The 42,592-nt window shown below is 64.2% G+C and carries 49 protein-coding genes, 1 tRNA gene and 2 pseudogenes; 26 read left to right on the top strand and 26 right to left on the bottom strand.

What is annotated here, in order from left to right:
* The 8 genes from B2V90_RS06495 to hspQ form a co-directional block, all read right to left on the bottom strand.
* The coding region (locus tag B2V90_RS06495) for a class I SAM-dependent methyltransferase (RefSeq protein ID WP_293920448.1) at positions 1-929 on the bottom strand (929 nt) is incomplete at its 3' end.
* Entirely contained in the window at positions 919-1,785 is an 867-nt protein-coding gene (gene lgt, locus B2V90_RS06490; protein ID WP_228222336.1) for a prolipoprotein diacylglyceryl transferase, read from the bottom strand. The genes lgt and B2V90_RS06495, both read right to left, overlap by 11 nt.
* A 109-nt stretch (positions 1,786-1,894) precedes the next feature.
* Positions 1,895-2,965 carry a phytase gene (locus B2V90_RS06485; protein ID WP_228222337.1) on the bottom strand — a complete coding sequence of 357 codons (1,071 nt, stop codon included), beginning with the start codon at positions 2,963-2,965 and terminating at the stop codon, positions 1,895-1,897.
* A gap of 11 nt (positions 2,966-2,976) precedes the next feature.
* The gene (locus B2V90_RS06480) at positions 2,977-4,377 is read right to left on the bottom strand and encodes a purple acid phosphatase family protein (protein WP_228222338.1); all 1,401 of its coding nucleotides are present in this window, start codon (positions 4,375-4,377) and stop codon (positions 2,977-2,979) included.
* Between the two features lie 71 nt (positions 4,378-4,448).
* On the bottom strand, positions 4,449-7,250 hold the full coding sequence (locus tag B2V90_RS06475; protein ID WP_228222339.1) for a TonB-dependent receptor: 2,802 nt from the start codon (positions 7,248-7,250) through the stop codon (positions 4,449-4,451).
* Positions 7,251-7,412: 162 nt separating this feature from the next.
* A complete protein-coding gene (locus tag B2V90_RS06470) occupies positions 7,413-7,595 on the bottom strand; it encodes a DUF3606 domain-containing protein (protein WP_228222340.1) in 183 nt (60 codons plus the stop codon).
* Between the two features lie 71 nt (positions 7,596-7,666).
* A complete protein-coding gene (locus B2V90_RS06465) occupies positions 7,667-9,604 on the bottom strand; it encodes an OPT family oligopeptide transporter (RefSeq protein WP_266103165.1) in 1,938 nt (645 codons plus the stop codon).
* A 131-nt stretch (positions 9,605-9,735) separates the two neighbouring features.
* Positions 9,736-10,107 (bottom strand): heat shock protein HspQ, encoded by a 372-nt coding sequence (gene hspQ / locus B2V90_RS06460; protein WP_009820547.1) that lies wholly within the window; start codon positions 10,105-10,107, stop codon positions 9,736-9,738.
* 135 nt (positions 10,108-10,242) lie between these two features.
* Here hspQ and B2V90_RS06455 point away from each other — a divergent pair.
* Positions 10,243-10,332 (top strand) — tRNA-Ser (locus B2V90_RS06455).
* Positions 10,333-10,518: 186 nt separating this feature from the next.
* Positions 10,519-11,877, top strand: coding sequence for a tyrosine-type recombinase/integrase (locus B2V90_RS06450; protein WP_021226406.1), 1,359 nt, complete (start codon positions 10,519-10,521; stop codon positions 11,875-11,877).
* Between the two features lie 137 nt (positions 11,878-12,014).
* On the opposite strand, the gene B2V90_RS06445 is transcribed toward B2V90_RS06450, so the two are convergent.
* Entirely contained in the window at positions 12,015-13,193 is a 1,179-nt protein-coding gene (locus B2V90_RS06445; protein ID WP_293920438.1) for an exonuclease domain-containing protein, read from the bottom strand.
* Here B2V90_RS06445 and B2V90_RS06440 point away from each other — a divergent pair.
* Positions 13,192-13,428: a DUF5818 domain-containing protein gene (locus tag B2V90_RS06440; RefSeq protein ID WP_150426372.1), complete on the top strand. Its 237-nt coding sequence runs from the start codon at positions 13,192-13,194 to the stop codon at positions 13,426-13,428. The genes B2V90_RS06445 and B2V90_RS06440 overlap by 2 nt on opposite strands.
* 588 nt (positions 13,429-14,016) lie before the next feature.
* On the opposite strand, the gene B2V90_RS06435 is transcribed toward B2V90_RS06440, so the two are convergent.
* The gene (locus B2V90_RS06435) at positions 14,017-14,904 is read right to left on the bottom strand and encodes an NAD(P)H-hydrate dehydratase (protein WP_161731148.1); all 888 of its coding nucleotides are present in this window, start codon (positions 14,902-14,904) and stop codon (positions 14,017-14,019) included.
* The gene (locus B2V90_RS06430; RefSeq protein WP_161731171.1) at positions 14,901-15,659 is read right to left on the bottom strand and encodes a histidine phosphatase family protein; all 759 of its coding nucleotides are present in this window, start codon (positions 15,657-15,659) and stop codon (positions 14,901-14,903) included. Before B2V90_RS06430 ends, B2V90_RS06435 begins: the two co-directional genes overlap by 4 nt.
* Before the next feature lie 148 nt (positions 15,660-15,807).
* On the opposite strand from B2V90_RS06430, the gene B2V90_RS06425 reads away from it, so the two are divergent.
* From B2V90_RS06425 to B2V90_RS06405, 5 genes are all read left to right on the top strand, one after another.
* A complete protein-coding gene (locus B2V90_RS06425; RefSeq protein WP_137405537.1) occupies positions 15,808-16,017 on the top strand; it encodes a hypothetical protein in 210 nt (69 codons plus the stop codon).
* A 150-nt stretch (positions 16,018-16,167) separates the two neighbouring features.
* The gene (locus B2V90_RS06420; protein WP_228222846.1) at positions 16,168-17,259 is read left to right on the top strand and encodes a DUF3182 family protein; all 1,092 of its coding nucleotides are present in this window, start codon (positions 16,168-16,170) and stop codon (positions 17,257-17,259) included.
* Positions 17,256-18,053, top strand: coding sequence for an alpha/beta hydrolase family protein (locus B2V90_RS06415; protein ID WP_137405535.1), 798 nt, complete (start codon positions 17,256-17,258; stop codon positions 18,051-18,053). Before B2V90_RS06420 ends, B2V90_RS06415 begins: the two co-directional genes overlap by 4 nt.
* 100 nt (positions 18,054-18,153) lie before the next feature.
* Positions 18,154-18,597, top strand: coding sequence for a pyridoxamine 5'-phosphate oxidase family protein (locus tag B2V90_RS06410; protein ID WP_161731146.1), 444 nt, complete (start codon positions 18,154-18,156; stop codon positions 18,595-18,597).
* Positions 18,597-18,794, top strand: a complete 198-nt coding sequence (locus B2V90_RS06405; protein WP_137405533.1) for a hypothetical protein — start codon at positions 18,597-18,599, stop codon at positions 18,792-18,794. Before B2V90_RS06410 ends, B2V90_RS06405 begins: the two co-directional genes overlap by 1 nt.
* Before the next feature lie 48 nt (positions 18,795-18,842).
* On the opposite strand, the pseudogene B2V90_RS06400 reads toward B2V90_RS06405, so the two are convergent.
* A pseudogene (locus B2V90_RS06400) lies at positions 18,843-19,778 on the bottom strand (glycoside hydrolase family 15 protein); the annotation flags it as partial.
* Between B2V90_RS06400 and B2V90_RS06395 the strand changes: the two are divergent.
* A pseudogene (locus B2V90_RS06395) lies at positions 19,774-20,037 on the top strand (SDR family oxidoreductase); the annotation flags it as partial. The pseudogenes B2V90_RS06400 and B2V90_RS06395 overlap by 5 nt on opposite strands.
* A 107-nt stretch (positions 20,038-20,144) precedes the next feature.
* Here B2V90_RS06395 and B2V90_RS06390 read toward each other — a convergent pair.
* Positions 20,145-20,579 (bottom strand): DUF3597 domain-containing protein, encoded by a 435-nt coding sequence (locus tag B2V90_RS06390; RefSeq protein ID WP_161731144.1) that lies wholly within the window; start codon positions 20,577-20,579, stop codon positions 20,145-20,147.
* Positions 20,580-20,704: 125 nt separating this feature from the next.
* Between B2V90_RS06390 and B2V90_RS06385 the strand changes: the two genes are divergently transcribed.
* On the top strand, positions 20,705-21,277 hold the full coding sequence (locus B2V90_RS06385; protein ID WP_161731143.1) for a DUF4142 domain-containing protein: 573 nt from the start codon (positions 20,705-20,707) through the stop codon (positions 21,275-21,277).
* Between the two features lie 241 nt (positions 21,278-21,518).
* Here the strand turns inward: B2V90_RS06385 and B2V90_RS06380 are convergent, their stop codons facing one another.
* Positions 21,519-22,952, bottom strand: coding sequence for an ATP-binding protein (locus B2V90_RS06380; RefSeq protein WP_293920418.1), 1,434 nt, complete (start codon positions 22,950-22,952; stop codon positions 21,519-21,521).
* A gap of 13 nt (positions 22,953-22,965) precedes the next feature.
* On the opposite strand from B2V90_RS06380, the gene B2V90_RS06375 reads away from it, so the two are divergent.
* Positions 22,966-23,223, top strand: coding sequence for a UvrB/UvrC motif-containing protein (locus B2V90_RS06375; protein WP_293920416.1), 258 nt, complete (start codon positions 22,966-22,968; stop codon positions 23,221-23,223).
* Entirely contained in the window at positions 23,220-23,459 is a 240-nt protein-coding gene (locus tag B2V90_RS06370) for a DUF3253 domain-containing protein (protein ID WP_293920413.1), read from the top strand. Before B2V90_RS06375 ends, B2V90_RS06370 begins: the two co-directional genes overlap by 4 nt.
* Positions 23,460-23,639: 180 nt before the next feature.
* Here the strand turns inward: B2V90_RS06370 and B2V90_RS06365 are convergent, their stop codons facing one another.
* Genes B2V90_RS06365 through B2V90_RS06310 form a run of 12 tightly spaced genes read right to left on the bottom strand, consistent with a single transcriptional unit; the run spans position 23,640 to position 34,270 of the window.
* Positions 23,640-24,296, bottom strand: coding sequence for a hypothetical protein (locus tag B2V90_RS06365; RefSeq protein WP_293920410.1), 657 nt, complete (start codon positions 24,294-24,296; stop codon positions 23,640-23,642).
* Positions 24,293-24,754: a hypothetical protein gene (locus B2V90_RS06360; RefSeq protein ID WP_293920407.1), complete on the bottom strand. Its 462-nt coding sequence runs from the start codon at positions 24,752-24,754 to the stop codon at positions 24,293-24,295. Before B2V90_RS06360 ends, B2V90_RS06365 begins: the two co-directional genes overlap by 4 nt.
* Entirely contained in the window at positions 24,751-26,061 is a 1,311-nt protein-coding gene (locus B2V90_RS06355) for a FliI/YscN family ATPase (RefSeq protein ID WP_293920405.1), read from the bottom strand. Before B2V90_RS06355 ends, B2V90_RS06360 begins: the two co-directional genes overlap by 4 nt.
* Positions 26,051-26,656 carry a hypothetical protein gene (locus B2V90_RS06350; RefSeq protein WP_009823049.1) on the bottom strand — a complete coding sequence of 202 codons (606 nt, stop codon included), beginning with the start codon at positions 26,654-26,656 and terminating at the stop codon, positions 26,051-26,053. The genes B2V90_RS06355 and B2V90_RS06350 overlap by 11 nt, the downstream gene beginning before the upstream one ends.
* Entirely contained in the window at positions 26,641-27,084 is a 444-nt protein-coding gene (locus B2V90_RS06345; RefSeq protein ID WP_293920401.1) for a hypothetical protein, read from the bottom strand. The genes B2V90_RS06350 and B2V90_RS06345 overlap by 16 nt, the downstream gene beginning before the upstream one ends.
* On the bottom strand, positions 27,081-27,821 hold the full coding sequence (gene sctJ / locus B2V90_RS06340) for a type III secretion system inner membrane ring lipoprotein SctJ (protein ID WP_293920398.1): 741 nt from the start codon (positions 27,819-27,821) through the stop codon (positions 27,081-27,083). The genes B2V90_RS06345 and sctJ overlap by 4 nt, the downstream gene beginning before the upstream one ends.
* A gap of 19 nt (positions 27,822-27,840) precedes the next feature.
* The gene (locus tag B2V90_RS06335; protein ID WP_009823046.1) at positions 27,841-28,227 is read right to left on the bottom strand and encodes a hypothetical protein; all 387 of its coding nucleotides are present in this window, start codon (positions 28,225-28,227) and stop codon (positions 27,841-27,843) included.
* Complete coding sequence (locus tag B2V90_RS06330) at positions 28,224-28,538, bottom strand: hypothetical protein (protein WP_293920396.1); 315 nt, start codon at positions 28,536-28,538, stop codon at positions 28,224-28,226. Before B2V90_RS06330 ends, B2V90_RS06335 begins: the two co-directional genes overlap by 4 nt.
* 23 nt (positions 28,539-28,561) lie before the next feature.
* Complete coding sequence (locus B2V90_RS06325; RefSeq protein ID WP_293920393.1) at positions 28,562-29,716, bottom strand: hypothetical protein; 1,155 nt, start codon at positions 29,714-29,716, stop codon at positions 28,562-28,564.
* Positions 29,713-31,521 (bottom strand): type III secretion system outer membrane ring subunit SctC, encoded by a 1,809-nt coding sequence (gene sctC / locus B2V90_RS06320; RefSeq protein WP_293920391.1) that lies wholly within the window; start codon positions 31,519-31,521, stop codon positions 29,713-29,715. The genes B2V90_RS06325 and sctC overlap by 4 nt, the downstream gene beginning before the upstream one ends.
* Entirely contained in the window at positions 31,518-33,482 is a 1,965-nt protein-coding gene (locus B2V90_RS06315; protein ID WP_293920388.1) for a flagellar biosynthesis protein FlhA, read from the bottom strand. The genes sctC and B2V90_RS06315 overlap by 4 nt, the downstream gene beginning before the upstream one ends.
* Positions 33,482-34,270: a lytic transglycosylase domain-containing protein gene (locus B2V90_RS06310; RefSeq protein ID WP_293920385.1), complete on the bottom strand. Its 789-nt coding sequence runs from the start codon at positions 34,268-34,270 to the stop codon at positions 33,482-33,484. Before B2V90_RS06310 ends, B2V90_RS06315 begins: the two co-directional genes overlap by 1 nt.
* A gap of 464 nt (positions 34,271-34,734) precedes the next feature.
* Between B2V90_RS06310 and B2V90_RS06305 the strand changes: the two genes are divergently transcribed.
* From B2V90_RS06305 to B2V90_RS06240, 14 genes are all read left to right on the top strand, one after another.
* Positions 34,735-35,862, top strand: a complete 1,128-nt coding sequence (locus B2V90_RS06305; protein ID WP_293920382.1) for an EscU/YscU/HrcU family type III secretion system export apparatus switch protein — start codon at positions 34,735-34,737, stop codon at positions 35,860-35,862.
* Positions 35,859-36,167: a flagellar biosynthetic protein FliO gene (fliO, locus tag B2V90_RS06300; RefSeq protein ID WP_009823039.1), complete on the top strand. Its 309-nt coding sequence runs from the start codon at positions 35,859-35,861 to the stop codon at positions 36,165-36,167. Before B2V90_RS06305 ends, fliO begins: the two co-directional genes overlap by 4 nt.
* Entirely contained in the window at positions 36,167-36,808 is a 642-nt protein-coding gene (locus B2V90_RS06295; protein WP_293920377.1) for a hypothetical protein, read from the top strand. Before fliO ends, B2V90_RS06295 begins: the two co-directional genes overlap by 1 nt.
* Before the next feature lie 27 nt (positions 36,809-36,835).
* Positions 36,836-37,117 (top strand): FliM/FliN family flagellar motor switch protein, encoded by a 282-nt coding sequence (locus B2V90_RS06290; protein ID WP_228226540.1) that lies wholly within the window; start codon positions 36,836-36,838, stop codon positions 37,115-37,117.
* Between the two features lie 4 nt (positions 37,118-37,121).
* Positions 37,122-37,772, top strand: a complete 651-nt coding sequence (gene sctR, locus B2V90_RS06285) for a type III secretion system export apparatus subunit SctR (RefSeq protein WP_009823036.1) — start codon at positions 37,122-37,124, stop codon at positions 37,770-37,772.
* Positions 37,765-38,034, top strand: coding sequence for a type III secretion system export apparatus subunit SctS (gene sctS / locus B2V90_RS06280; RefSeq protein ID WP_009823035.1), 270 nt, complete (start codon positions 37,765-37,767; stop codon positions 38,032-38,034). Before sctR ends, sctS begins: the two co-directional genes overlap by 8 nt.
* The gene (gene sctT / locus B2V90_RS06275; RefSeq protein WP_293920370.1) at positions 38,034-38,840 is read left to right on the top strand and encodes a type III secretion system export apparatus subunit SctT; all 807 of its coding nucleotides are present in this window, start codon (positions 38,034-38,036) and stop codon (positions 38,838-38,840) included. Before sctS ends, sctT begins: the two co-directional genes overlap by 1 nt.
* Complete coding sequence (locus B2V90_RS06270; RefSeq protein ID WP_009823033.1) at positions 38,837-39,184, top strand: helix-turn-helix domain-containing protein; 348 nt, start codon at positions 38,837-38,839, stop codon at positions 39,182-39,184. The genes sctT and B2V90_RS06270 overlap by 4 nt, the downstream gene beginning before the upstream one ends.
* 148 nt (positions 39,185-39,332) lie before the next feature.
* On the top strand, positions 39,333-39,965 hold the full coding sequence (locus B2V90_RS06265) for a hypothetical protein (RefSeq protein ID WP_009823032.1): 633 nt from the start codon (positions 39,333-39,335) through the stop codon (positions 39,963-39,965).
* Positions 39,966-40,060: 95 nt separating this feature from the next.
* Entirely contained in the window at positions 40,061-40,354 is a 294-nt protein-coding gene (locus tag B2V90_RS06260) for a hypothetical protein (RefSeq protein WP_009823031.1), read from the top strand.
* A 93-nt stretch (positions 40,355-40,447) separates the two neighbouring features.
* Positions 40,448-41,005 (top strand): hypothetical protein, encoded by a 558-nt coding sequence (locus tag B2V90_RS06255; RefSeq protein WP_293920364.1) that lies wholly within the window; start codon positions 40,448-40,450, stop codon positions 41,003-41,005.
* 16 nt (positions 41,006-41,021) lie between these two features.
* Positions 41,022-41,696: a DUF6683 family protein gene (locus B2V90_RS06250; protein WP_293920361.1), complete on the top strand. Its 675-nt coding sequence runs from the start codon at positions 41,022-41,024 to the stop codon at positions 41,694-41,696.
* Between the two features lie 110 nt (positions 41,697-41,806).
* The gene (locus tag B2V90_RS06245) at positions 41,807-42,247 is read left to right on the top strand and encodes a hypothetical protein (protein ID WP_293920358.1); all 441 of its coding nucleotides are present in this window, start codon (positions 41,807-41,809) and stop codon (positions 42,245-42,247) included.
* A 43-nt stretch (positions 42,248-42,290) separates the two neighbouring features.
* On the top strand, positions 42,291-42,592 hold a 302-nt coding region (locus tag B2V90_RS06240), incomplete at its 3' end, for a hypothetical protein (protein ID WP_293920356.1).

The raw sequence follows: 42,592 nt of genomic DNA, 5'->3' as shown, positions 1-42,592 counted from the left end.
GCGGCCAGCTGCGCGGCGCGGGCGTCGATGCCCAGCTGGCGCAGGAAGCTGCCCTGACCCACCGGGCCATGAACGCGCAGCCCCGCCTGCCGAGCCATATTGCCGAGCATGGTGAAATCGACATGGGTGGTGAGGTCCACCTCGCCCGGATCGGCGAAGGGATCGGCGAACCGGTGCGCCTTCACCGCCTGAAGCGTGTCGCCCAGCGCCGGCCCTTCATAGCCATAGTCGACGATGATCGCCGCGCCGCCCTGCCGCGCGATCTTCTGCGCCAGGGCATAGGCGATTTCCGCGGCTGCGATCGGCGATTCCAGGATCGCACCGTCGGGCGCATCCGCCGCAATCGGCGGCAAGCCCGATTCGATGCGGCGATAGCCTGCGACCGCGATGAAGCGGCCCGGCTCTTCGCGCGGCAGCAGCACCCGCTCGCGCCATTCGTCACCCACCCGGATGCATTGGCGGACGGGCAGCGCGTCGAAAAATTCATTGGCGACAACCAGCAGCGGCCCCTGATCGGGCAGGCTGGCGATCGTGTCATGGTGGATCGCGGTGGGCAGCAGCGCCTGTTGCCGGCCGCGCAGCGCTGGACTGGTTTCCACCAGATGCACTGGCGGCGCCAGGGCGGCGCGCTGCATCGCGCGCAGGGCATCGGACGCCAGCGTGCCGCGTCCGGGGCCGAGTTCGACATAGGCGGCCTGCCCGCTTCGGCCCGACCGCATCCAGATGTCGGCCAGCGCCAGCCCGACAAGCTCCCCGAACATCTGGCTGATTTCCGGCGCGGTCGTGAAATCGCCCTCCGCGCCCAAGGGATCGCGCGTGGCGTAATAATGCTGGTTTGCCTCGGCGATATAATGGGCGACCGAAATCGGTCCGCCAGAGGCGATCTGCCGCGCCAGCCTGTCGGCCAGCGGCAGCGGATCAGGCGACACTGGCGCTTCCTGCGACCGGTTCGACGCGCAGGCGCCGGCCCTTGGCGGTCAGGATAAAATAGAGGCCAGCCAGGATCATCGGAATACAGAGCCACTGACCCATATGCAGCCCGGTGCGCGCCGCAAATTCCATTAATTGCGCATCGGCTTCGCGGAAATATTCGACGGCGAAGCGGAAACAGCCATAGCCCAGCAGGAAGATGCCGACCAGCATGCCCGGCTTGTAGCGTGCTTTGGTCTTCCAGAAGGCAAATGCCAGGATCAGGAACAGGACGATGCCCTCCAGCCCTGCTTCATACAGCTGGCTGGGATGGCGCGGGACGTCGCCACCGGTGGGAAAGACGATCGCCCAGGGCACGTCTGTCCCCTTGCCCCATAATTCGCCATTCACGAAATTGGCGAGCCGGCCGAAGAACAGGCCGAAGGGCACGACGCAGGCGACATAATCGTGGATCCGCAGCCAGCTCAGCTTTTCCTTCCGCGCCATGTAGAGGATGCCGAGCGACACGCCCACCGCGCCGCCATGGAAGGACATGCCGCCATTCCACAGTTTGAAAATGTCCAGCGGATTGGCCAGAATTTCAGGCTGGTAGAAAATCACGTAAGCGAGCCGCCCGCCGATGATGATGCCCAGCGTTGCATAGAAGATCATGTCGTCGGCATGACGGCGCGCCATCGGCGATCCGGGCTGCGCGACCAGCTTGAGCAGATACCAATAGCCGATCAGGATGCCGGCGAGATAGGCCAGGCTATACCATTTCAGCTGAAAGAAGCCGAGGTCGAGGGCAACCGGATCAAGCCCCAGATCGTTGAAGTGGATGGCACTCGAAGCGGCCGCGGCAAGGTCCAGGATCAAATCGGCTTCCCTCAAATTGGACAGGCCTGCCCCCATAGAGCAAGGGCAGCGTCAGACCAAGGGGCTGTGGGGAGGGGGGCGTCTTTGTGACTACCTCCCTCTCCTTGCGTCAATGCGGCAGGCCGAGCGCCTTGGCGATATCGTCCCAGGCGACGAGCTTGAAATTCTGCGCGGCCGCCGCGTTATGGCCATCCTGCGCGACGAAGAGGCCGCCGGGATAGGCCGGGCCGAAATCGCCCAGCATCACTTCGATGCCGTCGGTTTCCTCCGACCCGCCAACCTGGCCATCGACGACGCGAAAACGGCCGACATAGGCGTCGTCGCGCAGGCGATAGAGGACATAGGCATTGTCGCCCTGGCTCGACACGATGACATAGCCGTCCTTCTCGCCGATCGGCGCGATGGCCACGCCCTCTGCATCCATGACGAGGTTCTTGCCGTCCGCCGCGGCGATTTTCGTCGGCGTGGTCGCGCCATTGGCGCGCGCGTCGAAGCGCCACAGGCCGACATCCTCTTCGGCGACATAAAGGGTGTGCGTACGGTCATCGACTGCGCAGCCTTCGGCCTGGCTGCTCAATTTCATGGTGCGCACGATACGCCCGGTGGGTGCCGCGCCCGACGTGTCGACCGCAATCTGGTGGATGGTCCCGTCCTTCAGCACGATGAAGGCCGACAGGCCGCTGTCATCGCGGCCCAGGCAAAGGCCATAGGCTTCGCCCGTGCCGCCATCGACCTTGCCGATGGCGGTCAGCTTCGCGGTCGCGGTATCGAGCCGGAACAGCGCGACCCTGGCATGGGCGACATCGCTGCGATCGGACGCGGCGACCAGCACGCCCAGCGCGCCGTTGATGATGACGCCATCCTTCAGATCAACATTGTTGACGCGGCCCGCGTCCAGAAAGTCGCGGGTCTTGCCATCCAGACCATAGACGTAGAGCCCGGCCTTCTTGTCGGTGCCCACGATCAGGCTCTGCGCGGGATCGGCAGCATTGCGCCAGATTGCGGGGTCGTCGGCGGCGTCGGCATTGGCGGTGCCGACCGGCGCGGTTTCGCCGCGCGCGGTGACGGAAACGGCTGGCGTCGCATTGGCGATGCGGACCTTGACCGGCACGTCCTGGTTCGCGGTCGCGCAGGCCGCAAGCGCGAGCAGGCCGGTCAGGGGAAGAATGACACGCTTCATGCTACTGCTCCTCATTTGGCGCGGGCGACGCATTTGCCCCCGTCCGGGCCGACATTGCCAGTGCAGGTGCGCTGAGCGATGGTCGGCTCGGTCGTGTCCGTCAGGTGATTGCCGTCGGCGCGCTTGTGCAGGTCGAACCCGTCATAGAGCTTGCCCGACGCTGTATAGGTGCGGAATGCCAGCCGGTCGCCCGCCACATCCACGATCTGGTAAAGTTCGGTCGCTTCGGCGGTCTTGTCGGGCTGGGTGCGGGCGCGGTCGTTAAGGCCGTACATTTTCGAACCCGTGACGGAGACGAGATAGACCGGTCCCTGAACCGCGCCATCCGCTCGCACCTCGGCTGACGCTGCGCGCCCCGCCTCGGACGTCAGGCGGCTGTAGCAATGGTCGTGGCCTTGCAGCACCAGATCGACCTTGCGGCTTTCAAAAACCGGTTGCCATGCCGCCTTGATCTCTGGCGTATCATCGGGTCGGGCGCAGGTGAAAACCGGTTGGTGAAACAGCACGACGTTCCATGTCGCCTTGCTGGACGCCAATGTCTGGTCCAGCCAGCGGGTCTGCTGCGCCATGGTGCCCAGTTCGATGGCCGACGTGCCGTCCATGACGATGAACCGCACGCCCTGATAATCGACAAAATAGGTGGTCCCGACGCCGGGCGCGCCATTGTCGGGCAAGGCGAACTGCAGGGGGAAATAAGGGCCGAGCGTACGGCTTTCCTGCCCATTGGGCAGCGTCACGTCGATATATTCGTGATTGCCCGTCGCGGGCAGTTGCGGGACGATGGACCAGTTATAGCCGCCGGCCTGATTGAATTCGCCCCATTCGTCGTCATGATCCAGATCGTCGCGCTGGGCAGCGAGGTCGCCCGCGTGCAGGACCAGCTCGATGCCGCCATTGGCATGGAAGGCCTGACGGATGACGCGGCTGGCATAGGTGAGGATGCCGTTCTGGATGTCGCCCAGATACAGGAAGCGAAAGGGCTTTGCCTGCGTGGCGGCGGTGCGGAATTGCAACCACTCGCTCCAGCCCGCGCTGCCCTTGAGCCGATAGGCATAAACGGTGTCCGGCGTCAGGTCGGTGAAGCGAATCTGGTGATAGAGCGCCGGGCCATTGGCGCTGTCCTTGGCCACGCCGGCGGGACCAGTGACGGTCGTCGCCTTTTCCTCCAGCGTGGGACCATCAACCGAAATAGCGATCTGCGCCTCGCTCGCCGATTGGGCGATATCGGTGCGGAAGCTCACCGCCATGCCGCGGGATGGGTCTGCCGCGGGCGTCAGCATGATCCGGTCGGGCAGGGTGCGCGCGGCATAAGGGGTGCCGGCCGAACGCGGAACGGAGGGCTGAGACGCAGGTTGCGCCATTGCCGGCAGCGCCGAGCCGAGCAGCAGCGCTGCGAAAGAAAGACGGATCATGCGCGTCCCTTCATGAAAACAGGACTGCCGGCCGCGCGCGGCGGCCGGCAGAGATGAGGAGAGTTAAAGGATCAGAAGCTGGCCGACACGCCGAACTTCACCGTCCAGTTATATTCCTCATATTGCAGCAGGCGACGCGCACCGCCGTAGTTTTGATAGGCATAATATTTGGCGTTGTTGACGTTCACCCAGTCCGCGAACAGACGCACGCCCGGCAGCAGCTTATATTTCGCCGACAGGTCGAGCTGGAAGTGATTGTCCACGAACCGGTCGCTGTCGGGGCCATCGCCCAGCTCATCAAGATATTTGCTGCGGTAGGTGCCCGCCGCGCGCAGCGAGAGAGGACCCTTTTCATAGCCCAGCACCGCGTTGAACGTATGCTTGGACGCATTGGGCAGGGCGATCTTGCGGCTATAGGCATTGTCGTCATCATCATAGCTGGTGATGCGGCCGGTGGCGTCGGTATAGGTGTAATTGAGGTTCGTCAGCAGCCCGTCGAACGGCGCAGGCAGGAAGCTGAACACCTGACTGTAAGACAATTCGACGCCCTTCACCTTGGCGGTGTCGCCATTCACGAAATATCGCGCCTCGCTATAGGCGACCCCATTATAGGTGCCGTCGGTGAAGTCGCGGATTTCTGCGGTATAATCCTTGATCGACTTCCAGAAGAAACCAGCGGTCAGCGCGCCGTTGCCGCTGAAATACCATTCTGCCGATGCATCGAGGTTCCATGCCCGATAGGGTTTGAGGTCGGGGTTGCCGAATTCGGCGGCGAAGTCCTCGTCCAGAAGGAAGCGCGGCGCCAGTTGCGACAGCTTGGGTCGGACCAAGCTCTTATAACCCGCCGCGCGCAGCACCAGACCACGGCTTGGTTCGAAGCGCGCGGTCAGGCTGGGCAGCCAGTTGGTGTAGTTTTTGGTAAAGACATTAGGCGTGGTCACGACGCCGGTCGCTTCGCCTTCGTCGTCCAGCTCATATTGCGTCAGGTTGCCGCGCAATGCGTTGCGCGTTTGTTCGACACGGACGCCGCCGATGATGCGCACCGTATCACTGTCCCACCGACCGAGCAGATAGCTGGCCAGAATGTCTTCCGTCGCGCTGTAATCGGGCGCGGCCGATTCATAGGCGCTGGTGATCGGGTCGAGTTCAAAGGCGCCGGGATTGGCGTAGAAATAGTCGCTCGCCGCGCCCTTGGCGGGCAGTGGGCCGAGATTGGCGAGGCGATAGGTCTGGTCGCCCAGCACATCGCCCAATTCCAGGTCGCCATCGCCATAATAGGCCATGGTGAAATCATAGCTTTTCTTGCGCCAGCGTGCCTTCATGCCTGTCTGCACGGTGAAGGTGCCGCTGTCGGTGACGAAGGCACGGGAAATATCGCCCTTCAACGCATATTCGCGATCGCGCGAGTCCGACAGCACCGTCTGTTCGATGCGGTTGAAGCTATATTCCGACGGATCGTTGAACAGGTCGGCGCCGCTCGTCACTTCGAACAGGGGGACGCGCGGGTCGTCATAGTTGAAGTTCACATCCACGCCATCGCCGTCGAACCGGGCGCGCCAGCGGACAGGGTCGATCGACCCGGCTTCCTTTTCGGTCGATTCCGACCAGCTGGCCGAATAGGTGAGCTTCCACGGGCCGGTTTCGGTCGTGCCGCCCAGCACGATCGACTTGATGCGCTGGCGTTCGAACCGGTCCTTGAGGTCGCGGCGCACTTCGATCCGGCCATCCTCATCAGTGAAAAAGGCGCTGTCGGCATCGCCCGACGCGGGTTCTTCGTCCAGAACGAAGGTCAGGCGGCGGCGATATTCCTGGTCGTCGAACTGGTTGTAGATGCCGCGCGCATAGAGCTTGGTCGTGTCGCTGGGCATCCAGTCGAAATTGAGCGTCGCGCCGATCCGCTTGCGGGTGACGTCATAGTCGCGATATTCCATCGTTTCGGCATAAACGATGCCGTCTTCGCTGGTGGTCCAGTCAGCCGCCTCGATATTGTCGGTTTCGAACTTGCGCTTGTAATAGCTGAAACCGCCCGACACACCGAAGCTGTCGGTCAGACGGGTCGAAAAATCGACGCTGCCCTTGGGCGTGACTTCCCCCGAATAATCGTTGTAGCTGCCCTCTAGCTTGACCGAATACAGGTCCTTCTTGCGGTCGAAGGCACTGGTGGTGTTGATCTCGATCGAGGCGCCGATCGTGTCGGCATCCATGTCGGGCGTCAGGGACTTCTTAACCTCGATTGATTCGATCAGTTCGGACGGCACCACATCCAGCGCCACCGAGCGGACATCGCTTTCCGGCGCGGGCAGGCGCGCGCCGTTGACCGACGCCGCGTTGAGTTCGGGATCAAGACCGCGCACCGATACGAAACGCCCTTCGCCCTGATCGTTCAATATGTTGATGCCGGGCAGGCGGCGGAGCGATTCCGCGACATTCTGGTCGGGAAACTGGCCGATCGCGTCGCGGGTCAGCACGCTTTCAACGCCATCGGCAGCGCGCTGGCGCGACAGGGCCGACGCCTGGTTGGCGACCTGGCCGACGACGATGATGGATGCGTCGACATTGGAGCCGATGCGGATGTCAGCATCCACGTCGCCGGTCGCCGGCACCACGACGGTGGTGCGGACCGGGTCGGCGCCGACATAGCGCGCCTCGATCGTATAGGTGCCCGGCGCGACGTCGGGGAAGCGGTAGGACCCGTCGCGGCCGGCTTCGGCGATGCGGCCCAGTTCGACGATGGTCAGCTGCGTTGATTGAAGGGCGCGGGTTCCGGTGCCGTCCGACACCGTGCCGCTGATCGTGCCGGCGATCGCGGCGGCGGGCATGGAGAGCGCAAGGATAAGGGCAGCGCGGCTCGCGCCGCGGAAAAGGCGGTTCATGTTGGAATCTCCCTGTTGCCGTAGCGTTGCGCCCCATGTGCGCGCGCTTGCCGGCTGTCCGGCCCATCGGAGATTATTGCGACAGCTTCATTCCATCACGATGACGGAAAAATGTAATTGCGGTTGCAGTTACGTGAACGCCCGGAAAAGTAAGCGGTAAATTCAGCGACCGACGTTGAGATAGGCGGCGACCGCATCGACGTCGTTCCCGACGGTTTCGACCGCTTCGGCCAGCTCATCGCCCGACACGTTGAACCGGTTGGTCCAGTACAGCCTGTCTTCCTCCCGTTCCAAGGACACATATGTCAGATCCTGCGGTGTCCTGCGGCTTTCCCCTGTCGTCATTGTCCGGCGCGTTTCCCTGGTTGCCTTTGAAAAGAAGCAACGCATAAAAGGCGCGCCATGTCCCCTTCCCTTTAGGACAGGGGGCGGCTGGCCCAGCCCCGCAGGCGCGCATAGAGGCCCGCGATCACCGTAGCAAAGATTAGGATGGCGAAGGGCACCGCCCAGTGGCTTTCCCCGACCAGCGCCAGCGGCGCATCGCTGTCGGTTCCCGCGACGATGCCGGCGAAGGCGACGCCGAACAGGCTTTCGCCCACGATGAAGCCGGTCGCCATCAACACGCCCATGCGCTCGGCAAATTCCGGGTTCGCCTGCCGCAGCGCCCAGCGATTATAGATATGACCGATCACCGCGCCGACTGGGATCAGCAGCGTGAGCGCCATCGGCAGGTAAATGCCCATGCCCACGGCCAGCGGCGGCAGCCGCAGCTTGCCCGCGCGGCCCAGCGCTTCGTCGATGATGATCACGACGACGCCGATGCCCGCCCCGATGGCGATCAGGCCCCAGTCGAGATCGCCGCCCAACACGCCCTTGGCCAGCGCCGAAATGAGAGCGGCCTGCGGGGCCGGCAGCGCATTGGCGCCCGCGCCGCTCGCCCCGGCAAAGCCGAAGGCGCTGTTGAGCAGATCCAGCACTGGCGGGATCACCAAAGCGCCGAAGATGACGCCCAGCACCAGCGCAAGCTGCTGCTTCCACGGGGTCGCGCCGACAAGCTGCCCGGTCTTGAGGTCTTGAAGATTGTCGTTCGAAATGGTCGCAATGCCAAAGACGATGGCTGTGGTGAACAGGGCATAGGCGATCAGCGCCTGCGTCTGTCCCTCGTCGCCACCCGACCCGTAAATGGCGGCCAGCAGCAGCGACGCGCCCAGCACGGCGAGGATGCCGACGCCCGAAATCGGGCTGTTCGATGCGCCGATCAGGCCCGCCATATAGCCACAGACCGACGCGATGACGATGCCCGCCACCAGCACATAGGCCAGCGTCAGGCCGATCACCGGCACGGGGTTGAGGGCGATTGGCCCGCCCTGCGCGAAGACCCAGAGCAAGAGGGCAATGGGCAGCATCGCGGCGACGATCGTGCCGGCGACGATGCCGATCGGCAGGTCACGCTCGGTAATGTCGAGCAGCCCGGCATTGCCCGCCTTGCGCGTGGCATTGGCGGCGAGCGCGGAGCGGATGCCGCTGATGATGGGGCCAAGAATCTTGAGCAGGGTCCAGATGGCGGCGACGCCGATCGTTCCCGCGCCAATAAAGCGCGCCTTGGTGCTGAATATGGTGCCAACCACCGTGCTGAGATCGGCACCGGCAGCAACCGGCGCGGTCAGATAGGGGACCAGGCCGACCCAACTGATCAGCAGGCCGATGAACATGGCGACGCCCACCGACAGGCCGACGAGGTGTCCTACGCCGATCAGCGCCATGGAAAAACTGGTCGATACCGACGTCGCGCCCGCGCCCAGCTTGAAGAAAGTGGCGGCTTCCTCCGCGATCAGCCGCGTCTTGGCGACGATCGAGAAGGTGGCGGCGGACAGGGCGCTGGCGACGATGGCGGCAAGCCCGCGCTTGTTTTCCTCCAGCCCCTCGCGCGATCCGGCACCGACTTTCAGCACTTCGGCGGCGGCCACGCCTTCGGGATAGGGCAGGTCGGACCCCGTCACCAGCGCGCGGCGCAGCGGCACGGAATACATGACGCCCAATATGCCGCCGGTCGCGATGGTGAAGGCCGACAGCCAGTAGGGAAAGCCTTGCCACCATCCGATGATGACCAGGCCCGGCAGCACGAAGATGATCGCCGACAGGGTGCCGGCCGCCGACGCGATAGTCTGGACGATGTTGTTTTCCAGGATGGTGCCGGTGGAAAACAGCCGCAGCACTGCCATGGAAATGACCGCCGCCGGGATCGAGGTGGCGAAGGTCAGGCCGATCTTGAGGCCAAGATAGACATTGGCGGCGGTGAAGACGAGCGTGATGAGCGCGCCCAGGATGACGCCGCGCAGCGTCAATTCGGCCATGCCGCTAGCCTGTGCCTGTTCGTTCGCCACCGCTCACCCCTTGTCGATCATGCCAAGGGTCCGGTCATAATCCCGCCGGGCCGCGGATCAATCGCAAACTTGAGCGATGAATGGGCAGCGCAGACCCTTGATCAGTGGCGATGCAGCGCACGCAGCCGATATTTGCCCTTGGCGTACGTGCCGAACATGCCGGAAATGGCGGGATGATCGACCGGCTCGTCGCTGTCGTCCGTCACCAGATTTTGCTGGCTGACATAGGCGACATAGCTGGAATCGCCATTTTCCGCGAGGAGATGGTAGAATGGCTGATGCTTGTCGGGGCGGGCGGCCTCGGGAATGGCCTCATACCATTCCTCGCTATTGGCGAAGACCGGATCGATGTCGAATACGACGCCGCGAAATCCGAACATCCGGTGTTTGACCACGTCGCCGATGCTGAAGCGCGCATGGACGATCGGCGGGGCCGTCATGCCCGCGCCAAAAATCTGACTCATCTCTTTCATAAGTCCAATTTAGGGCCGCGCCGCGCCGACACAAGAAAAATACCCCGAAGGTCGCTTGGCAAGTGCGATTTCATCCGCTAATGGCCGCCGCTCGACCGGGAACACAGGGCTGTAGGCGCCCTGCGAACCTTCTGCGGAGAGGTGGCAGAGTGGTCGAATGCGCCGCACTCGAAATGCGGTTTACGGGAAACCGTAACGTGGGTTCGAATCCCACCCTCTCCGCCATTTGACCCTCCGCAGGGGTCTCCAGAAGTCCACTGATATCGACTTTTTCTCCCTGATTACTGACGCTTGGCTCACCAGCTCGGCCGCAGTCGTCCACAGCCCTCCGCAGGCGTTTTGCGGTGATTGTGGTACTGATTCGTGGTCTCGGCGGTCGAAAAACGTGGTACTTTTTGGAGACGACGACCGATGCTCAGTGACGCCAAAGTCCGGGCGGCCAAGCCCCGCCCCAAATCCTACAAACTGACCGACACCAATCGCCTGTTCCTGCTCGTGACGCCGAGCGGGGGAAAGCTGTGGCGGTGGAATTACAGCTACGACGGCAAGCAGAAAACGATGGCCTTCGGCGCCTGGCCCCAGGTGGGATTGGCGGATGCCCGAGCGAAGCGGGATGAGGCCAGCGGACATCTGATGGAAGGCGACGATCCCACGATCCTGAGGAAACTCAAGGTTGTGGCCAAGCTCGAGGCCGGCAGGCAGACCTTCGAGCGGGTCGCGCGGGCGTGGCATGAGAATGCCAAAGCGCAATGGGCTATCGTACATGCCGCCGATATTATTCGCAGCCTGGAAAGGGATGTGTTTCCGGCCATCGGTGACATGCCGATCGCCCAGCTGACGCCCCCGCTCGTTCTGAGCGTCTTGCGGGAGATCGAGGCGCGCGGCGCGATCGAGACTGCAAAGCGCGTCCGGCAGCGCATTTCAGCGGTCTTCATCTATGGTATCGCAGAGGGTATCGCGACGAGCGATCCTGCCGAGAAGCTGGGAGCGGTCCTCAAGCCCCTGCGAAAAGGGCGTCAGCCTGCAATCACCGATCTCGTTCCCCTTCGCCGGATGATCCGCACGGCTGAGGAAGATTATGCGCGCCCCGTCACGCGTCTCGCCCTTCGTCTGCTCGCGCTGACCGCGGTGCGACCCAGTGAACTGCGCGGCGCGCAGTGGGATGAGTTCGAGGATCTGAACGGCTCGGAGCCCTTGTGGCGCATTCCGGCCTGGAGGATGAAGGGCGACGCCGATCGCAAGGATGAGCTCCACGGCGATCATCTCGTGCCGATCACGCCACAGGCATTGGCGGTATTGAGGGCAGTGTGGCCGCTTACGGGTGAAGGACCGCTGGTTTTCCCCAGCAACCGCCACGCCCATCGCCCCATGAGCGAAAATGCCATCGGCTATCTTCTCAATCGGGCCGGTTACCACGGCCACCATGTCCCTCATGGGTTCCGCGCCGCCTTCTCTACGATCATGAATGAGTGGGCCGAGCGCGAAGGCAAGGAACATGATCGCAAAGTGATCGACCTCATGCTTGCCCATGTCCCTACGGGCAAGGTTGAAGGGGCGTATAATCGCGCAGCCTACATGCCCCGTCGCAGGGAACTCGCCATGGCCTGGGCTGACATGTTGAGTGACGGCTTGTCCGCACCGTCAGTCCTGCTTGATCTGCCCGCAAAGGCAATGGGACCGCAATCGCGTCGACGGGTGCTACCACCTGTCGATATCGAGTTTCGTTTTCCCACCCGAAGGCGCAGCTCCGCTAAGATCATTGCTCGCTAGAGTAAGGCGGGTGCAGAATCCTTCATGACAGGAGGGGGCTGTCGGCCCCCTCCATTGTGCTCGCCACATTATGGAATGGCCGCTTGGATAGATGTCCTCGCCCAGGTAACACGCGCCACTGGCGAAGCGTCCTGCGATCAGACATCGCGCCGATCCGGTAATGTGCTGAGCAGTGCGCTGGCCGAGACGATATGGATATCATCGCCCGCCAGGCGACGAGCTTCGGCCTTCTTGAATTCGGCGTCATAACGCACATAGCCAAATGGCTCGTCCGCTGCGACCACCAGCATAGTCGTTGTTGCGCCGACTGATGCCATGATCCGACCACCATTGGCGGCAATTTGTTGCGCCAGGCGGCCGTTGCGAGACTCGCCAAGAATGGCAATGCGCTGACCTTTCAATGTGCCGTCGGGACCGGGCGTGGGCGGTGCCGTTGCGCGTTTTCTTGGCTGGGGTGCCAGCCAGTATGATAATTGCAAACCGGTATGATCGATCGCTTTCACGACGATCATGCCTGCCGCGCGGGCGTCGCTGAGCGCATCATGATGCTTGAGCGGGATACCCAGATGTTTCGCCACGATATTGAGCCGATGGCTGGGCAGCTCGGGCCAGGCGCGCTTGGCAACTCGGACACTATCCAGCCATGTGGTCTCGAGCATCGCGCGATCATTTATACGGCATGCTGCTGCGAGGGCGCCCTTGTCAAAATAGGAATGGGCCACGGTCGTGCGGCCATTCAGATGGGCTTGAAGGATGCCGTGAACGTCAGCGAAACAGGGTTGGCCCAGTACGTGGCTGGCAGCAATCCCGTGGATCCGCGTATTGAAGCTGCTGAAATGATCCTGCGGATCGACAAGGGTCTCATACTCAAACGCGACAGCGCCGTTGCGAAAGCCGACAATGCCTATCTGGCAGATGCTGCTGACACGCGAGCACGCCGTCTCGACGTCGATGACCACGAAGTCTGGTTCTTCGGTATCGCCATTTCGTGCAGTTGCCGCGGCGTTGGCAGAGAGGTTGGCGTGAAGGGGTTGGAACATATCAGGATCATACGCGGCGCTTAAAGCGTTGCACAAGGCCCTTGGCGCGGACAATCTTCGATGTGCATTGGCTTTTGGGAGCCATGCCGACATCGATGATGATCTGCTGTCCAACATCACACAGACGCTTTGGCAGGCGAGAAGCAGGGCGGTGGCAGCAAGATCAGCGGGCTCGTTCCTGCGGAATGACAAACTGGTTTCGGATCGCCGGAGAAATCGCACGGCATATGGCACGAAACATGGAATCCGATACCGCCCCGCATAGATCAGGCACATGAATATCGGTTCATATTTCCGCCTTGAAGGCATGCTGATTGCGGGCGCGACAAGCCTGTATGTCCAGGCTCGTGATGGCGCTTTCTGGGAGATCGGAAAGCTGAAGGATGTCGGGCATCTGCTGCAAAGCAATGTTGTCGTCGAGGGCATTCGCACAGGCGCACAAAGCGTGGCAGTAAATTGGATCGAGGCCATGAGGCCGATCCAGCATGCGATGAGTAGCATCGGCATGTAGCGTCAGGAATTCGCGCTTTGAGGTGCTCCTAGCCGGTTGGGTTGGGTCGCGAGCGGCCGAGGGAACAGTGCGACTGTGTCGACGTCGATTGCATCGAAGGAGCGGGCCAAGAAGACAGCTGTAAAAGCAGGGGCCGCGTAAACAACAAAGGCCCGCCCGGCAAAGCCGAGCGGGCCAGTAAAAGGCTTGAAGCCTTCGGGTCGCGCTATCCTGCTATGCTCATGCAATCGATTCGCATTGTATGAATCGGACATAAAGGAGAATAGTTCCGTTACGGAAAGCGTGAAAACAAACTGCCGAGATTGGCAGCTCCATCAAGCGCCCAAGTCTGACCGGTGGTGTCCATATGGAGCGCAATCTTCAGTCGGGCATCATTGCCGAACGCACCCTGATTGAAGGGAAGGCTAGATATGCCCGACCGGGCTAGTCGCCCCTATGACGTCACCGCGCGAGCGCCTTTGCCTCACCCCATACCGGCCGCAGATTGTCGCTCCAAAGCTTGCTGGTCTGCGGCCACGTACACCTGTTAAGCCTCACCGGTAGTCGACATAACATTTCTGCTGACGATAGCTTCCAGCTCAAAGCAGGTTATTGAAGTTCTCCATCGATGATTTCGGGAATAAGCGGCACAAGTTCGCGCGCCAGAAAACCCACTTCGCCAATGACCTTCGTCAAGGTTCTTCCTGCTCTTCCATGGACCCAGGCACCCCAGGCAGCAGCACGAAGTGCGGGTGCACCCCGCGCTGCCAAGCCCCCGATGAGGCCAGCCAGGACATCGCCCGAGCCACCCGTGCCGAGCCCGACACAGCCATCGCTATAGACAAGACTTTCTCCGTCGGGCGACGCCACATAGCTTTTATCCCCTTTCAGGAGAATGACTGCGCTCCATCGCGATGCCATTTCGATGGCTACCGCCAAGGGCCTCGCCTTAATTTCCTCGACTGAAAGGCCGCTAAGAGCAGCCATCTCCCCATAATGGGGCGTAAAAATCACATTCTCTTTTACTCGCCACCGTGATGGGTCGAAGTCACGCAGTGAAACCAGAGCCGCGGCGTCGAGAATGAGACTGCCAGGAAAATCGAGGCTATCGAGGAGATTGGCGACAAATGTCCGCGCTCCTTTGCCCGAGCTCATGCCTGGTCCCAGGACAAGCGTGTCGCAGGACTTGATTCGAGCCTTCAATATTTCCGCTGCTGCAGGAGCGATTTCTCCCTCTTCGTCGGCGGGCAGCGCGATCATGGCGGCCTCCGGTACGAGCACGCCCAGGGACAAGGCCGAAGATCGCACGGTCGCCATCTGCAGCTTTCCGGCGCCTGCGCGTAGCGCAGCTTCGCCGGTGAGGCGAAGCGCACCGGGCACGAATTCGGCACCTCCAACCACCAGGACGCGGCCGCGGCCGTTCTTGTCGGCGCCTTGCGCGATCGCTGGCAGTGGATGTCCCTTCAGCCACGCCTCGTCGAGCTGCTGGCAACTCATCCGCGTGCACCGGCTATGGCATCGGGCGCGCGGGTAACGGGCATGTCCTCCCGCTCGACCGGGGCCGTCACATTGTATCGACCGAGCAATAGCCCTCCATCCTTGCCCGTCTCCGCGTCGAATGCATATTCGGTGATGGCGCAGTTGGCGACATCGCCATCACGGTCAATTTCCAGTATCTCGGCCTCGGTCATGCCTTCGATGATGTACCGCAGACATAGCACCACCACTTGATGCGTGAAGATCATCACGTGCCGGTCCGCATGATGAAGCGCGATCGTATCCATGACGGAGCGCAGTCGCAGAATGACATCGCACCAGCTTTCGCCTCCTGGAGGGCGATGATAGAATTTGCCTAGCAGCCTGCGAAATTCTGCTTGCTGCGGTTCGATGCTGCTTATCCCCATGGATGTTAGCCCATCGAGGATGCCGAATTCCTTTTCCCGCAGCCTCTCGTCAAAGCAGATGGGCACATTGCCTGCGCAACCTCCGGCTTGACGGAACAGATCTGCGGTCTCGCACGCGCGTCGATAGGGAGATGCAAGGAGAACATCCGGACGCTCACGCGGTGCCTCGCCGGCATACCAACGTCCCAGCGCTCCGGCCTGGTCGCGGCCCAGGTCGCTCAGGGGCACGTCAGCGTCTCGCTCGGACAAGTCTATGCGATCGACATTGGCCTGCATGGCTGCATCCCGCGCGACGTTGCCTGCGCTCTGGCCATGCCGAACGACCGTCAGTTTCCTCGGCCAATGCATTTGCTTCACCGCCTTTCTCCTTTTCGGAGAAATGGATGGGTTGGCCAAATGATCCCCTTTGCGAGCGCGGGAATGAAGCCGATCAGGATATTTCTCTCCTGTGTCGAGTTCACCAGGATGAGAGGAACATATTAGCCGGGATTCACGCATGCGTGATGATGTCGAAGCGCTGACGCTCATGGCGGAGGAAATTTCGCTCCTCCGCGACCTTTCCACGCAGGGTAAAGGCGATCCAAGCTGGATTCTCGTCCGAGCCTGCGCAGATCATATGCGTGATATCATGGATCATTTTGCAGGCGATCAGGGGCATTTAAGCGGCGAGATGCCCTGGTGGCGCGCATTCCAGGAAAAGCCCTGACCCCCTTATACATCTGGAGCCGCAAATCAGGGATGCCTGGTTCGCGAGATCATGGATAAAATGTCTGAGCATGGGGTTGTAGCAAGATGCCGCTCGGCAGCCCCTCCAAATCCGTGAGGCCCAATGGCTCGCTCGCATCAGACCCACTTTGTGAAGATCCATTCCACGCAGTCCAGCGCCCTGAACAATGAACATGACAAGGCCTCACGGAGCGAGCTTGCCCGCAGGATTGCCCGGCTCGGCGAGGCAAGATTTGTCGATCATGACAGTTTGAGCGACCAGCAGCTTTCGGGGGGCGAGGCGGACACGCTCTTCATTCCGACAGGCACAATCGATCTCTCGACGGCAAGAAAACTGGGCATCCAGACTGAGAGCCAGATCTACGGTGGCGTCGTGCCGTTTCCCTTTGTCGGGAGCAAGGTCATCACGCATCCGGTCCTCGGGGACGACCCTGCAATTCCCGCCGGATGGCGCGCTGAACTGGGCTTGGCTCTTGCTCCTCACGTTCTTTCGGGCTGGTCGGCCTTCACTCTCGATGCGGTCCGCGCCGCCGCTCTTGATATGCTCGGACGCACGGCGATCCGCCTGAAGGAAGTCGAGGCCACTGCCGGACTAGGCCAGTTCGTCGCGACCTCGGTCAAGGAACTGGACGAAGCGATCGCCCAGCTCGACCAGGCTGCCATTTCGAGGCATGGCGTGGTGATCGAGGAGAATCTCGATGACGTTGTCACCTACAGCGTCGGCACGACGCGCCTGTTTGGCGAGGTGATTTCCTATTGGGGCACGCAGCGGCTCACCACCAACAACAGTGGCGCGACTGTCTATGGTGGCTCCACCCTTCATGTCGTGAGGGGCGGTCTGGACCGGCTTGCGAGCCTGGGTCTGGCTGACGAACTGCAGCAGGGGATCGATAAAGCGATCGGCTATGACGCTATCGTCTCACGATTCTATCCGGATTTGCTGGCGTCTCGCCGCAATTACGATGTCGCCGCGGGCGTCAATTCCTACGGGGAACGTCGCATCGGCGTGCTCGAGCAGAGTTGGCGCGCCGGCGGCGCGAGCGGCGCGGAGATCGCGGCGTTCGAAGCCCTGGCGCGGGATGCCGGCCGCTCGGCTGTGACATGCATGACGATGGAGATTTATGGCGAGGTCGATGCCGCTCCGGACGGCAGCATTATCTATTATAGCGGTGTCGACCCCGTGGCAGGACCGATGACAAAATATGCGATGGAGCTGGAATGACAGGCAGTCAGCTATGCTTTGACGTCGAGGGCGAGAGCCTGGAGGCAACCTTGTTGTCGCCCGACAAGCTGGTCCCTGGCATTCTCTTCATCCATGGATGGGGCGGTTCGCGCGAACAGGACATGGTGAGAGCCGAAGAGATCGCCCAATTGGGCTGCATCTGCTTCACGTTCGACCTGCGAGGCCATGCCAGACATGCCGAAGAGCGCAATGTCGTGACCCGGTCGCACGGTCTTGCGGACGTGACGGCGGCCTATGATTTTCTCGTCAGGCAGGACCAGGTCGACCCCTCGGCGATTGCGGTCGTTGGCACCAGCTATGGTGGCTATCTCGCGGCATTGCTGACTGCGGCTCGCCCGGTCAACTGGTTGGCGCTTCGTGTTCCTGCGCTCTATCCTGACGAACATTGGGATGTGCCCAAGGCAAAGCTCGACCGCGATCTCATCAATGCCTATCGGGCACACTTTCGAACGGGCCGGGAAGACAAGGCTCTGGCCGCTTGTGAGCGCTTTGCCGGCGATGTTCTGATCGTTGAATCGGAACATGACGATTATGTGCCGCACGCCACCATCAGCTCCTACATGTCGGCGTTCCACAACAGCAATTCGCTGAGTTATCGTATTCTAAAAGGCGCTGATCATTCGCTGCGGGATGAAGGCGGCCGACGGGCCTACAACCAGTTGCTGCTCACCTGGATAGAGGAGATGGTCCGAGGCGGCCGCCGCCCGTCATCGTCGGACGCCCAGGCAGAGGCGCAACTGCCGTCGCAGGCGAGAAAGCTCGTACAAGGCTGATCCTGTCCAGGCGGACGCGTTCTTGTAGCGACGCTTCGCCGTGGGGTGGCTCGTTGTTTCTGCTCGTGCGTTGATGCCGTAACAATGGGAGTAGACAGTCATGTCCATGTCGCTTGAAGACCTGTCGCGCAAAATGAAGGAGATCGATTTCGCGATGCTTGCTACCCATACGGGTGGCGGCGCGATCGGATCGCGTCCGATGAGCAACAACCGCGAGGTCGATTATGACGGTAGCGCCTGGTTTTTCACGGAGGAAACCACGCTCATGGTGTCCGATATCAAGGCCGATCCCGCAGTAAATCTAAGCTATCAGGGTAAATCGGGCTTGTTGGGACAACGTCCCTTCTTTCTGGCGGTGGAAGGGACCGCCATGCTCATCCGCGACAAGGCCCAGTTCGAAGCGCATTGGACGAAAGGCCTGGAACGGTGGTGGCCGCAGGGCACGCAGACGCCTGGCCTTGTCTTGATCCGGGTGATCGGCGAGCGCGCGCATTATTGGGATGGCGAGGAGGAAGGCGAGCTATTGCTGGAGGACGCTCACTGATGGCGTCAGATGAGAAGCCCTCGCCGCGCCGGCTCGCAAAGGCCGGCGCATTCATTTGCGGCGTCATCATCGCCCTGTTCATCATCATATTCGTCGCGAGGAATGTCTGGCATGGCGAGGAACTTGAGCAGGATCAGGCCACCGGCAACAACGTCGCGACCGAGCATACTGGCCCATCCTATAATCAGCAGCCTTGAACGGCGCGGGTTTCAGCGGAGCCTGGAAGCTGGGCCATGTTCGGGAGCCTAGCCTCTGCGAGCCTGCAGCGACATGAGAGCCTGAATGATCGCAAGATGGGTCAGTCCTTGCGGCATGTTGCCGAGATAGCGCCCGGACGCAGGGTCGATCATTTCAGGATATACGCCAGCAGTGGGCGCCAGCCCTCCAATGGCTTCGGTAAATGCCCTGGACGCCGCTTCAGGCTGATCAAGCAGAATTTTGGCTTCGACCATCCAGAAGGTGCAGGCGAGGAAGCAGCCTTCTTCCTTGTCGGCTCCGGAATAGCGATAATGATAGGGTCCACAGCCGAGCTCTCGATCAATCGCTTCGACCGTTCGACGCAGGCGATCCCGTCCATCGAACCCAAAGCGCACGGCAAGGGTGAGGGACGCATCGAGGCGATCGGTGCCCGGATAGAAGCTATAGGCGCCCAAGCTCTCGGACCAGCAATGCTCCGTTATCCAGGCCTCGATCCTGTCCCGTTCGCGTGACCAGCGATCGCGGCAGGTCGTCGGCAATTGTCCTGCGTCGGCCAGTTCAACGGCGCGAGCCAGGGCCTGCCAGCAACTGATTTTCGACATGGTATAATGCTGTTCTTCGGCAAGCTCCCAGATGCCGCTATCCTTCTGGCGCCAGATGTCCGCACATTGGTCGGCGAGATGGGCCAATATCTCTGCGCTGCGCGCGTCCAGGATATTGCCATGGTCTACGAAGCATGCCGCGGTCTCGAAGATATCGCCATATATCCCATGCTGCCGCTGATCCGTGGCGCGGTTTCCAGCAACAACCGGCTCTGAACGGTCATAGCCAGGCAGATCGACTGTCCGGACGTCTGAAGCTGCGCCGCCCCAGATCGAATAGCAGACGCGCGGCCCCACTTCCTCGATTTGCTTAAGCAACCAGGTCAGAGCAGCCTTCGCCTCCGCCTGGGCACCAACGCGCAGGAAGGCGTTGATGGTATATACCAAAGCGCTGGCCAAACAGCTGATCGAAAAGGGCATCCGGGCAAATGTGGTTGCCCCCGGTCCATTCTGGACGGTCCTGCAATCCAGTGGCGGTCAGCCGCAGGACAAGGTCACCACGTTCGGGGAGCAGAGCCAGTTTGGCCGCCCTGGTCAGCCGGTCGAGATCGCGCCCGTCTATGTGCTGCTGGCCTCGCAGGAGGGCAGCTATATCACCGGTGAAGTCTATGGCGTGACCGGCGGCGCAGGGATCGCCTGACGCAAGGATGGCCCCGCGTCACCGCGGGGCCACCATCCCAACAGAAATGGTTCTGACAGGATAACGCCGGGCCGCCACCTCAAGAAGGAGCGGCATGGCCAGAGGCCTTAGTCGCGAAGGCTATCGGGAACCACACCGCCATTTTCAGCGAGTTTCGTCATCACCGCCCTGTGCAGCGCGATATTCTGCTCGGCGCTGCCATCAGCGCCCTCATGGACAGCCAGTTCGTCGGCCAGTTCCTTGCGCGCCGCAAGGCTGGAATCAAGATCGAGCAGCTTCAGCAGATCGACGATCGAACTTTGATAATTTCCCCCGCCTCCCCTGGCGTCGGCCATGGCCGAGAGAACCGCGCCGACATCGACCTGCGGCAGCGAGGCTGCCTCAGGTGACGCGGTGGCCGCGGCGGGCGACGCAGCGGGCGTAGTGGCTGGCGGGGTCGGGCTGGCCGTCTGGACATTCGTGGCGGGTGCAGGAGCGCCATTGCTTGCCGTCTGGTCGTCATGACCAAAAATCTTGTCCCTGATCTTGCTGAAGATGCCCATGTGCCTGTCCTCCATGTGATGGTTCAATCATCACCAAACGGCGGGTGGCAAAGAAGGCTCCCATGGGAACGAGCTTGGACGCGGCGGGTTGACGTTCCGACAGAGGATGATCCGGGAGACGATCGATGAAGATGCAGTTCGCGACAGTGGCGATATCATTGGCAGCGCTGACACTTGGCGGATGCGGCAAGAAGGTCGATACGACGTCCAACAACGCCGCGGCAGCGCCGTTGAACAGTGTCAACGCCATCGAACCGGCGCCCGTTGCGGAGAGCGCAGGTCAGATGTTCGCCAATGCGGCAGCGGCGAGCGATACATTCGAAATCGAAAGCTCGAGATTGGCACAAGCCAACAGCCAGTCGGCGTCCGTAAAGAAATTCGCGGAGTCGATGATCAAGGCGCATACCGATTCAACGGCAAAGCTCGGCCAGGCTGCGAGCGCTGCGTCGCCAGCTATCGTGCCCAAGCCGCTCCTGTCCAGCGCGCAGCAACAGTCGCTCGACGCGCTCAAGGGCAAGAAAGGGGCAGACTTCGATGCCGCCTATATCGAAGCGCAGACCCGGGGACATCAGGAGACGCTCGACACGCTCAAAGCATATTCTGGCAATGGTGACGTTCCCTCGCTGAAGGAATTCGCTACCAAGCTTGTTCCCATCGTGACGGCACATCTCAACATGGCGAAGGGCCTTAAGTCCTGAGCGTACGTTCCTTTTTCAGAATCTCTGCGTGTACGGACGGGCCATGGCGGTGATCGCCAATGACCCGGCTCCCTGCCCCTTCGATCTTGCATGAGGCAGATCGAAGGGGCTTTTGGCCCTGCCAGCAAATGCCGCGTCGAGGATATCGCGCGTTCATCCTCATACCGGCCTGGACTGAAGGCACCCGACACGCAACGCTGCGACGCCTTCATATTCTCACATCAAGAGCGCCGGGCCAATCTCAGGCGGCCGCATCGCGGAGGATGCAAGATAATTCCTCTACCGAATAGGGTTTATGGAGAAGTGGAAATCCGTGCCCGCTATCTTCGGCCAGGGCATGGCTATAGCCGCTGGTGAGCACCGCCGTCTTGTCGGGCCAGCGCGCCCGGATTTTCTTGCCCAGCTCGACGCCATTCATGCCCGGCATGACGACATCCGAGAATATGATATCGACATCGTCATGAGCCATTTCCAAAATGGCGATAGCCTCGAGCGCATTGGCTGCGCGCTGGGTTACAAAGCCCAGATCGCCAAGCAGTTGAGACGCAAATTCACCGACCTGGTCATTATCCTCCACGATGAGAATGCTTGCAGCAGCCGCATCGATCCGCGGTTCCGCAACCTCCGCGCCCTTCTCGTCCAATGCGGTGACACGGCGAAGATACAGGCTGAACATCGTGCCTTGACCGACGTTGCTGACCACGTCGATCTCACCACCCGATTGCTTGGTAAAACCATAAACCTGGGAAAGGCCGAGGCCCGTGCCCTTGCCCACTTCCTTGGTCGTGAAAAATGGCTCGAAGATACGCTCCAGCTCCTCCGGGGGGATCCCGGATCCAGCATCGATCACCGAGACCTTCACATAGTCGCCCTTGGCAGCGGCATGTCCCCGACGCGCCGGAACACCATCGGCAGGCACGATCGCGATTTCGATGCGCCCTTCTCCATTCATCGCATCGCGCGCATTCACCGCGAGATTTACAAGTGCGGTTTCGAACTGGCTCGCATCGACTTCGACGCAGCAGCCTTCCCCTTCAGATGTAACGATGAGATCGACACGCGCGCCCACCACGGTCCTCAGCATGTCGGCCACCGCTTCCACCCGGGCGACAGCGTTGAAAATCTCGGGCCGCAGAGCCTGCCGACGGGCGAAGGCGAGGAGCTGCCCTGTCAGCTTTGCTGCCCTGTCTGCGGTTTCTGAAATGGCGTCGATATATTTTTGCTGCCGGTCACGCGGCAGTTCGCGCCGACCAAGCAATTCAGCCGAAGAACGAATGATCGTCAGAAGATTGTTGAAGTCATGGGCAACACCGCCGGTCAGCTGGCCGATCGCTTCCATTTTCTGCATCTGGCGGACCTGGTTTTCAGCCGCCAGCAATTCGCGTGAGCGTACCTCGATCCTGACTTCCAGCGATTCATTCAGCCTACGCAGTTCCTCCTCAGCGATGGTGCGGTCCAACAAGTCCGCTGCCTGGCGAGCAAGAATATCGAGGAGACGCAGGTCTCGCGCTGATGGCTCGTGCGGAACCGCCCAGTGGGTCGATATCATGCCAAGCAGCTTACCGCTGCGGGAAAGCAGGGGCGTCGTTTGCGCGGAGCGGATTCCAGCCTGGCGGAATGCTTCCAGATCCGAGGTGCCGCTAATCTCATCCCATTGTTCGTAATCGGGGATCACGGCCCGCTGCAGAATGGAAGCCGCAGTCCGTGCCCTGGATTTTGAGCAGGCGAGCCGCGTCCGAGACATGATCAGCCTGATCCGCGGCGGTGCCACAGTGACCGAGGCTGAGAGGGCGGACCTGTCGGGCGTCGAGCGTCAGCGCCCCGGCGCTATGGGACTCGGCACCAACCGACAGCAAGTGACGGCACCGGAGGGTTGGAAGCCCCCGGCCAAGCCCGACCCGATGACTGCGGGGCGGTCGTCGCGCAAAGGGCGCCGGAAGCCGTGACGGCAAGCGCGCGACACACGGTCTTGGAGCTGCTGGCCAAGCGAACGGCAGACGCGACCATGTGCCCGAGCGAGGTGGCACGCGCCATGACTGGATCGGAGGAGGCATGGCGAGACGCGATGCCGATGGTGCACGCCGCCGTTGACGCGCTGCTTGGCGAGGGCCAGCTCAAGCTGAGCTGGAAGGGGGCGGTGCTGACGGAGCGCAATGGACCGTATCGGATCGGGCGCAAGTAATGGCGCGGCTTTTGCTGCGGAACAGCCTATCCTGCCGGTCAGGACGATGGGAGCGGGCTTTGCATGCGGTATTGCGCCAGATGGCATACCGGGCCCAGCGACAGCGTCTGGTCGGACCGACGCGAGCCGCCCCTGCGCGCACCAATGCGGCGCTGATGGCGGCGGAGGTCTGAAGGCCGTTTAGCGCAGCGCTGCCCCACCGTCGCGGATCGTCGCGTCCAGCCCTCGGGCGCGCAGCCGCGCTTCGAGCTCCTTGAGCGCCTCATTCCTGCCCTGCGCGTCCGCGCCAAGGTCGATCAGCACGGACAGCCCGCCTTGCTGCGCATCGATCCGCACATGTTCGGCGCGCCACTGGTCGCCCGGCAGACTGAGGTGGGTGGAGGCCGATGACGGAACTCCTGCATCCATCCGCTGCACCCACATTTGCGCGCTCGCCGCCTCCTGCACGGCCGCGCCGGCAGGGGATGTCGCCACTGGCGCGCCCTGCGCCTCGCCCGTCCGCTGGAGTTGAGGTGCGAGCGCCTGGCTCACCTTGTCATCGCTCGGCCCTGACGCGGAGCCATGCTTTGCCACCCCCAGGGTCTGCGGCGACAATGCCAACGTCATGGCGGGAGCCGGCGCGGGCGCGGGGAGCGTCGCCGCTTCGTCCGCACCTTTCTGCTTGCGCAACGGCTTGCCCTCGCCGCCGCCATTCCTGGTCTTGCGCGCCAGCAGGTTGCGAAAACTTTCCGCCGCTTCGGAGCCGGCCGCGTCCTTGGCGACCGTATCCGTCCGCGTCCCTGTGCCCGTGCGCAGTGCCACCGGCTGCGGCGTTGTCGAGTCGATCGCCGCGCTCATGCCAGCATCGCCGGGATCGGGGCGGGACGCACCTCGTCCTCGGCGCGGCGGCCGACCTGGCGCTGCCAGCTTTGCACCGCGCGCTCCAGTTCCCCCAACATCGCATCATGCCGCGCCTGCGCGCGCAGCCATTCGCGCTTAAGCCGGTCGGCCAGCGCACGCGCCTCCGCCAGCGCCGCGCCGGCTTGGGTGCGTAGCAGCTGCGATGCCTCCGCTCGTGCGGATACGGCCTCGCAATGCAGCTGGACCAGCGGGTCGCAGGGCTGGCCGAGCCGCTCCGTCATCGCCGCCGCCCGGCTCGCCAACGCGTCGGCGCAGGCGCGCGCCGCCTGCTCCTCCTGCACCTGCGCGGCGACGATCGCCTGCCGCGCGGCCGCTACATCGTGCGCGCACCGCTCCAGGTCGCGCTTGCGCAGCCGGACGATGGTCTTGAGCTGGTCGATCTGGTCGCTCATCATTCAAATCCTCTCAGGATGGCGCGTGTCATCGGCAAGGACGCCGTTTCATGAGTCGATTGCCGCAGGAAGCCGTCCAGTTCGTCGCGCCGCGCGATGGCGCGGTCGGCCAATGCGTCCTGCCCCGGCTTATAGTCGCCGACCTGCAGCAGCAGCTCGATCTCGTCGAGCTTGGCGAGCATCGCGCGAAAGGACAGGGCGGCGCGGCGCTCGCCTTCCTCCATCAACTGTCCCATCAGCCGGCTCTGGCTCACCAATATGTCAATCGCAGGATAATGGCCGCGCGCCGCCAGCTTGCGTGACAGGATGACATGGCCGTCGAGCAGTGATCGCACTTCCTCGCCGACCGGGTCATCCTCCTCCTCCTCCAGCAGCACCGTGTAGATGCCGGTGATTTCGCCGCGGGCGTCGCATCCGGCCCGTTCAAACAGGCGCGGCAGTTCGGCGAAGACCGAAGGGGGAAAGCCGCGCCGCACCGGCGGCTCGCCCGACGCCAGACCGATCTCGCGCAGTGCGCGGGCGAAGCGGGTCACTGAATCCATGAGCAGCAGGACATGCTTGCCCTCGGCGCGAAAGCCCTCGGCGATGGCGGTGGCAGCATGGGCGGCGCGCGCGCGCTCCAGCGCCGGGCGGTCGGATGTCGATGCAATCACCACCGATCGCGCCAGTCCCTCGCTGCCCAGATTGTCCTCGATGAATTCGCGCACCTCGCGACCGCGCTCGCCGATCAGGGCGATGACAATAACGTCGGCCCGGGCTTGCCGCGCCAGCGTGCCGAGCAAGGTACTCTTGCCGCCGCCTGCCGCGGCAAACACGCCGATCCGTTGCCCACGTCCCAGCGGCAGCAGCCCGTCGATCGCGCGCACGCCCGTTTCCACCTGCCTGTCGATCCGCTGGCGCTCCATCGGATTGGGCGCGGCGGCATAGAGGGGCTGGCTGGCCGGCGTTTCGACCGGTGGCCGCCCGTCGAGCGGTTGCAACCGCGCGTCCAGCACCCGGCCCAGCAGCGCGCCCGACACCGGCACGCGGTCCTCGCCCACGCGCACCATCACTTCGGTTTCGCCCGACAGGCCGCGCAGGTCTCCCATCGGCGACAGGATCGCTTCATGTTCGGACAGGCCGACCACCTCGGCCAGCAGCGAATGGCGGCCCACCGGGCTCGCCAACTCGCAAATGTCGCCGATGCGCACGGTGACGCCGCTCACGCGGATCGCCGTGCCGATCGCGCCGCGTACCTTGCCACGCTGCTCGAAGCCCGGCCCGGCCTCCAGCGTGTCGAACAGGGCGGACAGGCGGGTATCAGAGCGCATCGGCCACCTCCCAGCGCGCGGCGAAGGATTGTATCTGTACGCCCACATCGGCGACGATCCGACCATCCGGGGCCGTTAGCCGGCACTGGTCGTCGGTTAGGCCTTCGCGCGGCCGCACCGCCAGTTCGACCGATGACGGCCGGTCGGCGAATGCGCGCTCGATATGCGGCTGCATCGCGGCGGACACTTCGACCAATATCGGTCCACGCGACCCCAGCGCTTCGACGGCGCGGCGGGCGATGCCGGCCATTCTATCCTCGGCGGGCAGCGCGCCGACCATCTGGCGCAGCGCCGCCAAGGCCAGCGCGGCGACATCCTCGTCGCGGCGGGCGGCATCGGCCTGCGCCTCCTCGGTCAGCGCGACGATCGCCTCGGCAAAGGCAGCGCGGCCCTCCTCTTCACCGGTGCGCCGGCCCTCCGCAGCCGCCGCCTCGCGCGCCTCGGCCAGGGCCTGTGCCTGCCTGTCATGCCAGCCGCGCACCGCGTCCAGCAGCGCGACGGCCTCGGTTATCGGCGCGCGCTCCTGGTCGCGCAGCAGCGGCTTGTCGCTCGCTAGCAGGCTGCGCCCATCGGCGTGGATCAGGTGAAAGGCCATGCGTCCAGTTCCTTGAGAAGCGCTTCGGCCTGGCCCAAGCGTTGGCGCGCCTCGGCGTCCGTGGCCGCCCCGCGCAGCAAGCGCTCGGCTGCATGAGGCAGCACCTCAATTGGGGGCAGTGGATCGCGACCGCCATCTTCCAGCATCCACAGCCGTTCCAGTACCGGCGCGCCCACCAGCATGGCGTAGCCGCGCAGGCGCGCGCCGTCGATCAGTCGCCCCAGCGCCGACTGCGCGCCGATCAGCAGCGCGACCGTCGCGACTCGCTGCTGCCGCGCGGGGGCCAGAGCCGGCCATCGCGGCAGCGCGCGCAACGTCGCAAAATCCGGTCGCGTCGGGCGACCAAGGCGCGCGCCACGAGTCATCGGCCAGCCGCCATGACGCGCCACCTGCGCCAGTTCGCGCCGCGCCGCCGAACCGCTGCTCATGCCTGCTCGCTCTCGACCCGTGCGGGGACCGCGACGGGGCGCCGCCGACGCCAGAACAGGGTGGCGAGCCCGCCCAGCCCGGCCAGCGCCAGCAGCAAGCGGCTTGCCCAGCTGTCGAAGCTCGCTACCAGCATCGACTGCTCGGGCGGCGGCGCGGCCTGGCTTGGCACCATCACCACCGACACCTTGTCATAGGCCAGTCCTTCGATGCTGTTGGTCACCAGCGACTTAATCGCCCCGGTCTGGCTGCGCAGGTCATAGCCGGGCTGATATTTGACGAAGATGGCGGCCGATGCGGGCTTGATTTTGTCGGACAGGGGGTCGGCTTCCGGCATGGCGAGATGGACGCGCGCCTGGACGACGCCGTCAATCTCGCTCACAGTGTGGCTCAGTTCCTGGCTCAACCCGTAGATCAGCCGCGCCCGTTCCTCCACGGGTGAGAAGACGAGCCCCTTCTTCTCGAACAGCGACCCCAGATTGGCGAAATCCTCGCGCGGCAGGCCCTTGGCCCGCAGCAGCTGGATCGCCTTGGAAAAATTGTCGGGGCTGACGGCGACGGCCCACTGGCCGTCCTTGTCCGCTGATTTGGCGGCATCGATATGCGCGTCGCGCAGCGCCGCGATCATGTCGTTGGCCTGACCCTCCTTCAATTGACCGTAGATTTCCTGGCTGCCGCAACCGGCCAGCGCCAGCGCGGCGACCAAGGCCAGGCCCGACCTTCCGATTCTGGGGATCACCGTCTCTCTCCTCTCAGTTTCAGCCCTGCTGGCGGAACAGCTGCTGCACGCCTTCCGAGCTGCGATTGGCGATGTTGGACGTCAGCTGGCAATGGAACATGAATTCCTGGCAGCGCATCGTCAGCTGGACGACCTCGCCCGGCGTCAGTTCGCCGCCCGTGCCTTCCACCGACCGGGCATAGTCCGCGACCGACTTGGCTTCGCCATTCACCTTGTCCAGCGTGCCGAGCATGCCGCGCAGCGCCGGCGACATGTCGGTGCCGCCGATATGCTCGGTCGCCGCGACCTTGAGCGACGCCGCAAAATCGGCCGCCGCGTCCTGCCCGGCCTGCTGGGGCATGGCCGGGGCCAGCTCCACCTGCCGGGCGGGGATCGCGGCCTGCGCGGTGACGGGATCGACCATCATTGCTTGCGCGCCATGGTCTCGAGCGCCTTGGACACGCTGTCAATCGAACTGTGCGAGCTGTTCGACAGGAAGCTCATCTTCATCGCCTCGGCGGTCAGCATGGTGATCTGCGAGGGGTTGTCGCCGCCTTCATTGGCGATCAGGTCGGATTTCTGCTCGATCGTCGCGGCCTGGCGGTCGAGCGCCTTGCCCCAGGCGGAGGCAAAGGCTTCGAACCAGTTGCCGGGCGCGTCGTCCTGGCGCATGCGCGCGCCGGTCAGCGGCGTATTGGCCAAGGTCGCCATGTCGGCGCGGGCAATGCTGTCGGTCATGTCAAATCTCCTTATGTGCGTCTTCAGGGGGTGATGCGTTCCATCCGGCCGTCCTTCTCGAACGTGACGGCATTGGGGGCGACAGACACCAGATGATGTCCGGTGGGCAGGGTGGCGCCGGGAAACCAGTGCGATCCGTCGGCGGTCACGATATGGGCGGGATCGGCGACGATCGTCGCCAGCCCCGCGCCGCTCTGGGTGAAGAAAGATTGCAGCGGGCTCGCGTCCAGGCTGTCGTCGACGCGGAATCCCACCTGCCGCACGGCGGGCAGGTCTTTGCGCAGGTCGGCTCTAATCTGGGCCTGCCGGTCGGCGGGCATATAGCCCGCGCGCACGACCAGCGCGCCGGGCTGGGCCGGGCTGACGCGCGCAGCGACGCCCTTGCCCTGCAGGATGTCGGTCGCCGCACTGGCAAGTTGCGGGCCGGTCTGGGCATCGACGATCACGCCGTCGCCATGCTGGGGCGCGAGCGCGCGCAGCCGGGCCAGCTCCTCTTCGTCGCGCACCACGCCACCGATGCTGAGCGCGCCGCCCGGCGCTTCGCCGACCGTGACGCCGCCGAAGCCTGCCTGCCGCACGGCGCGACTCAGGGCGGCCTTGTCGCCGCTCTGGCCGGTGACCAGCGTTCCCAGCGGTTCGGCCGCCGCGACGCACAACAACCCGGCGCAGCCCGCGCCTAGCGCCAGCCGCGCCATCTTGCGGTCGATCCGGCCGACATGCGCGCGGCCCATGTCCAGCATCCGGTCGATCAGGCGCGGCGCCTGCAACGGCCCGACCGCAACGCCGCAGGGTGTATCGGCGATCTTGCTCGCATCCTCCCAGCGCGGCGATACCGGGGCGCCATGCGCGACCAGATATTCGCCCAGACGGAAGGGCAGATAAGCCGGCAGCACCGCCTGCTCGCCCGCTGCCAGCGTGCGGCCCAGCAACTCCACCTGCCCCTGCAGCACGCGCAGCTGCGCCGTGTCGGGGTTGAGCTCCAGTTCGATCGCGCAGTCGCGCGTGCCCGCGCCGCGCAGCACCACGTCATTGGCCAGGCCATGGCCGATGCTGACGCGCGCGCGCCCGTCGAGCGGGTAGGCCTTGCCGGACAGGCGGCCCGACAGGAGTTTGAGCACGCGGTGCGCGACGGCGGTGCCGCGCGGCATGTCGATCCCACGGATCGTTGCAGCGGTCATTTCAGGGTCTCCATCTGCAGGCGGGGCGCAGGCGGGGACGCGGGCGCCCCGCCGAACCTGGTTGGCATGGGCGACGTCATTGTCGGCATGTCCAGCCGGTTGATGCGCGGGGAAATCAGGAAGAGCCGCTCCACATGCTGGCGGCGCTTCGATCGTGACTTGAACAATTCGCCCAGCACCGGGATCTGCCCCAGCACCGGAATGGCGGTTTCCGCGTCCATGTCGGAATTGACGGTCAGGCCGCCCAGCAACAGGCTTTCGCCCTCGGCGATCAGCGCCTGGGTATTGACGCTGGCGCGCTCCACCACCGGAATGCGGTCAACCGTGCCGTCGAGCAGCGCGCCATCCTCGACATTGACGACCATGCGGATGCGCGGCTGGCCATTATCGACCAGCACGTGCGGGTTGACGCGCAGCACCGTGCCCGCAGTCACGTTGAACAGGTCGACCTGCCGATCGCCCGCGACCCGGACATAAAAGGTGCGGGTGCGGTCGAACACCGCCTCGACATTGGACAGGGTGACGAGCTGCGGTCGCGACACCACCTTTGCCGCGCCCTTTTCCTCCAGCGCGCTGATGCGGGCAATGAACTCGTTGTTCGCGCCGATGATGCCCGACAGCGACAGGCCGCGATTGACGCTGCCGGTATTCAGCGAGTCGGTCAGCGGATTGCCCGTGCGCCGGACGATGTCGCCGCCGAACAGCGCGCCCCAGTCGCCGCTCCGGAAGCGCCAGTTGATGCCCAGCTCGCGCAGCCGATCGACATTGATGTCGATGATCGTCGCTTCCAGCTCCACGATCTGCGGCGCGACATCCAGCGACCGCACCAACCCCTCATAGGCGGGCATGTTTTCGGGGCGGTCGCGCACGATGACGGCGTTGAGCGAAGGATCGACGGTGATGCGCGGGCCCGCCTGCGGCGAGGGCTGGGCCTGGACCACGATCGGCTCCTGGCCCGGCAGGCCCAGATAATCCTCCTCGTCATTGTCATAAGGGGTGGAGCGCGACGCGTCGGGCGCGACGCTGTCCAGCCCCTTGCCCATCAGGCGCGGCACCGACTGGCGCACCTGCTGCGCGCCATAGCTGCCGCCAACAGTGCCGATCGGCAGCCCGTCGCCCATCACGCGCGCGACGATGGTGGCGACGCCGGGCACGCGCACTTCGCGATCGCCCGTGCGCAGCGTGGTGTCATCGGCGCGGGCGTAGCGCAGGTAGAAGACGCGTAGTTCATAGGGGTCGATGCCGCCGGGCGTCAGCGGCTGGGCGCGACCCGGCGCGATCGCGGCGACCGGCGGCCGCTCGCGCACGGCTGTGCGGGGCAGGGCGCTGGCGATTTGCTGCACTTGGTCCAGAAAACGGGGCACGCCGGTCGCCAGCACGCTTTCGGCCGATGTGATGCGCACACGATTGTTGCCGTCGCTCAACCGCCCGCGCGTGACCGCGCCCGACAGGTCGGCCGCGCGCCCTGCCGCCACGCTCATCGTGCGGCTCTGCACGTCATTGGCGCTGTAGACGGTGACGACCGACCCGTCATAATAGGCGATCAGGTTGAACGCGCTCGCCACCTGCCGCCAGATATCGGCGGGCATGCCCGAAAAACGGCCGTTGATCTTGCCAGACACCGTGCCGTTCACCGCGACCCGCAGGCCCGATGCGGCAAAGAACTGGTTCAGGAAATCGGGGGCCGGCTGATCGCGCGCGGTGATGTTGACCTTGCGGTCGCCAAAGGGCGGCTCGGCGGCATGCAGCGCGGGCGTGGCGCTGGCCAGGGCGAGCGCACAGGATAGGCGCAGCATCCCCCTCATGCTGCGGCCTCCATCGGCGCCTGTTCCTCGATCGCGTCGGGCGTCCGGTCGAGCGTGCCGACAACGTCCAGCGGCAGCGCGGGCGTCAGCTCATTATAGCACAGGATCGGCAAGCCAAAGAGGTCGCCGGCGGTCAACTGCCGCAGCGGCCGGCGCAGATCATAGGCGGTGATGATCGCCCGCGCACCGCATTTGGCGGTTTCGCTGCGGATCATGCCGATCAGCGTGCGCGCTTGGTCAGGCGGCATGGCGAGGTGCGCGACGCCCTCCACCGTCTGTAGATTGTCGCGGAAGAAACGCTCCAGCCGGCCGCCCACGACCAGCACGGGGAAACGGCCATCCGCCATATGGGGTGCGGCGATATAGCGGCGCAGCGCCACCCGCGTGCGGTCCGCGATCGGTACCGCATTGCGTTCCGATTGACCGATTTCGGCGATGGCTTCCAACACGTCGCGCAGATTCCGCAAACAGACCTCCTCTTCGGCAAGCAGGCGCAGCACTTCGGCGATGCGCGGGGATGACACGGCGCGCACGACTTCCTTGACCAGGTCGGGATAGTCGGCGCCCATGCGGTTGAGCATGGTGGTGGTTTCCTGCAGGCCCAGGAAACGGGCGGCATTGCGCCGCAGCAGCGCCTCGATCGCCGGCGCGATCGCCTCTTCGAACGGCCCGTCGACTTCGCCCGATCCGACCGGCGCCTCATAGGCGCTCAGCGTCCAGCGCGGCCGCTCCCCCTCGGGCAGCAGCCGGGTCGTGACTTCGCCCGCCGGCATCGGCAGCCCCAGCCGCGCCTGCACGGCTTCGATCACCAGCACAAAGCGGGCGCGCAGCCGTTCGGCCTGGGCCGCGTCGAGCGCGGGCGCGGCGATCTCCAGCACCAGCGGCCGTACCGGGCGCGGCGCTTCGGGCTGTGCCGCCAGCGTTTGCGGCAGCGGCTTCTCGCCTTTGTCGAACCGCGCTGCCTTGCCCATGATCCAGGCGTGCGACACCGGATGCTGCCACGCCGCCGCGCTGCCCAGCGCAAAGGCGATGCCGATGAAGACCGCAGCGGGAAAGCCGGGGATCAGCGCCATCAACAGGCACAGGATCGCGGCGGGCGCCAGCACCTTGGGCTTGCTGCCGATCTGCTGCACGATCGCCGGGCCCAGGCTCCCGTCACGGCTTTCGTCCGTCGTGCGGGTAACCAGCAGGCCGGCCGCCATGGCGCTGAACAGCGCCGGGATCTGTGCGACAAGGCCGTCGCCGATGGTCAGGATCGAAAAGACCTGCATCGCCTCGCCCGCTTCCATCCCGTGGGAAAAGACGCCGACGGCCAGGCCCCCGACCAGGTTGATCAGCACGATGACGATGGAGGCGATGGCGTCGCCCTTCACAAACTTCATCGCGCCATCCAGGCTGCCGTGCAGCTTGCTTTCCAGCTCCAGCGTCCGCCGCCGCTCACGCGCTTCGTCTTTGCCGATCAGCCCGGACCGCAGGTCGCTGTCGATCGACAATTGCTTGCCGGGCATCGCGTCCAGGCTGAACCGCGCCGCCACTTCGGCGACGCGCTCGGCGCCCTTGGAAATGACGATGAACTGCACGACCGTGATGATCAGGAAGACGACCAGCCCGACGATCAGGTTGCCGCCGGCGACCATTTCGCCGAACTGCTGGATGATGTGCCCGCCCTCGGCGGTCGTCAGGATCATGCGCGTGGTCGCGATCGAAAGCGACAGGCGAAACAGCGTCGAAAGCAGCAGCACTGTGGGAAAGGTGGAGAAATCGAGCGGCTTTGTGATGTGCAGCGTGGAAAGCAGCAGCAGCAGGCCGATGGCGATATTGGTCGCGACCAGCATGTCGATCATGATTGCCGGCAACGGCAGGATCAACAGCGCGACGATCGCCACCACGGCGACGATCAGCATCAGGTCTGCCGGGCGCACCGCGCCGCGCGGCAGGCGGGAAATCAGGCTGGCGGCCATCAGCGCGTCGCTCCGCTGCGCAGCGCGGCATAGCGCGCCATCACCTTGACGACATAATCCTGCGTTTCGCGATAGGGGGGGATCTGGTTGCCATAGCGCGCCACCGCGCCTTCACCTGCATTATAGGCGGCCAGGATCAGGTCGAAATCCTTGCCGTAGCGTTTCTGCAGCGATTTCAGCAGCCGCGCGCCGGTTTCGATATTGGTGGCCGGATCATAGAGCGCGTCCTGCGCAACGCCGAAGCGGGCGCCGGTACCCGGCATGATCTGCATCAACCCCCGCGCGCCGGCATGCGACAGTGCGCTGGCGCGATAGGTCGATTCGGTGCCGATGATCGCGTGCAGGAACAGTGGGTCGATGCGGTGGGCGGCGGCGGTCGCCTGGATATGCGAGTCGAAATCCGGCATGAAGCCGGCAATCTTGACCGGACGATCCAGCATGGCACTGACCCGGCGCGTGCCCGGCGGCGGTTCGGCCAGCGCGGTCTTGCCGCGGCGGCGCTCCGGCTTCTTGGGCTTGTCTTCCTTGACACCGATGATGCGCGCCACGTCGGGCGTCGTGCTGATCGGCGCGCGCGGAGCGACAACGATCCGCGCCGCACAGCCCTGTAACGCCATATAGCCGTTCGTGCTGCCGCCATCGGCGACGCGCAGATTGGCGTTCAGCGGGCAGGACCCGAAATCGATGTCCCGCCAGCTTACATTATCCTCGGCATAGGCAATGCTGCCCCCCGATGAAAATGCGAATAGAGTCGCAATAGAAATATTGCGAAAAATTGCGATTGCCATCCTGACGATCTCCTATCTGGTGACGTCCACACACCAAATTCTCGATCAGTCTAAGTCTGTAGTAATCTAACGATATTTGTCGTCATATACTTGTGCTTATCCGCCCAGAGAGCGACGGATTGGCGAGGGCTTTGTCGCGCTACAATTTCGGCGAAGCCACTGTAACGAGACGGATTGTGGCCAAGAGGCGATGAAGTGAAGTCAACTGGTCGATTGCTATGGAACCGTGACGAATCAGTCACATAATCGTTACGACTAGATGAATTACCATGTCGAAGTCGAAACATCTGCGAAGATGAACGGCTCGTCCCAATCCTGCTATCGAGGGTTGACGAAGCGACGCTTTGTCTAAACTTTTACTTGGGTCCACACACGCACTTCATGAAGCTGTTTGGCGCCGGTTCCCATTGACTGCCGCACAGCTTCTTCCCGGTTCATGCCTCCAGGCACGGTGTGGAGTTTCCATGGCGCAAAAGAATGACGGCGGTGACAAGACCGAGAAGCCGACTCCCAAGCGACTGCGCGACGCCCGCCGCAAGGGCGACATCGCCAAGTCGAAGGATGTCGGGCCCGCTCTCGGCATGATCATGTGGTTCCTGCTGCTGCTGTTCGCGGCCGGCCATGCCGGCGCGCAGATCACCGGTCTGATGCGCGATACGCTCGGCACGGCGACCAGCATGCCCTTCGATGCGGCCGCGCCCGTACTGGGCTGGGCGGCGCTGCTCGTGCTGGTGTCGGTCAGCCTATTGATCCTGGGGCCTGCCGCGCTGATCGGCGTAATCGCTGAATTCGTACAGGTCGGCGCCCTCGTCACCACCGAAAAGCTCAAGCCCTCACTCGACAAGCTGAACCCGATCGAAGGGCTCAAGCGCATGTTCAGCATGGACAATCTGGTCGAGCTCCTCAAGACCGTCGCGAAGGCTACGCTGATCCTGACGATCGCCGGGGTCATCCTCTGGCGCTCGGCCGATGGTTTCGTCAGCTTGGTGCAGGCGGCGGAATGGTCGCCGGTCGACCATCATGGCGACCAGGTGGCGAGTGCGATGCTGGCGCTGATCCGGTCGGTGTCGATCCAGCTCTTCGCCTGGACCTGCGCCATCTTCCTGCTTGTCGCCGCCGCCGATCGGGCCTGGGCGCAGCACAGCTTCATCAAGAAATTGCGGATGAGCCGGCGCGACATCAAGCAGGAGCATAAGGATAATGAAGGCGATCCAATGCTGCGCGCGCAACGCCGGCAACTCCATGAGGAATGGGCCAATCAAAATGCCGTGGCGGCCGCCGGCCGCGCCAATGTGCTGCTGACCAATCCGACGCATCTCGCCATCGCGCTCGACTATGATCCCGAAGACTGTCCGGTGCCGATGGTCGCGGCCAAGGGCGAAGGGCCGCTCGCCGCCGCCATGCGCGCCGAGGCGGAGCGCGAAGGCGTACCGATTGTGCGCAATATCGGCCTGGCGCGCGGCGTCTGGGGCGAAAGCGAGGTGGGCGGGCCGATCCCGCGCGACCGGTTTGATGCGATTGCCGAAATCATCCTGTGGGCGCGTCGGGCGCGCGACGGGTTGGAAGCTCCGGTGCGGGAGGATGCGGAATGAACGCGGGGACTTTCTTCCTCAGCCTGCTGGCCGTTGTGCTGGCGCTCGCCGTCGTGCTGGGCCTGGCATGGGTGGCGCTGCGGCTGCTGCGGCGGTGGAACGATCATTTCCAGGGCGGCGGCGAAGCAACCGAGCAGCCGATCCGCTTCCTGCGCGCTATGGCCGTGGGCCAGCGCGAGCGCATCGCCCTCGTCGAGGTGCGGGGCGAGGTCATGTTGATCGGCGTCACTGGCGGCAATATCAGCCTGCTCGCGCGCTGGCCCGAAGGCCGCGCCGCGCCGTTCGCCCCGGATGGACGGCCCTGATGACGCCCGAGCCGCCTCGCTTTCCTGTCATGGGTGCGGAGGAGGCGCATCTGCGCCAGAGCCTGCTCGGCGCGCTGTGCGGCCTGAGCGTCGATGATCAGGTACTGCGCGCGCAGCTTCTGCCGCGCGGCGACGATGCGACCGCCTGGTTCCGCTGCGCTGACGCCATCGCCTTTCGCCTGCTCCGCTTCGGCGGCCGCGCGCTGTCCATGGATGCCGGCGATGGCCCGGGGATGGCGGCGCTGCTGGACGCGGCCGACGATCTGCTCAGCGCCGTCGAAGCCGCGCTCGGCCTGACGTTGGACCCGCTCGACATCGGTCCATGTCCCGACACCGCAGGGCTGACTGTGCGGATCGGCTCGCTCGACCAGCAGATCGTCCTGCTGCTGTCGGTCCCGTTCGACGCGGTCATTCTGGCCCAGCCCGCGCCGCTCGCGCCATCGCTGCTCGGCGATATCGCGCTGCCTGTCGCGATCGCTGTCGCGGGACCGCGCCTGTCCCCGGCCGACGCGGCGACGCTTTCGCCCGGCGACCTGCTGCTGATCGGGCCGGCTCCCATCGCTGCCACGCTGTGCCCGCCGCACGGCGATGCGATCACGGGCCGGCTCGATCCGGTCGCCCGCTGCTTCCGGCCGCACTGAGCCGCTTGTTCCCAAGAGGAGAAGATCATGGATGATGCCGATACGCCTGCCATGTCTCCAACCCCCGCCAGCCCGACATTCCCGGCGGACGATTTTTCGGTGCAACTGCGCTTCGAGTTGGACCAGACCGATGTCCCGCTCTCTCGGCTTCAGGCGGTGCAGCAGGGCGGCGTGCTGCCCTTGCAGGATCGCGACGGCGCGCTTCCCGTCCGTATCATCGCGGGCGGCCGCGCTATTGCGGCGGGCCAGATCGTGTCGGTCGGCGACAGCTATGGCGTGCTCATAGAGACGGTTCTCAAGGAGGGCTGAACCCATGGACGTGTCCGCCTTCACGCCCGGCAGCGCTCTTGTTGTCGTCGTCCTCATCGCACTCGCGCCCTTCTTCGCGGTGATGGTGACCAGCTTCACCAAGATCGTGGTGGTGCTGTCCTTGCTGCGCAATGCGCTGGGGCTGCAGCAGGTGCCGCCCAATGTCGTGCTGAACGGCATGGCGCTCGTTCTGTCGGTCTATGTCATGTATCCCACCATGCAGCAGATGGCGGCGGCCTCGGGGCAGCAGGCCGTACCGTCCCAGACCAGCGAGATATTCTCCGCCGCCGACCGCGCCAAGGAGCCGCTGCGCGCCTTCCTCATCAAGCATAGCGCCGCGGACGAGCGTGCCTTCTTCCTGCGCACGCAGCAACGAGTCGCCAAACAGAGCGGCACGCAGGCGGCGAGCGCCACCGACTTCATCGTCGTCGTGCCTGCCTTCGTCGTGCGCGAACTGACCGTCGCCTTCCAGATCGGCTTCCTCATCTTCCTGCCCTTCCTGGTGATCGACCTCGTGATCTCCAACATTCTGCTGGCGATGGGCATGATGATGCTCTCGCCCGTCACAATATCCCTGCCGTTCAAAATCTTGCTGTTCGTGCTGGTCGACGGGTGGGTGAAGCTCTCGCACGGGCTGGTGCTCAGCTATGTCTGACAGCATCATCCGCATGACGATCGACGCGCTGTGGCTGGTGCTGCTGCTGTCCGCCCCGCCGATCGTTGCGGCCTCGGCGGTCGGGCTGCTGGTCGCGCTGGTGCAGGCGGCGACGCAGCTTCAGGAACAGACGCTGCAATATACGCTCAAATTCTTCGCCATCGTCGCCACCATCTTCCTCACCGCCTCGCTGCTGGCGGGCAGCCTCTACCAATATGGCAACACCATCTTCACCCAGTTCCCGGCCATGGTGCGCCAGTGATGGCGGGCGCGGCGGGAGGCATGCAGGGCGTGCCGGGATGGATGATGGAATTGCTGCTGGTCGGCATCGCCTCGGCCCGCTTCGGCTTCGCCTTCGCCATCATCCCCCTGTTCGCGCAAAACACCATTCCCGCCACGGTCCGCAACGCGATCATCCTCACCTTCGGCGGCGTCGCCTTCGCCCTCCAGCCCAATTTCATGGTGCAGGATATCGGCACTTTCGGCTGGGCGATCATGCTGCTGCGCGAAGCCGGGATCGGCATCGCCATCGGCTTCTTCTTCGCCACCATCCTCTGGGCGATGGAGGCGGCAGGCGAGATTATCGACGCCAAGGTCGGCGCGACCATCGGCCAGATATTGGAGCCCAATGGCGGCACCATGACATCGCTCACCGGATCGCTGCTGCAACGGCTCGCCCATGTCCTCTTCGCCGCCTGGGGCGGACTGTTGCTGCTGGTTGGCACCATCATGGAAAGCTTCGTCATCTGGCCGATCGCCAAGAGCTGGCCCGTGCTGGATCCGCAGTCGCTGATCCTGTTCGAAGGGGAATTCGGTCGGTTGATGACGCTGGCGCTGGTCTTCGCCGCGCCGATTCTGGTGATGCTCTATGTCGTCGATGCTGCGCTCGGCCTGCTCAACCGCTTTGCGCAGCAGCTCAACGTCTTTTCCCTGTCGCTCTCGATCAAGAGCTGGGCCGCGACCGCGCTGCTCCTCATCCTGGTGCCGCTGCTCGCGCAGGCGGTGCTGAAGGACCTGTCTACCCGTAGCGACGTCGTGCGCGCGGTGGCAAGGACGCTGGCGCGATGACCGACGGGCAGGACGAGGAAGCCCGCCTGCGCGAATTGATGCGCTTGCTGCGCCAGGCCGATGCGCGCGCGGCGGAGGAGGATGTGCCGATCGGCGAGTTTCGCATCCCCCGCTCACGCGTGCCCGAACGGCATAGCCAGGCGATCGGCACGCTCACCCGAACCGAAGTGGCGGTGCTGCGCTTCCTGGGCTGGGGCCGCGCCAATGCCGACATCGCGACCCTGCTGGTCATCAGCGAAAATACGGTGCGCGTGCACCTCAACAATATGTGCCGCAAGCTGGAGCTGGACGGCGTGCGCGAACTCAACGCGCTTGCCGGCCTGCTCTTCCACCCGCTCAGCTAGTCGGATCGCTTAGGACCCTAGTCGGATCGGGGAGGGCGGACGGCTGGCAGGTCGGTCATACAGGATGGCGACGACGGCGGTTCGACCCGTTCGCGCCGCCGTTCAGGCGCCCTTTTAGGGCCGGATTTTCAAGGACAGGAGAATAACGATGTTTGGCATTGGTTCCTTTAACCCCATTTCCCTCCTCGCCACCTCGATGCTCGGCCCGATCGGCGGCGTCGTCGCCCAGTTGGCGCAGCAGGTCTTCTCGCAGATGGGTCAGCAGATCCTGCAGCAGTTCGGCGACAAGCTCGGCTTGCCCCAGGGCATCATCGACATGGCGCAGAGCCAGTTCGCCGGTTCGATCGGCGACTTCCAGGGCGCGGCCAGCAACATCGATGAAGCGATCGACCAGTTCGGCGCCGGTGTCGGCGCTTCGCCCTTTGACATCGCCCAGGCCCAGAATGGCGTCCAGCAGATGATGATGCAGTTCATCGAGGAAATGAGCCAGAGCGAAGAGTTCAAGGACGCTAAGGCTTCGGGCGGCAAGGGCAAGGTCGCTGGCGCCGGTTCGACCGGTGCGCCGGGCTGGCTAATGGCGATGGCGCAGGCGCTGGGCGAGGAACTGGATCGTCTGGGTCAGGACATGCAGAGCCGCGCCGAATCGCTGAAGGGCGACGACGCCAGCGCCTCGGCCGAATTCGGCGTCGTGTCGCAGCAGTTCAGCATGCTGATGAACGCGACCAACAACGCCATCAAGACGATCGGCGAAGCCATGTCGAACACCGCGCGTAAGCAATAATCCGCTTACCCCGCAAAGCAAACGGTTGGAGGCCCATCCCTTGGATCGGGCCTCCGCCTCTTTTATCAGGGGCTTGACAGCACAGGAGGACGATCATGTTCCGAACTGTAATCATCGCGCTGGCGCTTGTGGCACCCGTCGGCGTCGCAACCGCCCAGGATATCGCGCCCGTCATCAGCCCAGGCCAGGCGGCCGAGGGCATATTCCATCGCTCCGTCGCCGAAGGCCAGGCGCGCCGCATCCGCGAAGGCAGATCGAGCGCCAACGCTGCTCCCACGGCTGGCCAGCGGCGCGCGTGCGCCAGCCTGCCGCGCTTCCGGGCGGAACTGGGCGCGAACGAGCCGCGCGTTCGCAAGCTGGAAGGGCTGTGCGCGGGCGCCGGCCTCTAATCGGATCGACTAGGGGACTAGTCGGATAGCGGAGTGCGACGGCGGCGGGCCGCCGCCATCCTGCCGGACACAGGCAGAGACAGGAGACCCGCCATGATGCTCTTGGGCTATCTTACCAATCAGGTCGGCGATGCGGTTCCGCTGCTGGACCGGCCTTTCAACACCATGGCCTGGTATCTGCCGCCCAAGAGTGCGGCGAACCGCAGCGCCAACACCAGCTGCCAGCAAATGGGGCCCGGCATCTACGGATCCTTCGGCAGCGACGTGCACGGCGGCACCGCCTTTCCCCGCATCGCCCGCCATTATGAGGCTGTCGGCGGCGGCCTTGCCGATCCTGAAGCCGCCGGCGATGTGACGCTCGCGCCCGGCACGGGCTGCGCCGCTCTGGACCTTGGCGCCGATTATCGGCTGCTGCTCGATGGCGCGACGGGGCAGGTTCTGATCGAACATCGGCCCAGCGACACGCGCAGCCCGATCTGGGGCGGCGAGGCCGCGCTGCATGCGCAAAGCTGGTTCGGGCTCGACAATGGCACCGCCATCGCGATCGAAGCGGGCGCAGCGGCCGACCATGCCGATGCCGTGGTGCCGGCGCGGATCGACATCACCCGCGACGGCGCGACGCTCAGCCTGTGCGCAGACGACCGGGCGTGAGGGCGGGACGACAGGGATGATGCTGCACAGCCTGACCGCGGCCGCCGCCTTGCTGGCGTCGCTCTTCGCGCCCGTAGGACCTCAGCAGGGCGCGCCGCCCGCACGCTTCGATCCGAGCAGCTTGCCGGCGCTCGACCTCTCCCCCGGCCAGGGCGTGGTTGCCGATGTCGATGGCGGCTATCGTCCCGATCCTGCGGTGCGGCGCAAGCTGGCGGACATCATGGGCGAAGCTGCCGGCAGGGAAGGCGCGGCACAGGAAGCCGAAATGCGGCAGATCGTGCTGTCGGGCCGCGCCGTCGACGAATATGAGAAAGTGGCGCCCCGACTTGGCTACAGCGCCAATGACGCGATCGACGGACTCGCCTTCTACATGCTTGCCCAATGGGGCGTCGCCAACGACCATCGGCCCGACATCACTCGCGCGCAGGCCGCAGGGGTGCGGCGTCAGGCGGCCAACGCCTTTGCCCGTGTCGCCGACCAGGTGGACAGCGATGCGCTGCGCCAGGAATTTGGTGAGATGCTGATGATCCAGGGCGCGATCATGGCGGGCACGCATGAGGCGGCCCTGCGCAGCGGAGATAGCACCGCGCTCGCCCGCTATGCCGAAATGGCGCGGCGCGGCGGACGGCAGATATTCCAGGCCGATCCTGTCGACATCCTCCTCACTGACGATGGTTTCCGCCACCGCTAGTCGGATCGACTAGCCCCCTAGTCGGATCGTGGAGCGCATTCGCCCGCCCGATCTGCTTTTATGCTCAGCGACAGGACGGCGCGGGCCGTCGACAGGATGAGACAGGACCCATGACGATCGACCCCAATATCAGCAGCGCCAGCGCGATCGGCGCCCTCGGCCAGACGGGGGGCGCTTCCGCCGGCGTTGGCCCGGTCGATCAGGTCCGCGCGCTTGCCAGCCAGATCGTCGGCCAAATCGCTGGCAACTTCGGCCTGCTGCCGATCAGCGCCCCCGGGCAGGGCGACGTCTACGGCCTTCGCGCCTTGGCGGACCAGATAAGCGCGAGTTTTGGCGGCTCGGCCGCTGATGCCGGCGCGCTCACGCGCGCTGTCGAGGATTTCGCCAGCGCCGTCGCGACCGACATGGCGGCCTATGCCGATGGTCGGACGCTCGACCTGGCGGACAGCGCGATCGGCGCTTCGACACTCGGATCGGCCAGCGACATTGCCGGCATCATTGATGGACTGGATCAGGCGCGCGTCGCTCTGGAAGGCGCGCGTCCCGCATGAACTGCCGGCCTGCGCCGGTTCTTTGCAACGAGAGGGAATGAACATGACAACGATCATCAACAATACGTTCAATCTCAACGTCACGAACAATTTCGGGGCGAACCCGCTGGCCGGGGGAATGACGCTGCAACTCGCCAGCGGCATCATGGCCAGCTATTTCCAGCCGCTCATGGCCAGCGCCTTCGCGTCGGCTGCGCTGCCGATGATGTTCCAGATGCAGGGCGGCACGATGCTGCCGGGCACGGGCGGCCAGGCGTCGAGCTTCGCCCCGACTGAAGGCGCCAGCTGGTCCGCTTCGATGGAGGGTGAAAGCCAGGCGTCGATCGATCTGGGCGATGGCTATTC

The organism is Sphingobium sp. UBA5915, from assembly GCF_002431195.1.
Taxonomy (GTDB): Bacteria; Pseudomonadota; Alphaproteobacteria; order Sphingomonadales; family Sphingomonadaceae; genus Sphingobium; species Sphingobium soli.
Note: the sequence above shows the minus strand (reverse complement) of the source record. Positions and strands in the feature narration are given on the sequence as shown.

Bases quoted from the DNA above. Each gene is read 5' to 3' on its own strand.
- B2V90_RS06485 (WP_228222337.1), bottom strand. From the start codon at position 2,965: ATGAAGCGTGTCATTCTTCCCCTGACCGGCCTGCTCGCGCTTGCGGCC.
- B2V90_RS06480 (WP_228222338.1), bottom strand. From the start codon at position 4,377: ATGATCCGTCTTTCTTTCGCAGCGCTGCTGCTCGGCTCGGCGCTGCCG.
- B2V90_RS06475 (WP_228222339.1), bottom strand. From the start codon at position 7,250: ATGAACCGCCTTTTCCGCGGCGCGAGCCGCGCTGCCCTTATCCTTGCG.
- B2V90_RS06470 (WP_228222340.1), bottom strand. From the start codon at position 7,595: ATGACGACAGGGGAAAGCCGCAGGACACCGCAGGATCTGACATATGTG.
- B2V90_RS06465 (WP_266103165.1), bottom strand. From the start codon at position 9,604: ATGGCCGAATTGACGCTGCGCGGCGTCATCCTGGGCGCGCTCATCACG.
- hspQ (WP_009820547.1), bottom strand. From the start codon at position 10,107: ATGAAAGAGATGAGTCAGATTTTTGGCGCGGGCATGACGGCCCCGCCG.
- B2V90_RS06450 (WP_021226406.1), top strand. From the start codon at position 10,519: ATGCTCAGTGACGCCAAAGTCCGGGCGGCCAAGCCCCGCCCCAAATCC.
- B2V90_RS06440 (WP_150426372.1), top strand. From the start codon at position 13,192: ATGAATATCGGTTCATATTTCCGCCTTGAAGGCATGCTGATTGCGGGC.
- B2V90_RS06445 (WP_293920438.1), bottom strand. From the start codon at position 13,193: ATGTGCCTGATCTATGCGGGGCGGTATCGGATTCCATGTTTCGTGCCA.
- B2V90_RS06435 (WP_161731148.1), bottom strand. From the start codon at position 14,904: ATGAGTTGCCAGCAGCTCGACGAGGCGTGGCTGAAGGGACATCCACTG.
- B2V90_RS06430 (WP_161731171.1), bottom strand. From the start codon at position 15,659: ATGCATTGGCCGAGGAAACTGACGGTCGTTCGGCATGGCCAGAGCGCA.
- B2V90_RS06425 (WP_137405537.1), top strand. From the start codon at position 15,808: ATGCGTGATGATGTCGAAGCGCTGACGCTCATGGCGGAGGAAATTTCG.
- B2V90_RS06415 (WP_137405535.1), top strand. From the start codon at position 17,256: ATGACAGGCAGTCAGCTATGCTTTGACGTCGAGGGCGAGAGCCTGGAG.
- B2V90_RS06410 (WP_161731146.1), top strand. From the start codon at position 18,154: ATGTCCATGTCGCTTGAAGACCTGTCGCGCAAAATGAAGGAGATCGAT.
- B2V90_RS06405 (WP_137405533.1), top strand. From the start codon at position 18,597: ATGGCGTCAGATGAGAAGCCCTCGCCGCGCCGGCTCGCAAAGGCCGGC.
- B2V90_RS06390 (WP_161731144.1), bottom strand. From the start codon at position 20,579: ATGGGCATCTTCAGCAAGATCAGGGACAAGATTTTTGGTCATGACGAC.
- B2V90_RS06385 (WP_161731143.1), top strand. From the start codon at position 20,705: ATGAAGATGCAGTTCGCGACAGTGGCGATATCATTGGCAGCGCTGACA.
- B2V90_RS06375 (WP_293920416.1), top strand. From the start codon at position 22,966: ATGGAAGCCGCAGTCCGTGCCCTGGATTTTGAGCAGGCGAGCCGCGTC.
- B2V90_RS06365 (WP_293920410.1), bottom strand. From the start codon at position 24,296: ATGAGCGCGGCGATCGACTCGACAACGCCGCAGCCGGTGGCACTGCGC.
- B2V90_RS06360 (WP_293920407.1), bottom strand. From the start codon at position 24,754: ATGATGAGCGACCAGATCGACCAGCTCAAGACCATCGTCCGGCTGCGC.
- B2V90_RS06355 (WP_293920405.1), bottom strand. From the start codon at position 26,061: ATGCGCTCTGATACCCGCCTGTCCGCCCTGTTCGACACGCTGGAGGCC.
- B2V90_RS06350 (WP_009823049.1), bottom strand. From the start codon at position 26,656: ATGGCCTTTCACCTGATCCACGCCGATGGGCGCAGCCTGCTAGCGAGC.
- B2V90_RS06345 (WP_293920401.1), bottom strand. From the start codon at position 27,084: ATGAGCAGCGGTTCGGCGGCGCGGCGCGAACTGGCGCAGGTGGCGCGT.
- B2V90_RS06335 (WP_009823046.1), bottom strand. From the start codon at position 28,227: ATGATGGTCGATCCCGTCACCGCGCAGGCCGCGATCCCCGCCCGGCAG.
- B2V90_RS06330 (WP_293920396.1), bottom strand. From the start codon at position 28,538: ATGACCGACAGCATTGCCCGCGCCGACATGGCGACCTTGGCCAATACG.
- B2V90_RS06325 (WP_293920393.1), bottom strand. From the start codon at position 29,716: ATGACCGCTGCAACGATCCGTGGGATCGACATGCCGCGCGGCACCGCC.
- sctC (WP_293920391.1), bottom strand. From the start codon at position 31,521: ATGAGGGGGATGCTGCGCCTATCCTGTGCGCTCGCCCTGGCCAGCGCC.
- B2V90_RS06315 (WP_293920388.1), bottom strand. From the start codon at position 33,482: ATGGCCGCCAGCCTGATTTCCCGCCTGCCGCGCGGCGCGGTGCGCCCG.
- B2V90_RS06310 (WP_293920385.1), bottom strand. From the start codon at position 34,270: ATGGCAATCGCAATTTTTCGCAATATTTCTATTGCGACTCTATTCGCA.
- B2V90_RS06305 (WP_293920382.1), top strand. From the start codon at position 34,735: ATGGCGCAAAAGAATGACGGCGGTGACAAGACCGAGAAGCCGACTCCC.
- fliO (WP_009823039.1), top strand. From the start codon at position 35,859: ATGAACGCGGGGACTTTCTTCCTCAGCCTGCTGGCCGTTGTGCTGGCG.
- B2V90_RS06295 (WP_293920377.1), top strand. From the start codon at position 36,167: ATGACGCCCGAGCCGCCTCGCTTTCCTGTCATGGGTGCGGAGGAGGCG.
- B2V90_RS06290 (WP_228226540.1), top strand. From the start codon at position 36,836: ATGGATGATGCCGATACGCCTGCCATGTCTCCAACCCCCGCCAGCCCG.
- sctR (WP_009823036.1), top strand. From the start codon at position 37,122: ATGGACGTGTCCGCCTTCACGCCCGGCAGCGCTCTTGTTGTCGTCGTC.
- sctS (WP_009823035.1), top strand. From the start codon at position 37,765: ATGTCTGACAGCATCATCCGCATGACGATCGACGCGCTGTGGCTGGTG.
- sctT (WP_293920370.1), top strand. From the start codon at position 38,034: ATGGCGGGCGCGGCGGGAGGCATGCAGGGCGTGCCGGGATGGATGATG.
- B2V90_RS06270 (WP_009823033.1), top strand. From the start codon at position 38,837: ATGACCGACGGGCAGGACGAGGAAGCCCGCCTGCGCGAATTGATGCGC.
- B2V90_RS06265 (WP_009823032.1), top strand. From the start codon at position 39,333: ATGTTTGGCATTGGTTCCTTTAACCCCATTTCCCTCCTCGCCACCTCG.
- B2V90_RS06260 (WP_009823031.1), top strand. From the start codon at position 40,061: ATGTTCCGAACTGTAATCATCGCGCTGGCGCTTGTGGCACCCGTCGGC.
- B2V90_RS06255 (WP_293920364.1), top strand. From the start codon at position 40,448: ATGATGCTCTTGGGCTATCTTACCAATCAGGTCGGCGATGCGGTTCCG.
- B2V90_RS06250 (WP_293920361.1), top strand. From the start codon at position 41,022: ATGATGCTGCACAGCCTGACCGCGGCCGCCGCCTTGCTGGCGTCGCTC.
- B2V90_RS06245 (WP_293920358.1), top strand. From the start codon at position 41,807: ATGACGATCGACCCCAATATCAGCAGCGCCAGCGCGATCGGCGCCCTC.